Source organism: Pantoea sp. Ft-CA_14, assembly GCF_024520875.1.
GTDB lineage: Bacteria > Pseudomonadota > Gammaproteobacteria > Enterobacterales > Enterobacteriaceae > Pantoea > Pantoea agglomerans.
In genome coordinates, this window is sequence record NZ_JALNPM010000002.1 from 215,178 (window position 1) to 272,114 (window position 56,937).

At 55.1% G+C, this 56,937-nt stretch carries 53 protein-coding genes, 3 tRNA genes, 1 other RNA gene and 1 other annotated feature; of the genes, 24 read left to right on the forward strand and 33 right to left on the reverse strand.

Annotated features, from left to right (window positions below; all coding sequences use genetic code 11):
- From NR195_RS04235 to NR195_RS04255, 5 genes are all read left to right on the forward strand, one after another.
- A tRNA-Val gene (locus NR195_RS04235) sits at positions 1-77 on the forward strand.
- Positions 78-80: 3 nt separating this feature from the next.
- Positions 81-157, forward strand: a tRNA-Val gene (locus NR195_RS04240).
- Positions 158-168: 11 nt separating this feature from the next.
- A tRNA-Val gene (locus tag NR195_RS04245) sits at positions 169-245 on the forward strand.
- A gap of 344 nt (positions 246-589) precedes the next feature.
- The gene (gene pykF, locus NR195_RS04250) at positions 590-2,002 is read left to right on the forward strand and encodes a pyruvate kinase PykF (RefSeq protein WP_010245613.1); all 1,413 of its coding nucleotides are present in this window, start codon (positions 590-592) and stop codon (positions 2,000-2,002) included.
- A gap of 304 nt (positions 2,003-2,306) precedes the next feature.
- On the forward strand, positions 2,307-2,543 hold the full coding sequence (locus tag NR195_RS04255) for a major outer membrane lipoprotein (protein WP_003853216.1): 237 nt from the start codon (positions 2,307-2,309) through the stop codon (positions 2,541-2,543).
- 81 nt (positions 2,544-2,624) lie between these two features.
- On the opposite strand, the gene NR195_RS04260 is transcribed toward NR195_RS04255, so the two are convergent.
- The 7 genes from NR195_RS04260 to sufA are packed head-to-tail and all read right to left on the reverse strand — an operon-like array spanning position 2,625 to position 9,287.
- Positions 2,625-3,650 (reverse strand): L,D-transpeptidase family protein, encoded by a 1,026-nt coding sequence (locus tag NR195_RS04260; RefSeq protein WP_033757482.1) that lies wholly within the window; start codon positions 3,648-3,650, stop codon positions 2,625-2,627.
- 56 nt (positions 3,651-3,706) lie between these two features.
- Positions 3,707-4,123, reverse strand: coding sequence for a cysteine desulfuration protein SufE (sufE, locus tag NR195_RS04265; protein WP_010245623.1), 417 nt, complete (start codon positions 4,121-4,123; stop codon positions 3,707-3,709).
- A 21-nt stretch (positions 4,124-4,144) separates the two neighbouring features.
- Entirely contained in the window at positions 4,145-5,368 is a 1,224-nt protein-coding gene (gene sufS / locus NR195_RS04270; protein WP_010245626.1) for a cysteine desulfurase SufS, read from the reverse strand.
- A complete protein-coding gene (gene sufD / locus NR195_RS04275; protein ID WP_010245628.1) occupies positions 5,368-6,648 on the reverse strand; it encodes a Fe-S cluster assembly protein SufD in 1,281 nt (426 codons plus the stop codon). The genes sufS and sufD overlap by 1 nt, the downstream gene beginning before the upstream one ends.
- A complete protein-coding gene (gene sufC, locus NR195_RS04280; protein WP_010245631.1) occupies positions 6,623-7,369 on the reverse strand; it encodes a Fe-S cluster assembly ATPase SufC in 747 nt (248 codons plus the stop codon). Before sufC ends, sufD begins: the two co-directional genes overlap by 26 nt.
- A gap of 42 nt (positions 7,370-7,411) precedes the next feature.
- Positions 7,412-8,905, reverse strand: a complete 1,494-nt coding sequence (sufB, locus tag NR195_RS04285) for a Fe-S cluster assembly protein SufB (RefSeq protein WP_010245634.1) — start codon at positions 8,903-8,905, stop codon at positions 7,412-7,414.
- A gap of 7 nt (positions 8,906-8,912) precedes the next feature.
- On the reverse strand, positions 8,913-9,287 hold the full coding sequence (gene sufA, locus NR195_RS04290; RefSeq protein ID WP_010245637.1) for a Fe-S cluster assembly scaffold SufA: 375 nt from the start codon (positions 9,285-9,287) through the stop codon (positions 8,913-8,915).
- A gap of 388 nt (positions 9,288-9,675) precedes the next feature.
- On the opposite strand from sufA, the gene NR195_RS04295 reads away from it, so the two are divergent.
- Entirely contained in the window at positions 9,676-10,080 is a 405-nt protein-coding gene (locus NR195_RS04295) for a hypothetical protein (RefSeq protein WP_010670035.1), read from the forward strand.
- A gap of 33 nt (positions 10,081-10,113) precedes the next feature.
- Here NR195_RS04295 and NR195_RS04300 read toward each other — a convergent pair whose 3' ends face one another.
- On the reverse strand, positions 10,114-13,167 hold the full coding sequence (locus NR195_RS04300) for an FAD-binding and (Fe-S)-binding domain-containing protein (RefSeq protein ID WP_256844155.1): 3,054 nt from the start codon (positions 13,165-13,167) through the stop codon (positions 10,114-10,116).
- Positions 13,168-13,372: 205 nt separating this feature from the next.
- Here NR195_RS04300 and ydiK point away from each other — a divergent pair, with 205 nt between their 5' ends.
- Both ydiK and rprA read left to right on the forward strand, forming a co-directional pair.
- Entirely contained in the window at positions 13,373-14,491 is a 1,119-nt protein-coding gene (gene ydiK, locus NR195_RS04305; RefSeq protein ID WP_010670033.1) for an AI-2E family transporter YdiK, read from the forward strand.
- 292 nt (positions 14,492-14,783) lie between these two features.
- An RNA gene (gene rprA / locus NR195_RS04310) (antisense sRNA RprA) lies at positions 14,784-14,891 on the forward strand.
- Between the two features lie 69 nt (positions 14,892-14,960).
- Here rprA and ppsA read toward each other — a convergent pair.
- Positions 14,961-17,345, reverse strand: coding sequence for a phosphoenolpyruvate synthase (ppsA, locus tag NR195_RS04315; RefSeq protein WP_010245649.1), 2,385 nt, complete (start codon positions 17,343-17,345; stop codon positions 14,961-14,963).
- A 436-nt stretch (positions 17,346-17,781) separates the two neighbouring features.
- Here ppsA and NR195_RS04320 point away from each other — a divergent pair, with 436 nt between their 5' ends.
- Both NR195_RS04320 and NR195_RS04325 read left to right on the forward strand, forming a co-directional pair.
- A complete protein-coding gene (locus NR195_RS04320; protein ID WP_010245652.1) occupies positions 17,782-18,609 on the forward strand; it encodes a pyruvate, water dikinase regulatory protein in 828 nt (275 codons plus the stop codon).
- A 151-nt stretch (positions 18,610-18,760) separates the two neighbouring features.
- On the forward strand, positions 18,761-19,807 hold the full coding sequence (locus NR195_RS04325) for a 3-deoxy-7-phosphoheptulonate synthase (RefSeq protein ID WP_010670032.1): 1,047 nt from the start codon (positions 18,761-18,763) through the stop codon (positions 19,805-19,807).
- Between the two features lie 7 nt (positions 19,808-19,814).
- Here the strand turns inward: NR195_RS04325 and NR195_RS04330 are convergent, their stop codons facing one another.
- The 15 genes from NR195_RS04330 to NR195_RS04400 all read right to left on the reverse strand — a co-directional run bounded on the left by NR195_RS04330 (position 19,815) and on the right by NR195_RS04400 (position 33,619).
- A complete protein-coding gene (locus NR195_RS04330; protein ID WP_256844156.1) occupies positions 19,815-21,266 on the reverse strand; it encodes a YdiU family protein in 1,452 nt (483 codons plus the stop codon).
- Between the two features lie 80 nt (positions 21,267-21,346).
- The gene (locus NR195_RS04335; RefSeq protein ID WP_010670031.1) at positions 21,347-22,093 is read right to left on the reverse strand and encodes an EAL domain-containing protein; all 747 of its coding nucleotides are present in this window, start codon (positions 22,091-22,093) and stop codon (positions 21,347-21,349) included.
- A 295-nt stretch (positions 22,094-22,388) separates the two neighbouring features.
- Complete coding sequence (locus NR195_RS04340) at positions 22,389-22,847, reverse strand: C40 family peptidase (RefSeq protein WP_010245666.1); 459 nt, start codon at positions 22,845-22,847, stop codon at positions 22,389-22,391.
- 68 nt (positions 22,848-22,915) lie between these two features.
- Positions 22,916-23,665 (reverse strand): vitamin B12 ABC transporter ATP-binding protein BtuD, encoded by a 750-nt coding sequence (gene btuD / locus NR195_RS04345; protein ID WP_256844157.1) that lies wholly within the window; start codon positions 23,663-23,665, stop codon positions 22,916-22,918.
- Positions 23,666-24,211, reverse strand: coding sequence for a glutathione peroxidase (locus NR195_RS04350; protein WP_010670029.1), 546 nt, complete (start codon positions 24,209-24,211; stop codon positions 23,666-23,668).
- Positions 24,212-24,261: 50 nt separating this feature from the next.
- Positions 24,262-25,245: a vitamin B12 ABC transporter permease BtuC gene (btuC, locus tag NR195_RS04355; RefSeq protein WP_010670028.1), complete on the reverse strand. Its 984-nt coding sequence runs from the start codon at positions 25,243-25,245 to the stop codon at positions 24,262-24,264.
- A gap of 179 nt (positions 25,246-25,424) precedes the next feature.
- Positions 25,425-25,727, reverse strand: coding sequence for an integration host factor subunit alpha (gene ihfA, locus NR195_RS04360; protein WP_003853259.1), 303 nt, complete (start codon positions 25,725-25,727; stop codon positions 25,425-25,427).
- Positions 25,728-25,731: 4 nt separating this feature from the next.
- The gene (gene pheT, locus NR195_RS04365; RefSeq protein ID WP_022625753.1) at positions 25,732-28,119 is read right to left on the reverse strand and encodes a phenylalanine--tRNA ligase subunit beta; all 2,388 of its coding nucleotides are present in this window, start codon (positions 28,117-28,119) and stop codon (positions 25,732-25,734) included.
- Between the two features lie 14 nt (positions 28,120-28,133).
- Positions 28,134-29,117: a phenylalanine--tRNA ligase subunit alpha gene (gene pheS, locus NR195_RS04370; protein WP_010245680.1), complete on the reverse strand. Its 984-nt coding sequence runs from the start codon at positions 29,115-29,117 to the stop codon at positions 28,134-28,136.
- A 71-nt stretch (positions 29,118-29,188) separates the two neighbouring features.
- Positions 29,189-29,314 (reverse strand) — a sequence feature (Phe leader region).
- Positions 29,265-29,309, reverse strand: coding sequence for a pheST operon leader peptide PheM (pheM, locus tag NR195_RS04375; protein ID WP_106120997.1), 45 nt, complete (start codon positions 29,307-29,309; stop codon positions 29,265-29,267). (Overlaps the previous feature by 45 nt.)
- A gap of 117 nt (positions 29,315-29,431) precedes the next feature.
- Entirely contained in the window at positions 29,432-29,788 is a 357-nt protein-coding gene (gene rplT / locus NR195_RS04380) for a 50S ribosomal protein L20 (protein ID WP_003853267.1), read from the reverse strand.
- A 42-nt stretch (positions 29,789-29,830) separates the two neighbouring features.
- Positions 29,831-30,028 carry a 50S ribosomal protein L35 gene (rpmI, locus tag NR195_RS04385; protein ID WP_010245683.1) on the reverse strand — a complete coding sequence of 66 codons (198 nt, stop codon included), beginning with the start codon at positions 30,026-30,028 and terminating at the stop codon, positions 29,831-29,833.
- Between the two features lie 99 nt (positions 30,029-30,127).
- Positions 30,128-30,679 carry a translation initiation factor IF-3 gene (infC, locus tag NR195_RS04390; protein ID WP_029519030.1) on the reverse strand — a complete coding sequence of 184 codons (552 nt, stop codon included), beginning with the start codon at positions 30,677-30,679 and terminating at the stop codon, positions 30,128-30,130.
- Between the two features lie 3 nt (positions 30,680-30,682).
- The gene (gene thrS / locus NR195_RS04395) at positions 30,683-32,611 is read right to left on the reverse strand and encodes a threonine--tRNA ligase (RefSeq protein ID WP_010245687.1); all 1,929 of its coding nucleotides are present in this window, start codon (positions 32,609-32,611) and stop codon (positions 30,683-30,685) included.
- A 246-nt stretch (positions 32,612-32,857) separates the two neighbouring features.
- On the reverse strand, positions 32,858-33,619 hold the full coding sequence (locus tag NR195_RS04400) for a YdiY family protein (protein ID WP_031590484.1): 762 nt from the start codon (positions 33,617-33,619) through the stop codon (positions 32,858-32,860).
- A gap of 350 nt (positions 33,620-33,969) precedes the next feature.
- On the opposite strand from NR195_RS04400, the gene ghoS reads away from it, so the two are divergent.
- Both ghoS and NR195_RS04410 read left to right on the forward strand, forming a co-directional pair.
- Positions 33,970-34,287, forward strand: a complete 318-nt coding sequence (gene ghoS, locus NR195_RS04405; RefSeq protein WP_256844158.1) for a type V toxin-antitoxin system endoribonuclease antitoxin GhoS — start codon at positions 33,970-33,972, stop codon at positions 34,285-34,287.
- Between the two features lie 78 nt (positions 34,288-34,365).
- Complete coding sequence (locus NR195_RS04410) at positions 34,366-35,259, forward strand: fructosamine kinase family protein (protein WP_061704019.1); 894 nt, start codon at positions 34,366-34,368, stop codon at positions 35,257-35,259.
- A gap of 12 nt (positions 35,260-35,271) precedes the next feature.
- Here the strand turns inward: NR195_RS04410 and NR195_RS04415 are convergent, their stop codons facing one another.
- On the reverse strand, positions 35,272-35,808 hold the full coding sequence (locus NR195_RS04415) for a YniB family protein (protein ID WP_010245694.1): 537 nt from the start codon (positions 35,806-35,808) through the stop codon (positions 35,272-35,274).
- A 146-nt stretch (positions 35,809-35,954) separates the two neighbouring features.
- Here NR195_RS04415 and hxpB point away from each other — a divergent pair, with 146 nt between their 5' ends.
- The 6 genes from hxpB to NR195_RS04445 all read left to right on the forward strand — a co-directional run bounded on the left by hxpB (position 35,955) and on the right by NR195_RS04445 (position 41,267).
- Complete coding sequence (gene hxpB / locus NR195_RS04420) at positions 35,955-36,623, forward strand: hexitol phosphatase HxpB (protein WP_122458630.1); 669 nt, start codon at positions 35,955-35,957, stop codon at positions 36,621-36,623.
- A 174-nt stretch (positions 36,624-36,797) separates the two neighbouring features.
- Positions 36,798-37,634 carry a 5-dehydro-4-deoxy-D-glucuronate isomerase gene (gene kduI, locus NR195_RS04425; protein WP_256844159.1) on the forward strand — a complete coding sequence of 279 codons (837 nt, stop codon included), beginning with the start codon at positions 36,798-36,800 and terminating at the stop codon, positions 37,632-37,634.
- Between the two features lie 16 nt (positions 37,635-37,650).
- A complete protein-coding gene (gene kduD / locus NR195_RS04430; protein ID WP_010245706.1) occupies positions 37,651-38,412 on the forward strand; it encodes a 2-dehydro-3-deoxy-D-gluconate 5-dehydrogenase KduD in 762 nt (253 codons plus the stop codon).
- 140 nt (positions 38,413-38,552) lie between these two features.
- Entirely contained in the window at positions 38,553-39,143 is a 591-nt protein-coding gene (locus NR195_RS04435; RefSeq protein WP_010245708.1) for a metal-dependent hydrolase, read from the forward strand.
- A gap of 151 nt (positions 39,144-39,294) precedes the next feature.
- Complete coding sequence (locus NR195_RS04440) at positions 39,295-40,686, forward strand: L-cystine transporter (RefSeq protein ID WP_010245712.1); 1,392 nt, start codon at positions 39,295-39,297, stop codon at positions 40,684-40,686.
- Positions 40,687-40,874: 188 nt separating this feature from the next.
- Complete coding sequence (locus NR195_RS04445; RefSeq protein ID WP_033757987.1) at positions 40,875-41,267, forward strand: DUF6515 family protein; 393 nt, start codon at positions 40,875-40,877, stop codon at positions 41,265-41,267.
- Positions 41,268-41,333: 66 nt separating this feature from the next.
- Here the strand turns inward: NR195_RS04445 and osmE are convergent, their stop codons facing one another.
- On the reverse strand, positions 41,334-41,669 hold the full coding sequence (gene osmE, locus NR195_RS04450; protein WP_010245718.1) for an osmotically-inducible lipoprotein OsmE: 336 nt from the start codon (positions 41,667-41,669) through the stop codon (positions 41,334-41,336).
- Positions 41,670-41,718: 49 nt separating this feature from the next.
- Here osmE and NR195_RS04455 point away from each other — a divergent pair, with 49 nt between their 5' ends.
- From NR195_RS04455 to cho, 5 genes are all read left to right on the forward strand, one after another.
- Positions 41,719-41,925, forward strand: coding sequence for a hypothetical protein (locus tag NR195_RS04455; RefSeq protein ID WP_182499979.1), 207 nt, complete (start codon positions 41,719-41,721; stop codon positions 41,923-41,925).
- Between the two features lie 46 nt (positions 41,926-41,971).
- Positions 41,972-43,174, forward strand: coding sequence for a multidrug effflux MFS transporter (locus NR195_RS04460; RefSeq protein ID WP_033757466.1), 1,203 nt, complete (start codon positions 41,972-41,974; stop codon positions 43,172-43,174).
- Between the two features lie 118 nt (positions 43,175-43,292).
- On the forward strand, positions 43,293-44,117 hold the full coding sequence (nadE, locus tag NR195_RS04465) for an ammonia-dependent NAD(+) synthetase (RefSeq protein ID WP_010670018.1): 825 nt from the start codon (positions 43,293-43,295) through the stop codon (positions 44,115-44,117).
- Between the two features lie 60 nt (positions 44,118-44,177).
- Positions 44,178-45,068 carry an aromatic amino acid DMT transporter YddG gene (gene yddG, locus NR195_RS04470; protein ID WP_256844160.1) on the forward strand — a complete coding sequence of 297 codons (891 nt, stop codon included), beginning with the start codon at positions 44,178-44,180 and terminating at the stop codon, positions 45,066-45,068.
- A gap of 67 nt (positions 45,069-45,135) precedes the next feature.
- On the forward strand, positions 45,136-45,996 hold the full coding sequence (gene cho, locus NR195_RS04475) for an excinuclease Cho (protein ID WP_010245728.1): 861 nt from the start codon (positions 45,136-45,138) through the stop codon (positions 45,994-45,996).
- A gap of 73 nt (positions 45,997-46,069) precedes the next feature.
- Here the strand turns inward: cho and spy are convergent, their stop codons facing one another.
- The 6 genes from spy to NR195_RS04505 form a co-directional block, all read right to left on the reverse strand.
- Positions 46,070-46,564 (reverse strand): ATP-independent periplasmic protein-refolding chaperone Spy, encoded by a 495-nt coding sequence (gene spy / locus NR195_RS04480; protein WP_010245731.1) that lies wholly within the window; start codon positions 46,562-46,564, stop codon positions 46,070-46,072.
- Positions 46,565-46,872: 308 nt separating this feature from the next.
- The gene (gene astE / locus NR195_RS04485) at positions 46,873-47,868 is read right to left on the reverse strand and encodes a succinylglutamate desuccinylase (RefSeq protein WP_022625762.1); all 996 of its coding nucleotides are present in this window, start codon (positions 47,866-47,868) and stop codon (positions 46,873-46,875) included.
- Between the two features lie 50 nt (positions 47,869-47,918).
- Positions 47,919-49,247, reverse strand: coding sequence for an N-succinylarginine dihydrolase (gene astB / locus NR195_RS04490; RefSeq protein ID WP_256844161.1), 1,329 nt, complete (start codon positions 49,245-49,247; stop codon positions 47,919-47,921).
- Complete coding sequence (gene astD, locus NR195_RS04495) at positions 49,244-50,713, reverse strand: succinylglutamate-semialdehyde dehydrogenase (protein WP_256844162.1); 1,470 nt, start codon at positions 50,711-50,713, stop codon at positions 49,244-49,246. Before astD ends, astB begins: the two co-directional genes overlap by 4 nt.
- Positions 50,710-51,741: an arginine N-succinyltransferase gene (gene astA / locus NR195_RS04500; RefSeq protein ID WP_256844163.1), complete on the reverse strand. Its 1,032-nt coding sequence runs from the start codon at positions 51,739-51,741 to the stop codon at positions 50,710-50,712. The genes astD and astA overlap by 4 nt, the downstream gene beginning before the upstream one ends.
- Positions 51,738-52,958 carry an aspartate aminotransferase family protein gene (locus NR195_RS04505; RefSeq protein ID WP_010245746.1) on the reverse strand — a complete coding sequence of 407 codons (1,221 nt, stop codon included), beginning with the start codon at positions 52,956-52,958 and terminating at the stop codon, positions 51,738-51,740. Before NR195_RS04505 ends, astA begins: the two co-directional genes overlap by 4 nt.
- Positions 52,959-53,886: 928 nt before the next feature.
- On the opposite strand from NR195_RS04505, the gene NR195_RS04510 reads away from it, so the two are divergent.
- On the forward strand, positions 53,887-54,960 hold the full coding sequence (locus tag NR195_RS04510; protein WP_010245750.1) for a porin: 1,074 nt from the start codon (positions 53,887-53,889) through the stop codon (positions 54,958-54,960).
- Between the two features lie 76 nt (positions 54,961-55,036).
- On the opposite strand, the gene NR195_RS04515 is transcribed toward NR195_RS04510, so the two are convergent.
- Positions 55,037-56,593, reverse strand: coding sequence for a bifunctional diguanylate cyclase/phosphodiesterase (locus tag NR195_RS04515; RefSeq protein ID WP_256844164.1), 1,557 nt, complete (start codon positions 56,591-56,593; stop codon positions 55,037-55,039).
- Between the last annotated feature and the right edge of the window lie 344 nt (positions 56,594-56,937).

A 56,937-nucleotide genomic window follows, 5' to 3' on the forward strand; every position in this document is an offset into this window, starting at 1 on the left:
GCGCTCTTAGCTCAGTTGGTTAGAGCACCACCTTGACATGGTGGGGGTCGATGGTTCGAGTCCATTAGAGCGCACCAAGTGCGTCCGTAGCTCAGTTGGTTAGAGCACCACCTTGACATGGTGGGGGTCGGTGGTTCGAGTCCACTCGGACGCACCAATATTCAGTATGCGCTCTTAGCTCAGTTGGTTAGAGCACCACCTTGACATGGTGGGGGTCGATGGTTCGAGTCCATTAGAGCGCACCACTTTCAGAATTCCTTCAGCTTGCGCAACTCCACTTTTATTGATCTGCATCGCTTCCCCCTTCTGCTTTTTGATTGGTTTTCGCATACTTAGCGTCTATACTGTCCCGCGTTGCTTACTTGAAAGGTTTCAGCGATCACGTGCTTACTGCGATAACTCAAATGATTTGCGCAACAACAGCGTGGTGGTTACCAACCGTAACCGCACAACTTCCCTGCACGCCTGGCCTTCGTCACCTATTCTTACTCAGTACTGCCCATTTCAGTCTCAATCAGAAATTTCACTTCGATGCGCTGCCATCGGATTCCGCCCTTATTCATCCATCACAACTTACAGAAAATCCGTCATGAAAAAGACTAAAATCGTTTGTACAATCGGCCCGAAAACCGAATCCGAAGAGATGCTGACTCAGCTGCTTGAAGCTGGCATGAATGTTATGCGTCTTAACTTCTCTCACGGCGACTACGCTGAGCATGGCCAACGCATCACCAACATGCGTGCCGTTATGCAAAAAACCGGCCGTCAGGCCGCTATTCTGCTGGATACCAAAGGCCCTGAAATCCGCACCATGAAACTGGAAGGCGGCAACGATGCGGCTCTGAAAGCGGGTCAGACCTTTACCTTTACTACAGACCAGAGCGTGATTGGCAACAGCGAGCGCGTTGCGGTGACCTACCCGGGCTTCACTGCTGACCTGAAAATCGGCAACACGGTGCTGGTCGATGATGGCCTGATTGGTATGGAAGTGACCGAAGTCACTGAAAATACCGTGGTGTGTAAAGTCCTGAACAATGGCGATCTGGGCGAAAACAAAGGCGTTAACCTGCCAGGCGTCTCTATCCAGCTGCCAGCACTGGCCGAAAAAGATAAACGCGACCTGATTTTTGGTTGTGAGCAGGGCGTAGACTTCGTCGCCGCCTCTTTCATCCGTAAACGTTCAGACGTGCTGGAAATTCGCGAGCACCTGAAACAGAACGGCGGCGAGCATATCCAGATCATCTCCAAAATCGAAAACCAGGAAGGCCTGAACAACTTCGACGAAATCCTCGAAGCGTCAGACGGCATCATGGTTGCGCGTGGCGACCTGGGCGTTGAGATCCCGGTTGAAGAAGTGATCTTCGCACAGAAGATGATGATCAAAAAATGTAATAAAGCACGCAAAGTGGTCATCACGGCTACCCAGATGCTCGATTCCATGATCAAGAACCCGCGCCCTACCCGCGCAGAAGCCGGTGACGTGGCAAACGCCATTCTTGACGGTACCGATGCTGTCATGCTGTCAGGTGAGAGCGCCAAAGGCCGTTATCCGCTGGAGTCGGTCACCATCATGGCGACCATCTGTGAGCGTACCGATCGCGTGATGAAGTCCCGCATCGACAGCCAGAGTGATAACCGCAAAATGCGTATCACAGAAGCTGTCTGCCGTGGTGCTGTAGAGACCGCTGAGAAGCTGGAAGCGCCACTGATTGTGGTTGCTACCGAAGGGGGTAAATCTGCTAAAGCCGTACGTAAATACTTCCCGAACGCGACCATCCTGGCGCTGACCACCAATCCGATGACTGCCCGTCAGCTGATCCTGAGCAAAGGGATTGAGACACGTCTGGTGACTGAGATCGCTTCAACCGACGATTTCTATCGTCTGGGTAAAGAAGCGGCGCTGGAAAGTGGCTACGGCCAGAAAGGCGATGTCGTGGTGCTGGTGTCAGGTGCATTAGTACCAAGCGGAACTACCAACACTGCTTCTGTACACGTTCTGTAAAACGCTCTCTGACCATTATTTTGAAGCGCCTTTATCGGGCGCTTTTTTTTATTTCTACTTAAACCAAATGTCAGAAAATTCCAATCGAAAATAACTATTCAAATACTCTTAATATTAAGGTTAATCCGATTAAATCTCTCTGTTTTCGCTAAATTTTTTTATCATATTCTGTGATTCGCTGCTTCTTTGAGCGAACGATCAAATTTAAGCATCTTCTCATCAAAAATTTATTCTCAACTTAAAAAGCTTTGTGTAATACTTGTAACGCTACATGGAGATTAACTCAATCTAGAGGGTATAAATAATGAATCGTACTAAACTGGTACTGGGCGCGGTAGTTCTGGCTTCAACTATGCTGGCTGGTTGCTCAAGCAACGCTAAAATCGACCAGCTGTCTTCAGACGTTCAGACTCTGAACGCTAAAGTTGACCAGCTGAGCAACGACGTGAACGCAGTGCGTTCAGACGTTCAGGCTGCTAAAGATGACGCAGCACGCGCTAACCAGCGTCTGGACAACCAGGCTCACTCTTACCGTAAGTAAGAGTTCTGGTTTAAAAATGGCGCCTTTATGGCGCCATTTTTTTTGCTCCGAATTCAGTGCCCTTCACAGGCACTTATCCGTTCAGGGCTGAACCGCGTTGCCCTCAGCCTGTGTCACCGGGCTATCAGCCCCCACAGAGGCGCTCTCCAGCCCCGCAGGCGGCACGGTATCACTCTGCACCGGCTCCCCACTGCTGACCAGCACAGGCATGCCTGAGCGTCGCGCTAAGCTGGCTTTAATCAGGGCACTATCACTCTTCTCACTTTTCATAAACTGCTTCACTCCGGCAGTGAGTGCAATCGGCATGGTCTGTGGATCGTCCTTATCGTTGCGTGACAGCGGCTGATGCACTTCCACGTAGCGTTTCCCATCCGGCTCTACAGCGTACTTCACCGGCTGATTGATGATCTGTACCCGCGTCCCTTTCGGCGCTGAGTTAAACAGCGCTTCGATATCTTCTGAACGCAGACGGATGCAGCCTGAACTGACGCGCATGCCGATGCCGAATTTCGCATTAGTGCCATGGATCAGATACTGGCCGGTGCCGCGCGCCAGACGCATGGCAAACTGCCCCATCGGGTTATCCGGTCCGGCGGGGACCACGCCAGGCAGCGTAATGCCCTCTTTGGCGTAGCGTTTGCGGATGTTCGCCGTGGGCGTCCAGGTGGGATTAGGGATCTTCTGGCTGATCTGCGTCACCATCACTGGCGTGGCCGCACCCAGCTGGCCAATGCCGATGGGATAGACAATGACCTTATCCTCCCCTTTGGGATAGTAGTAGAGACGCAGCTCGGCCAGATTCACCACAATCCCTTCGCGCGGCGTATCAGGCAGGATCATCTGTAGCGGCACCGTCAGCTGGGTGCCCGCTTTGGGCAGCCAGGGATCGGTACCGGGATTTGCCTCCAGCATGCTCAGCAGGCCGACCTGGTAGCGCGCCGCAATCGCTTCCAGAGGTTGCTTATTGTCAGGAACCTGAGTCACGACGTTTTCGCCAATCAGGCGACTGTCAGGTGGTGGCAGCGGATATTCGGTGGCGAACGCGGGTGCAGAGAGCCCAAAGCAGGTCAGCAGCAATGCACCGGCTAAACGTAAAGCAGGTTTCATGCAATTTTCTCGTCAGATAAAAAAACAGACGCCGGATGGCGTCTGTGGAGTGTAACTTAGCTGAGGTTCTGAGCGGTATGGCGAATAGACCGAATCATCGCCTCCAGCCCCTGCGACCGGGTGGGCGTCAGGTGCTGCATCAGTGCCAGTTCGCCAAACCAGTGGCGCACATCCAGCGCCAGGATATCGGCGGGCGGCAGGTTCTGATAGAGGCTAAATACGATAGCAATCAAACCTTTAACAATAGCGGCATCGCTGTCGCCTTCAAACGCAATGGAACCATCCGCCTGCGGGGTCATTCTGATCCACACCTGACTCTGACAACCCGAAATCACGTTCTCCGGCTGGTGTAAGGTTTCAGAAGATTCCGGAAGCTTTGAACCCAGCTCAATAATGTAGAGGTACTTCTCTTCCCAGTTAGCACAACGGTTGAAGTTGCGAACCAGTTTCTCTTTTTCAGGCAAATTCGCCATCAGGGACTCCGTTAAAACTGTTCAGCCGCCCAGCAGACGATGAATGCGCGTCAAACCGGCAGCCAGACGATCCACTTCCTCTTCACTGTTGTAGAACGTGAAGGAGGCACGGCACATCGCCGGTACATTGTAATGCTGCATCAGCGGCATCGCGCAGTGATGTCCGGTGCGGATGGCAATGCCATATTGATCCAGGAAGCTGCCAACATCGTAGGCGTGGTGTTTACCGAGATTGAAGGCGATAACGCCAGCTCGTGACTGCGGACCGTAGATCTGGATATCCGGAACGGTGCCCAGCTTATCGAGCGCATAGTTCATCAGTGCCGTCTCGCGCTGATGAATCGTATCCAGTCCCAGCGCCTGCACATAGGCCATCGCCGCACCAAAGCCAATAATGCCGCCGGTATTCGGCGTACCCGCTTCAAAGCGCCACGGCGCACTGTTCCAGGTGGTGCCGGTGGGCAGCATGACGCGCTCAATCATTGAACCGCCCCCTTCCCATGGTGGCATCTCATCCAGCAGCGCTTTACGGCCGTAGAGGATACCCACGCCGTTGGGGCCATAGAGTTTATGGCTGGAGAAGGCGTAGAAGTCGCAGCCGATATCCTGCACATCAACCTTGTCATGCATCACCGCCTGGGCACCATCCACCAGCGTGATGACGCCAGCCGCTTTTGCCTGAGCAACGATCGCTTTAACCGGGTTAACCGTGCCGAGCACATTTGAAACATGCGTCACCGCCAGCAACCGCGTACGGCTGTCGATCAGCCCCGCCAGTTGCTCCAGCGCCAGCTCACCGTTGTCATTTAATGGCAGGACACGCACTTCTGCGCCGGTGCGCTGGGCCAGCATCTGCCATGGAACGATATTGGCGTGATGCTCCATCTCAGTGATGATCAGGTTATCGCCAGCCTGGAGGTTACTGCTGCCCCAGGTGTTCGCCACCAGATTGATGCCTTCGGTGGTGCCTTTGACGAAGACAATCTCTTCCTGTGACTGCGCATTGATAAAACGGGCAGCCTGATCGCGCACGTTCTCCATGTCGCTGGTCGCCTGCTGGCTCAGCGTATGGATACCACGATGCACGGCCGCATAGCCGTGCTGATAGAAATGACTCTCGGCGTTAATCACCGAGAGTGGACGCTGTGCGCTGGCCGCACTGTCAAGATAGGCCAGCGGATGACCGTTGACCTCACGCTTCAGGATAGGAAAATCAGCCCTGACGCGTTCGAGATCGAAGTTCATCATATGTCGCCTCCGGGAAAACGTTGCGCGATACGCTGCAGCACGGCCTGACGCATCACCTCATTTTCCAGTGTTTCGGTCAGTTCTGCGGCAAACGCATGAATAATCATGGTCTGTGCAGCATCCTGCTCAATACCGCGCGAACGCAGGTAGAACATCTGCTCATCATCAATACGACCGATGGTGGCACCGTGGCTGCACTTGACGTCATCCGCATAAATTTCCAGCTGCGGTTTGGTATCGACTTCTGAGAGCTTGCCCAGCAACAGGTTGTTGTTGGTCATCTGCCCGTCGGTCTTCAGCGCATGCTGTGCCACTTTAATGTGGCCGTTAAACACCGCACGGCCTTTGTCACGCACGATGGTTTTATGCATCTGGCGGCTGACGCAGTAGCCCTTGTTGTGCTCCAGGTAAGTACGGGTATCCGCCACTTCCTGTTTCACTGGCAGCACCAGGCTGTTGATAGCCAGCGTGGTGTTTTCGCCGTTCAGCTGGGTACTGGTGTTGTGACGCGACAGCCCGGCACCCAGCAGGAAGCTGGTGCTGCTGACCTGGCCATCATTGCCAATGACCAGATCGTTATGCGCAAAGTGATAGCTGGCGCTGCTTTCAAAGGCCAGCTTCGTGTGCGTCAGTTTTGCATTGTCGCCTACCGCAAAGGTAAAGCGCGTGCCGGTGAAATGGGCGCGCTCATCCAGTGAAACGTAGTGCTCAATCACTTCCGCTTCGGCACTCTCTTCCAGCTGCAGGTGATGACGATAGTGAACCGTGTTCATACCCGTCTGCTGACCGCTGGTGATATGCAGCAGATAGACCGGACGCGCAGCGGATTTACCGCGTGCCAGACGCAGGGTCGTCACCTCTTCAGCCAGACTCTCTGTCAGATGCAGGAAGACTTCAGGCTGAACCGCAGCAGGCAGCGGACGGCGCTCGGCGGCCACGCTGTGCTGAACCTCAAACAGTTCGCAGTCGCGACTGCTGAAGGCTGGCTGGAACTGACCGTCAACATAGACCAGACGGATCGCATCCAGCGGCAGCGCCAGTGCATCAACCTGTTCAGCGCTCAGGGTCTGCGGCGCGTCAGGCAGTACAAACTGCTGTGACAGTAAGGTGTCCAGCGGCGTGTACTTCCAGTTTTCGTGCTTGCGGGTTGGCAGGCCAACGCGCATCAGTTGCTGCCAGTGCTGCTGTGCCTGCAGAGAACGCACGTCGCCGCGCGACTCAAACAGGTGATGCCACTGTTGCAGCGCAGAATCACTCTTCGTCGGTAAGCCAGCCATAACCTTGCTCCTCCAGCTGTTTCACCAGCGAGAAGTCGCCAGATTTCACGATTTTGCCCTGATACAGAACATGAACGAAGTCTGGCTTGATGTAATCCAGAATACGCTGGTAGTGGGTCACGATGATAAAGGCACGCTTCTCGTCGCGCAGGCTGTTTACGCCATTCGCAACAATTTTCAGCGCATCGATATCCAGGCCTGAGTCGGTCTCATCCAGGATGCAGAGTTCTGGCTCCAGCGCCGCCATCTGCAGGATGTCGTTACGCTTCTTCTCACCGCCGGAGAAGCCAACGTTGACTGAGCGGGTCAGCAGATCTGCCGGCATCTTCAGCAGCTCAATTTTCTCTTCAATGAAGTCCTGGAAATCGAAGCGATCCAGCTCTTCCTGCTGACGATATTTTCGTACCGCATTGACCGAGGTCTGTAAAAAGAACTGGTTGCTGACGCCCGGAATTTCTACCGGATACTGGAATGCCATAAAGATGCCTTCACCGGCGCGCTCTTCAGGGGCCAGTTCCAGCAGATCTTTACCTTTGAAGCTGACCGAACCGCCGGTCACTTCATAATCTTCACGGCCTGCCAGCGTCGCTGACAGGGTACTTTTACCTGAGCCGTTCGGGCCCATGATGGCATGCACTTCGCCGGGTTTAATTTCGAGATTCAGGCCACGCAGAATGGCTTTATCTTCAACACTGACCTGCAAATCTTTAATGCTTAACATACTTATTCCTTCACATTGCTTCCGGCAACGCGTGTGACGGCATCAGCCCACACTGTGCTCAAGGCTGATGGCTAACAATTTCTGGGCTTCCACAGCAAATTCCAGTGGCAACTCCGAGAATACGTCTTTACAGAAGCCGTTCACGATCATCGAGATGGCGTCTTCTTCACTGATACCGCGTTGCAGACAGTAGAACATCTGATCTTCGCCGATACGTGATGTCGTGGCTTCATGCTCAAGCTGAGCGGTATTGTTGCGGGTCTCCACATACGGGAAAGTATGTGCGCCGCAATCAGGACCGATCAGCATCGAGTCACACTGCGTAAAGTTACGGGCATTGGTCGCGGTTGGCATGATTTTCACCAGCCCGCGATAGGTGTTCTGACTTTTACCGGCCGAAATCCCTTTAGAGATGATGGTCGACTTGGTGTTTTTACCAATGTGGATCATCTTGGTGCCGGTATCGGCCTGCTGACGACCGCTGGTCAGTGCCACTGAGTAGAATTCACCCACCGAGTAGTCCCCGCGCAGAATGCAGCTTGGGTATTTCCAGGTGATAGCAGAGCCGGTTTCAGATTGCGTCCAGGACATCTTGCTGTGGTCACCTTCACACAGCGCGCGCTTGGTCACGAAGTTCAGGATACCCCCCTCACCTTCGCCGCCCGGGAACCAGTTCTGAACGGTCGAATATTTCACTTCGGCATTTTTGTGGATGATGACTTCCACCACGGCAGCGTGCAGCTGGTAGGTGTCACGCACTGGCGCTGAACAGCCTTCGATGTAGCTGACGTAGCTGTCTTCATCGGCAATCAGGATGGTGCGTTCGAACTGACCGGTTTTCGCTGCGTTGATGCGGAAATAGGTCGACAACTCCATCGGGCAACGCACCCCTTTCGGGATATAAACGAAGGTGCCGTCAGAGGCGACCGCCGAGTTCAGCGCCGCAAAGAAGTTATCGTTCGCCGGAACAACCGTGCCGAGATACTGCTTCACCAGCTCCGGGTGCTCCTGGATCGCTTCGCCAAAGGAACAGAAGATAATCCCCTGCTCCGCCAGCTTGCCGCGATAGGTGGTCGCCACCGAAACGGAGTCAAAAATGGCGTCAACCGCCACTTCACGGCCTTCACGCACCGGGACACCCAGCTGATTAAAGGCGTTTTCCACTTCCTGTGTCAGATAATCGCTGGCTGGCGCGCTGCCTGAAGCCTGCAGTGCACCGGGTTCTGATGCGCAGCTGTCATCACAGTTGCCGCAGGAAGGCGCGGAGTAGTAGCTGTAATCCTGGTAGTCGAGTTTTTCGTAGTGCGCTTTCAGCCAGTGTGGCTCTTCCATTTCAAGCCAGGCACGAAACGCTTTAAGACGAAACTCCAGCATCCACTCTGGCTCGTTACGCTTGGCCGAGATCGCCCGCACCACATCTTCATTGATGCCGTTGGCAAATTCTTCGGTTTGCAGTTGGGTAAAGAAGCCCTCTTTGTAGTTGAGCTTGCCTTCCCAGATTTGTACATCGTCAGATGTTTCGCTGTGTCGTGACATATTTCACTTACTCGACGCCAAAGCTCTCACCGCACCCGCAGGCGTGCTGAGCTTTAGGGTTATTGAATTTAAAAATCTGATTCAGGCCTTCACGAACGTAGTCCAGTTCGGTGCCATCAACGAATGGCATCGCCTGTAGCGGCACAAACAGCGTTGCGCCATGGAATGAGAACTGCAAATCATCCTCGACTGGCTCTTTCACCAGATCCATGACGTAACCAAACCCGGCGCAGCCGGATTGTTTTACGCCGAGCCGCAGACCCTTGACATCGGGGTCCTGAGCCGCCAGATTGAGAATTTGTTGCGCTGCGGTTTCAGTCAGCGTCAGCCCTTTCCAGACAAAATCGTCGGGTGAGAAAGAGTCTGTATTAACGGATGCCATGTTGATACCTCTTGAGTCCGGACCTTTTCAGGCTATCCCCCTATGGTAGTGATCTGACCAATCACTTCAACCTCTTGTTTTGCAGGGATAATCATCTTGTGCGGTTTTATTTGCTTAATTATTAAGCATAGCCTCTTCAGCTCACCTTGTGGTGAGCGCGTCAGCATAAATAAGCCAGTGTTAACCTATTAATAAATCACTCTTTTTTAAATAACCATTTTTGATAAAAATGCTTATTGATAGGTTACGCCTTTCTGCGATGTAAACAGATTGTTATTTCCGATTATACCGACAGGCAGGATAAATCGATAAATTTTTCTGCCCGCCAATTGCAATCACAGCTCAATTGAATATGATAATTATTATCATTAACATTCAGGGTGGCGTTATGACGCTTTCTGTCTCAGCCTGGCTGCAGCACAAAATCGACGAATATCAGTTTGCGGTGCGTGATATCACCGTCGACTTTTATATGGCGCAGGCAAAGCTCGACCGGGCCGACTGCACGATTCATCAGCTACGTCAGTTTAACGATGCCTGTCAGGATATGGCAGAAATCTGCCAGTTGAACGGTGACGACCAGAGTTACCTGCATGCCATGGGTAAACTGCATCACCGACTGGTGCAGGAGATGGGAAACAGCGATCGCGATCGCCTGTTTCGCCTTCAGGCTTATCAACTGGCGCGATTGTCCCTGACCCGCCTCTGCCATCAACTGGCAATGGTCGGGGAGTGGAACCAGGCCACTGCGCTGCAAAGTGACTTCATGCGTCACGCAGGCTGGATATTCTAATCCAGCCAGGGCGTGACGTCGCGCACAATTTTTTTACATTAGCTCTAACAATGCCTGAAGCGGATGACGCATTCCGTTGCCCTCTACACGCTTGACCTGACTGCGGCACGAATAGCCGGTGGCCAGGCAGCGCTGGCGTGGCAGTCGCTGAAGCTGGGGATGCCAGGAGAGCGCGTAGATCCCCAGCGAGTTTTCAAGGTTCTTACTTTCGTGACCGTAGGTGCCTGCCATACCGCAGCAGCCAACATTGATGTTTTCCAGCTTCGCGCCAAAACGGGAGAAGATCGCCTGCCACTGATTCGGCGTGGAGGGCAGCGCGGTCACCTCGGTGCAGTGTGCAAACAGATACCAGGATTCTCCGCCCGCGACCTGCACGTCACGCCCGGCCAGAGCACGCTCTAACCACTCATGCACCAGCAGGACGTTAAAGTCGCCGCGTGATTCGCCCAGCGTCTGACGATACTCATCGCGATAGCAGAGCACCGTAGCCGGATCGACACCGACCATGGGCAACCCCAGTTTTGCCACCCGATTCAGGAAATCGGCGGTGCGGGACGCCGTGCGGGCGAAACGTTGCAGGAAACCTTTCACATGTTGCGCTTTGCCATTTGGTGAGAATGGCAGGAGCACGGGCCGGTAGCCCAGTTTCTCAATCAGCCTGACAAAATCGTTAACCAGCTGCGCCTCATAGAAACTGGTAAAAGGATCCTGCACCACCAGCACACAGTTTGCGCGTTCAGCGGCTGACAGCCCTTCCAGCTGCTCCAGCGTCATGTTCATGGCGGGATGACCACTGAGTTGCTGTTTCAGATTAGGGGCCGAAAGCAGCGGCAGATCGACCATACCGATATGGGTTTTACTTATCTCTTTCAGCCACGGCTGGCGCAGGAAGAAGTTAAATACTTTCGGTGCTTTCGCCATCAGCGGCGCATAGCCCTCTACTGCTGCCACCAGGTGATCGCTGACCGGACGCAGATACCGGGTGTGGTAGAGCTGTAAGAAGCGCGAGCGGAAAGCGGGCACGTCAATTTTAATCGGACACTGGGTGGAGCAGGCTTTGCAGGCCAGACAGCCCGACATCGCCTCTTTCACCTCGTGCGAGAAGTCATACTCCCCTTTGCTGGCGTGCCAGCTATTGCGGGTACGGGCAATCAGAGTGCGAAGCGACAGCCGATTTTCGGGCAGCTGCTTTTCCAGGGTGAGCGGATCGACGCCCTGCCCGGCCAGCAGCCGCAGCCACTCCCGCGTCAGTGTTGCCCGCCCTTTGGGCGAGTGAATGCGGTTGCGGGTGATCTTCATGGAGGGACACATCGGGCTGCGGGCATCAAAGTTAAAACACAACCCGTTGCCGTTACACTCCATCGCGCCACGCCATTCATCCCGGACCGTTAACGGGATCTGACGATCATAGGTTCCGCGCTTCACCGCATCGACCTGCATCATTTCATCATTACTGTTGAATGGCGTACAGATCTTGCCCGGATTCAGGCGATTGAGCGGATCAAAGGCCGCTTTAATGCGGCGCAATTCGTTAAACAGCGTCTCACCGAAGAATGCCGGACTGTACTGGGCTCGAAATCCTTTGCCATGTTCACCCCACAGCAGGCCGCCGTAGCGCGCTGTCAGCGCTACGACTTCGTCGGAGATCTGCTTCATCATCATCTCCTGCTGCGGATCGCACATATCCAGCGCCGGACGCACATGCAGTACACCTGCATCGACGTGACCAAACATGCCGTAGCTCAGCCCGTGGCTGTCGAGCAGCGCGCGAAACTCGACAATGTAGTCCGCCAGTTTTTCCGGTGGAACCGCGGTATCTTCCACAAAGGGAATCGGTTTAGCCCGGCCTTTGGCATTTCCCAACAGACCCACCGCTTTTTTACGCATGTTATAGATGCGTTCAATGCCATCCAGGTCGTTACAGAACTGATAGCCAATCACGCCGCCCTGCTGCTGCGCCATCAGTGCGTCAAGGCGGCCACAAAGCTGTTCAATCTGCTGATCGATCAGCGCGGCGTTGTCACCGGCAAACTCAACAATATTCAGACCCAGCATCTCTTTGTCGGGTACATCGGCGATCAATTCGCGCACCGAGTGCCAGACAATGTCTTCGCGCGCCAGGTTCAGCACCTTAGAGTCAACGGTCTCTACCGAGAGCGCCTGCGCTTCCACCATAAAAGGCGCATTGCGCAGGGCGGAGTCAAAGGAGTCATATTTGATATTCACCAGTCGGCGCACTTTAGGCAGCGGCGTGATATCAAGCCGCGCTTCCGTGATGAAGGCCAGCGTGCCCTCTGCACCACACAGCAGGCGCGTCAGGTCAAAGGTTTGCATATCGTCGCTGAAGACATGGCGCAGGTCATATCCGGTCAGGAACCGATTCAGCTTTGGAAACTTTTCCAGAATCAGCGCACGATGCTCGCGGCAGCGCGTCAGCACCTGCTGATAGAGCCGGCCTTCGGGCGTCGCCGTCTGCGCCAGGGTTTCAGCCAGCGCGGTGGCCATTGGCCGCGTATCAAGGATATCGCCGCCCAGCAGCACGGCGCGCAGGCCCAGCACATGGTCCGAGGTTTTGCCATAGACCAGCGAGCCCTGGCCGGACGCATCGGTATTAATCATGCCGCCCAGCGTGGCACGGTTACTGGTGGATAACTCTGGCGAGAAGAAAAAGCCGAATGGCTTCAGCCAGGCGTTAAGCTGATCTTTGATCACCCCCGCTTCAACCCGCACCCAGCCCTCATCGGTATTGATCTCCAGGATACGGTTCATGTAGCGCGACATATCCACCACAATCCCCTGATTCAGCGACTGACCGTTGGTGCCGGTACCGCCGCCGCGCGGGGTAAATACCAGGCTGGCAAAGCGCGCTTCTCCGGCCACGCGGGCGAGTAGCGCAACATCCGCAGTCGAACGCGGAAAGAGCGCCGCGTCGGGCAGCAATTGATAGATGCTGTTATCGGTGGAGAGTGAGAGACGATCGGCATAGCTGGTTGCCATGTCACCGGTAAAACCCTGCTCTTTCAACGACTCAAGGAACGTCAGCACCAGTTGAACGAGGCCCGGTGCCTGCGAAATCTGTGGGATCATGATTGTCTGACCGAAGGTGTTGTAAACGTTTGCGTTTATAGATTAGCGATTTCTCGTTTTATCATATTTTTCCTGCGCCTGCCCTTTTTTCAGAAAAGGCAAAAACCTTTCTCCGCAACTCTGTTTAAACCTCAGCAAATAGATCATGATAAAAACGGGCATCCGAATGCCTGAAAATGAAGGATTAAGACGAGGTTATGAGTCAATGATGAAAAGCCAGTACCGGGATATGGATTTACCGCAAATACTCTTCACCCTGATGTTCATTCTGCTGCTGATTGTCGCCTGTTTATGGGTCGTGCAGCCGTTTATTCTGGGCTTTGCCTGGGCCAGCATGGTGGTGATTGCCACCTGGCCATTGATGCTGAAATTCCAGCGACTGTTATGGGGACGCCGTTCCCTGGCGGTGATCGTGATGACACTGCTTCTGCTGCTGCTGTTTATTATCCCTATCGCCCTGCTGGTCAGCAGCCTGATTGATAACAGCGCGCCGGTGATTGCCTGGGTTACCCAGGGGCATATGATGCCGCGACTGTTATGGCTCAACGATGTCCCGATGGTCGGCAAGAAGCTTTATGTCAGTTATGACACGCTGGTGGCGAGCGGCGGTGCCGGCGTCATGGCGAAAATACAGCCCTATATCGGCCGTACCACCGGCTTTTTTGTCGCGCAGGCCGGTCATTTCGGACGCTTTATGATCCATCTGGGCGTGATGTTACTGTTCAGCGTGCTGCTTTACTGGCGTGGCGAACAGGCTGCCCAGGGCATTCGTCACTTTGCTTTCCGCATGGCGGGACGGCGCGGTGATGCCGCCGTACTGCTGGCGGCGCAGTCCATTCGTGCCGTGGCGCTTGGCGTAGTAGTGACGGCGCTGGTACAGGGCGTGCTGGGCGGTATCGGTCTGGCGATCTCCGGCATTCCTTACGCCACGCTGTTGACGGTACTGATGATCCTCTGCTGTCTGGTACAGCTCGGCCCGCTACTGGTGCTGGTTCCCGCCATTATCTACCTCTACTGGAGCGGAGATACAACATGGGGAACGGTGCTGCTGGTCTGGAGCTGTGTGGTCGGCACGATGGATAACGTGCTGCGCCCGATGCTGATCCGTATGGGTGCCGATCTGCCAATGATCCTGATTCTTTCTGGTGTTATTGGTGGACTGTTTGCGTTCGGGATGATTGGTCTGTTTATCGGGCCGGTGGTTCTGGCGGTCTCCTACCGTCTGGTTTCCGTCTGGGTTCATGAAGCGCCTGCCCCGGATAGTGACCAACTGGCCGTGGCTGATGCCCTGGCGGATCACGATGATACCCCGCCTGCTGTATGATGAGATGCAACAACCCGCTGCGCCGCTAGCCCCCATAAGCATTGATTAGTGCGGTTAATGATGATTAACCGCACCCCTTCTCTCAGATCAGATAAATTCTGTTTTCCATTAGCGATTTTTAAGAAAAAAGCCACCTTTGGCCTGAAAGTGACCTTTTCGGGCCAAAAAAGATTACTTTCTGCACTGTTTCTTAAGCCAAATGGCGAAGTAAAGGTCACAAAAGATTATTGGCTTTAAACTAATAAGAGGATTCTTAAAGACGACAGCCAGCCGTATGAATAACATGTTTCCTATGTTCGAAATCAACCTGATGATTTTCAGACAATCTCATTCCCCTGAGTAGAGTAAAGAATTGCTGTGTGTAGTCTTTGCCCATCCCCTGTGATGGGCTTTTTTTTTGCCTGAATCTGACCAGATATAAACAGAAAAGGCCCGCATAGCGGGCCCTGAAGAGTGCTAACAACCCGTATCAGGCTGTTTTATTTAACTGCGCCAGACTCACCCAGGTCTCCACCACCGTGTCCGGGTTCAGTGACAGACTGTCGATGCCCTCTTCCATCAGCCATGCGGCGAAATCCTGATGGTCTGACGGTCCCTGCCCGCAGATTCCGACATATTTCCCCTTCTGCTTCGCGGCCCTTATGGCCATTGAAAGCAGCATCTTCACGGCCTCGTTACGCTCGTCAAACAGCGCGGAGACGACGCCAGAGTCGCGGTCCAGCCCCAGCGTCAGCTGAGTCATGTCGTTTGAGCCAATAGAGAAGCCATCGAAGTGCTCCAGGAACTGATCCGCCAGCAGGGCATTTGACGGGATCTCGCACATCATAATGATCTTCAGCCCGTTCTCGCCGCGCTTCAGTCCCTGACGCCCCAGCTCTTCCACCACAGCCTTCGCCTGCTCAACGGTGCGCACAAACGGAACCATAATCTCGACGTTTGTCAGGCCCATCTCGTTGCGAACACGTTTCACCGCTTCGCACTCCAGTGCAAAGCAGTCCCGGAAGCTGTCAGCGACATAGCGACCCGCACCCCGGAATCCCAGCATCGGGTTTTCCTCTTCCGGCTCGTAGCGTTCTCCACCCACCAGGTTGGCATATTCATTGGTTTTAAAGTCAGAAAGTCGGACAATTACGCGTTTCGGCGCAAAAGCGGCGCCAAGCGTGGCAATTCCTTCAGTCAGGCGAGCGATGTAAAACTCCACCGGATCATCAAATCCTTTCATCATTTTACGGATCTGCTGCTGCAGCTCCGGCGTCTGTTGGTCAAACTCCAGCAGCGCTTTAGGGTGGACGCCGATCATACGGTTAATGATAAATTCCAGCCGCGCCAGACCCACGCCTTCGTTAGGCAGACAGGCGAAATCAAAGGCGCGATCGGGGTTGCCCACGTTCATCATGATCTTCAGCGGCAGTTCAGGCAGTGAATCGACCTGCGAACTGGTGACGTCGAAATCGAGCAGTTGATCATAGACGTAGCCGGTATCACCTTCGGCACATGAAACAGTGACGTTATGCCCCTCTTTCAGCCGGTCGGTGGCATCGCCACAGCCCACCACTGCCGGAATGCCCAGCTCACGCGCGATGATCGCCGCATGACAGGTCCGTCCGCCACGGTTAGTCACAATCGCTGATGCTTTTTTCATGATCGGTTCCCAGTCCGGGTCGGTCATGTCGGTCACCAGCACATCGCCTTTTTCAATGCGATTCATTTCGCTGATATCGTGGATGACCTTCACCACGCCTGCGCCAATACGATGACCGATAGCACGACCTTCCACGACGACGCTGCCCTGCCCCTGCAGCGTGTAACGCTCCATTACCTGACCATTTGAGCGTACGGTTTCAGGGCGCGCCTGAACAATAAACAGTTTGCCGGTGTGCCCATCTTTGGCCCACTCAATATCCATCGGGCGCTGATAGTGCTGTTCAATCAGCACCGCCTGCTTCGCCAGCGCCTGCACTTCCTCATCGCTCAGGCAGAAACGGTCGCGTTCGGCCTCAGGCACATCTTCGATCCGTACCTGCTCGCCATGCGCCTGGGAATCGGCATAGACCATGCGAACCTTTTTCGAGCCCATATTGCGGCGCACAATCGACGGACGATCGGCTGCCAGGGTTGGCTTGTGCACATAGAACTCATCCGGGTTAACGGCACCCTGCACCACCATTTCCCCCAGCCCCAGTGCGGCGGTGATAAAGACCACCTGATCAAAGCCGGACTCGGTATCAATGGTGAACATCACACCCGAGGCGGCCAGGTCTGAACGCACCATGCGCTGTATTCCCGCTGAGAGCGCAACACCACGATGGTCATAGCCCTGATGCACACGGTAGGAGATAGCGCGGTCATTAAACAGCGAGGCGAAGACATGCTTTACCGCCACCATGACGGCGTCGATGCCCTGTACATTCAGGAAGGTTTCCTGCTGGCCGGCAAAAGAGGCGTCAGGCATATCTTCTGCGGTTGCAGAGGAGCGCACGGCAAACGACGCGGCATCATCATCAGCAGAAAGCTGCTTATAGGCGTCCAGAATGGCGGACTCCAGCTCGGGCAGGAACGGTGTCTCCACGACCCACTGACGAATCTGCTTACCCGCTTTTGCCAGCGCATCAACGTCATCAATATCGGTCTCATCCAGCAGCGCATAAATACGCTGATTCAGCCCGCTTTGATCGAGGAACAGGTTAAAGGCGTAGGATGTGGTCGCGAAACCGTTGGGCACGGAAACGCCCAGCGACGACAGATTAGTAATCATTTCACCCAGAGAGGCATTTTTGCCCCCCACCCGGTCAACATCATGCATGCCAAGCTGGTTATACCAGAGCACGAGTGGCTGTTCGCCTTTACTGGACATTGAGCTTATCCTTTATCAATTATCAATGAATGGACACAGGGAGTAATCTGTCTTCAGCCTGGCATATCACCCTCTCAATAACGATCTGTTGAATCGTTAAAGCAGAATTTCAGCCACAGTTTCGGAATTGTGAGCGCATTATTTTGCTGTTGCGCAAAGTCGCCTTTTTTCTCTAAATGATTGATGCCACAGGAAATGGCAGATTTTCAGCCACTTAAGCATTCAGTTTTGTTGCGCAACAACTGCGTGGCTATTTGCGGCTTAACGACGGATTAAAAGAATGCTGGCTCAACGAGCCACCCTTTCATTTTTAGTATCGTGATGAAACGACAGACAAATAATCCGGACAGACATTCCAGAAATTAAAATCAGAGATGATTTATTTAATCGCATGGCCCATGCTGAATGCTCACTCTTGTCTGAGGCTGATTTCGTTATGACAACTGACAGAAGCGTTTTTTATATCTCCGATGGTACGGCCATTACGGCTGAGGTGCTGGGTCATGCGGTGCTGTCGCAGTTTCCGGTCAATATCACCAGCCTGACGCTGCCGTTTGTGGAAAATGTTCAGCGGGCGCTGGCGGTTAAAGCCCAGATTAACGCGCTCTATCAGCAGAGCGGTGTCCGGCCGCTGGTCTTTTTCTCCATCGTGACGCCGGAAGTGCGCGACATCATCGTACAGAGTGACGGCTTTTGTCAGGATATCGTCCAGGCGCTGGTCGCCCCGCTTCAGCAGGAGCTGGGGTTATCGCCCGCGCCGGTGGCACACCGTACCCATGGACTGGATGCCAGTAACCTGGGTAAATATGACGCACGTATCGCGGCCATCGATTACACCCTGGCGCATGATGACGGCATCTCGCTGCGCGGGCTGGAAGATGCGCAGGTGATTTTGTTAGGCGTCTCGCGCTGTGGCAAAACACCCACCAGCCTCTATCTGGCAATGCAGTTTGGTATTCGCGCCGCCAACTATCCATTCATTGCCGACGATATGGATAACCTTAAACTCCCGCCCGCGCTGCGCGCGCATCAGAATAAACTGTTCGGGCTGACCATCGACCCGGAACGGCTGGCTGCGATACGTCAGGAGCGGGCGGAAAATACCCGTTACGCCTCGATGCGTCAGTGCCGGCTGGAGGTGGGCGAAGTGGAAGCGCTGTTTCGCACTCATCAGATCCGCTATCTCAACAGCACCAACTACTCCGTGGAGGAGATTGCGACCAAAATTCTCGACATTATGGGCCTGACTCGCCGCATGTACTGATGGGTAACTGGCGCTGAACTGTAAAGCGGCGCTGCCGTCGCTTTTGATTTCATTATTAAATTCCGGGTTGAATTCGCAGACTAATGGTTTATTGTGACCACCATCACTTCCCGGTATTTCACCGCTGCGAAGAACCGTTTTCGAGAAACCCATGAACAAAACCGACGAACTGCGTACCGCACGCATTGGTAGTCTGATTACCCCCGCCAGCCTGGCGGCTGAGCATCCTGTCTCTCCGGCAATTGCCGACAATGTCACCGCTGCCCGTAAACGTATTGCCCGTATTCTGACGGGTGAAGATCCCCGCCTGCTGGTGGTGATTGGCCCCTGCTCGCTGCACGACCCGAAAGCGGCACTGGAATATGCTGAGCGTCTGAACGCGTTACGCCGCCGCTATGAAGATCGGCTGGAGATTGTGATGCGCGCCTACTTTGAAAAGCCGCGCACCGTAGTGGGCTGGAAAGGCTTAATCTCCGATCCGGATCTGGATGGGAGCTACGATGTGAACCGCGGCATAGGCATCGCCCGCCAGCTGCTGATTGATATCAACGCGCTGGGCCTGCCTACCGCCACGGAATTCCTGGATATGGTGATCGGCCAGTTTATTGCCGATCTGATTAGCTGGGGCGCGATTGGCGCACGCACCACCGAAAGCCAGATTCACCGCGAAATGGCATCGGCCCTCTCCTGCCCGGTCGGCTTTAAAAACGGCACCGATGGTAACGTACAGATTGCCGTGGATGCGATTCGCGCCGCGCGCGCCAGCCACATGTTCCTTTCGCCCGATAAGCTGGGCCAGATGACTATCTATCAGACCAGCGGCAACCCGCATGGTCATGTGATCCTGCGTGGCGGCAAACAGCCTAACTATCATGCCAGTGATGTTGCCGCCGCGGCCGAAAGTCTGTCGGCATTTAATCTGCCACAGCAACTGGTGATCGACTTCAGTCACGGTAACTGCCTGAAGCAGCATCGTCGTCAGATGGATGTCGCGGCAGAGGTGGCAGAACAGATTAAAGCGGGATCGCAGGCCGTTGCTGGTGTGATGATTGAAAGCTTCCTGGAAGAGGGCAATCAGAAAGTCGTCAGCGGCGAACCGCTGGTCTACGGCAAGTCGATTACCGATCCCTGCCTCGGCTGGCAGGAGAGCGAAAAGGTGCTCGCCCTGCTGGCCGAGGCGGTTTCTCACCGCCTCTGAGTCTGCATCAGCTGGAGCAGCTCACTTCCAGGGTTTTTCCCCAGTCTGGCGGCCGCTGACGATATTCAGCGGCTGTCTGATCGCTAAAGGGTTGCTCTAACGCCTGATGCAGACGTGCCAGCGCCCCCTGCTCTCCCCGCTCCGCCTCTTCAATCGCCTGCTGCGCCAGATAGTTGCGCAGAATCACCGCCGGATTGGCCGCCTTCATCACGGCCTGGCGTTCTGCATCGCTGACCTGCTCGTCCATCAGACGGCTGCGGTAGCGCTGATACCAGCTATCAAACGCCTCACGATCGATAAACTCATCCCGCAGCGGTGAACGGCTGTCAGCCTGTTGCGTCTCACTGAGCAGGCGGAACGTCAGGGTGTAATCGCTATGCTCCAGCGTCATCAGTGCCAGCAGATCGGTCAGAATCTCATTATCGCTGCTCTGCTGTGTCAGCAGACCGAGTTTCGCCCGCATCCGTTCGCCCCAGACCCGCATCAGTTCAGGTTCGTAGGCGCTCAGTGCCGTCCGCAACTGCTCGGTGGTCAGCAGACCCGACAGTGCATGTGCCAGCCGGTTAAGATTCCACATGCCGATCATTGGCTGATTTTCAAAGCTGTAGCGCCCCTGATAGTCGCTGTGATTACAGATGAAGTCAGGCTGATAATCATCCAGAAAACCAAAGGGGCCATAGTCGATGGTCAGACCCAGAATCGACATGTTGTCCGTGTTCATCACTCCATGAGCAAAGCCCACGCTCTGCCACAGCGCAATCAGACGCGCAGTGCGTAACACAATGTCGGTAAACCACTGTTGATAGCGGTCTGCTTCAGCGTCCAGATGCGGCCAGTGATGGCGAATGGCGTAGTCGGCCAGTTGCTGCACTTTCTCCTGCTGCTGGCTGTAAAAGAAATGCTCGAAATGACCGAAACGCAGATGACTCGGTGAAATGCGCATCAGCATCGCGCCACGCTCTGTTGTTTCGCGGTAGACCGGTTCATCACCTATCGACAGGGTCAGCGCACGCGTGGTGGGAATGCCCAGATGATGCAGCGCTTCCGAGGCGAGAAACTCACGCACGCTGGAGCGGATCACGGCACGTCCATCACCCATGCGGGAATAAGGCGTCAGGCCTGCGCCCTTGAGATGCCAGTCCAGCTTGCTGCCATCCTCCAGACGCTGCTCACCCAGCAGAATGCCGCGCCCGTCGCCAAGCTGGCCCGCCCAGACGCCAAACTGATGGCCGCTGTAGACCTGCGCCAGCGGCTGCATGCCGGGCAGCAGTGCGGCACCGTGCCAGACGGCATGCCCCTTATCGGCAAAGAGCGCGCTATCCAGCCCCATTGAGGCTGCAAGCGGTGCGTTATGATACAGCAGGCGTCCGCCTGCCAGTGGCGTGGGGTTCAGCGCGGTGTAACACCCGGTAAGTTCACGGAACCAGGTGTTGTCAAAAGAGGCCTTGCCTGAGGACATTGTTTCTCCCATGCGATGCTCAGCGTTACTTAAGGTTAGTCCTCTAGTGTAACGCTGATAGCGGGGATTAACAGGAAGTATCAGCCGGGATGCTGCGCGGATGGCACACGATCGTCGGCGCAGATCAGCGAACGCAGCGCGTCAGATTTTACCACCGGGAAGAGCGCACCCTGAAACTCAGCACCGCTCAGCTGGCTGACTTTATCCAGCAGCACGTCGTCATCAATGCCACAAATAATGAGCCGGTCACAATGGGCGCGGAAATTATCGATAATGCTCTGAATAAATGGCACGAATGAAGCGCGCTTTGCCAGCGAATGAATAAACTCTTTGTCCAGGCAGATACAGCTGAATAAATTATCGTAGACTGCATTAGAGGGGGTCTTACCCGCGCCGAAATGAGAAATCGCTAAATTAAACTCAGCATGCAGGCTTGCCAGCAGGGGATTATTTTTTCCCAGTTTTAGTTGCGGAAACGTTTCAGTGATATTCAACAGAATGAATGGCAACTGCTTTATTTTGCGCATCACTAATTCGCTGGCCAGCAGCGTCCGGGCCATGCCTTCATCAATACGTATAAATGCTGACACGGAATGCGCTTCAAAAAAGCCGCGATTCTGCTCCAGCAATCCAATCTGACTTTGCAGCAGGCGCAGCTGCTGCGACTCATCGAGCTGCGGCAGCAACAGATCCTGCGGCAGGGTGATGGGGGCACTTTCATGCACAAACTGCGTGACCAGCTCGACAGCGGTCAGTCGCCCATTAACATCACAGACAGGATAAAACCAGATTTCCGACTGATAGTCGGCCGAAAGATGAATTTTCATTTTAATGCCAGAATATGCGGCGATGGGGATATCGTATAGTAATGGTCAGGCGCAGGCAATAGTGCCAAATCATTGAAGAGACGAACTTCTTTACTCTTCCATTGCCGTTTGGCAGCAGGCGATCACCCTTAAGCCAAATAGTAGCGATAAAACAGCGGTTATTAGTGGAATTAAATAAGCGTTTATTATGTTTATTAAAACCCACGCTCAATAACTGTCATTTAAAATAAACCTTTTACTCTCTGTTTTAACTCTATTTAAAATTGGACTTAAGTCTGATTCCCCGGACCTGCGTTTAAATACGACGCGCCTGCCAGAACACTTTTCGCCAGTAGACATTGTCGAGCGAGGAGCGGATCACGCCCTGGCTGGTTGAGGCATGAATAAAGGCGTTATCGGTGTCATAAATGCCCACATGCAGGCCATTCTCCCCGCGACCGGTTTTGAAGAAGACCAGATCGCCTGGCAGCAGCTCGTCTTTGCTGATTCGGGTGCCGATATCGCTTTGAGCTGAGGTGGTGCGCGGCAGTTGCAGCGCAAATTTATCGCGGAAAGTCAGATAGACAAAGCCGGAGCAGTCAACCCCGTTACGACTCATGCCGCCATAGCGATAAGGCGTCCCACGCCAGTTACCGAGCTGATCGTTCAGTTCCGCAATCACGGTGATCGAATCGGAAAGACGGCCATTAATCGGCGGAGCGTGATGACTGCATCCCGTCAGCAGCAGAACTAAAATCAGCAAACCCAGGCGCATCGCCAAATGTCCTTATCAGAAGTTGCAACCGGCTTAATGTAGCGGTAAAGCCCGCCGGGTAGCAAGTGTCAGGGCAATACGGTCAGCAGCGTGCGTCCTTCGAGTTCAAGCTGCCGGAAAGCAATCTGGTAGATCGGTGTCAGGCGCTGCGGCGTCAGAACCTCAGCCGGTTCACCCTGCGCAATCAACGCTCCCTGATCCATCAGCCAGACCCGATCCGCCTGTTGCAGGCTGTGGTTGAGGTCGTGACTGCTGGCGATAACGCTGATGCCCGCCGCGCACAGGTCGGCAATCAGATCGTCCACCGCTTTTTGCTGGGCGATATCCAGCGCGGTCATGGGTTCATCAAGGATCAGCAGCCGCCCGTGTGGATTGATGTGGGGATCAATCTGCATACAGACCGCCGCCAGCCTGACGCGCTGCCATTCACCACCGGAGAGCCGGGTCAGTGAACGCGATAACTTATCCTGCAGCTGAAGCCGTTTCAGCAGCGTGCTGAGACGATCGTCTGTCTGCCCCCCCGCCTGTTTCAGATGCAGACGCAAATAGTGCCAGACCGGCATCTGGCTCAGCGGTGCCTGCTGCTGAGGCAGCCAGCCGCGAACCCGGGCCATCGCTGCGCCGTTCCAGTCACTCAGCGGCTGTTCGTCCAGCAGCACCGTGCCGGAGGCGGGTTGCAGTCCCGCAATCACACTGAGTAAGGTGCTTTTGCCTGCACCGTTCGGGCCTGCCACGTGCAGCAGCTGACCGGCGGCAAGCTCACCGGTCAGTGGCAGCAGCCGTCCGGGGACGGCGGCCTGTTGCAGGCGCAACAGCATCTATTTTGCCAGCGCCTGCTTAATGGTTTCCAGAATGATCGGATCTTCCGGCGTCATGTCAGGTGCAAAACGCTGGATCACGCTGCCGTCACGGCCAATAAGGAATTTTTCGAAGTTCCACAGGATGTCGCCCTGCTCTTTCGGCGCGCGTCCTTTGCTCTCCATACGCTCGTAAAAGCCGCTGCCTTCCGGACGCACCGCGTCAGGTCGGGCCGCGATCAGCTGAGCATAGAGCGGATGACGGCCTGCGCCATTCACCTCGGTTTTAGCAAACATCGGGAACGTGACGCCATACGTGGTGCTGCAGAAGGTTTTAATCTCCTCACTGCTGCCCGGCTCCTGCTCCAGAAACTGGTTGCAGGGAAAACCGAGTACGCTGAAGCCCTGATCCTGCCAGGCTTTCTGCAGGTTCTCCAGCTCTTCATATTGCGGCGTCAGACCACATTTCGAGGCAACATTGACCACCAGCAGTACCTTGCCCTGCCATTGTGACAGCGTGGTTTTTTCCCCATCGAGCGTAACCAGTTCAGTTTGATAAATGTTCATGCTGTTTCCTGTTGTGGATGCTGTTGTGGATGCAGAGTCGCCAGCCGAAGCTAGCGTGAAGATTTCACCAGTAAAATAATAAACAGCGGCGCGCCCAGTGTCGCCGTCACGACGCCTATCGGTAATTCCGCCGACGTCAGCGCCAGGCGTGCCACAATATCGGCTGCCAGTAATACACCGGCGCCAGCCAGCGCCGATGCCGGCAGCAGATAACGGTGATCGCTGATGCCGCTCATACGCAGCAGATGCGGGATCACCAGTCCGACAAAGCCAATAGCACCGGCCATCGCGACGCTGATGCCGACCAGCCAGCCCATGGCGAGCACCAGCAGGTTACGCCAGTAGAAGAGAGACAGTCCGAGCTGGCGGGCAGATGTCTCGCCCAGCGCCAGCAGATTAAGAATCTGCCCGGTCGCCCCCAGGGCCAGCATCACCGGCAGCAGCGCCAGCATCATCCAGCCATAGCGCCAGTCAATCCCGCTGAATCCCCCCATCATCCAGTACATCAACTGACGCAGATCGAGGCTGGTGCTGAAGTAGACCGCCCAGGTCATGATGGCACTACAGATAATCCCCAGCGCTACGCCGGTAAGCAACAGCCGGGTGACCGAGAGCTGACGATGGGCAAAATGTAGCAGGATGAGCGTAATAATCAGCGCACCGGCCATCGCCGCCAGCCCAAGGCTCCACAGCGAACCGCTGCCCAGCAGCACGCCGAGCACCAGGCCAATACCGGCACCGTTTGAGACGCCGAGCAGGCCGGGCTCCGCCAGCGGATTTGTAAACAGCGCCTGCATCACGACACCGCATACCGCCAGCGACGCACCGACCAGCACCACCGCCAGACTGCGGGGCAGCCGCAACTGCCAGACAAAGAGCCTGCCGCTTTCCGTGAACCAGTCTGAGGGCGCGATCCAGCTGTCACCGGCACACAGGCTGAGACAGAGCAGAGCAGAGAGCATAAGTGCTAACACAATAAGCCATTTCTGGCCGCGCTGGTCGGCCTGGCGCGCGAGCTGGTCGAGCAGAGACATAAGCGGGATTAGCTGAGAAAACAGAGATTTGATTGTAGAGAGATTGCAGAAAAAAGAAAGGCAGATGAGGCGGTTTGCTCTTTGCCGCCAGGGAGATTAACGGGCGCGGGAGGCGGGATTGCTGCGTACTGAAACCATGAAAAAAGGCCGCTTGCGCGGCCTTTTTGAAACGCTGAAATTCAGTCAGTCTCTTTGGGTGTAGCGTTCTCTACGCGGCTTTTCAGCTTCTGTCCTGGGCGGAACGTTACTACGCGACGCGCAGTAATCGGAATATCTTCACCCGTTTTCGGGTTTCTGCCAGGACGCTGGTTTTTGTCACGCAGGTCAAAATTACCAAACCCAGACAGTTTTACCTGTTCTCCATTCTCCAAAGCGCGACGTACCTCTTCGAAAAACAGCTCTACTAACTCTTTGGCATCGCGTTTGCTCAGCCCGAGTTTCTCAAACAGGTACTCTGACATCTCAGCTTTTGTAAGCGCCATAGGTTCAATCCCTCAAGGTTGCCTGGAATCGCTCTTTTAATGCCGCAACGCATTTGCCAACGGTCGCGGCAATCTCCTCTTCTTCGAGTGTCCGGCTGGTATCCTGCAAAATCAGGCTGATTGCGAGGCTCTTGTAGCCCTCAGAAACGCCCTTACCGCGGTACACGTCAAACAAGTTTACGCCAACTACCTGATTTACGCCAACTTTCTTACACTCCGCGATGATATCTGCTGCGGGGACGTTTTCAGCCACCACAACGGCAATATCACGACGGTTCGCCGGGAAGCGAGAAATCTCGCGCGCGTCAGGCAGGACGCGGTCTGCGACCTTATTCCAAAGCAGTTCAAAGACTAAGGTGCGGCCATTGAGATCAAGCTTACGTTCCAGCTCAGGATGAACCACGCCGATAAATCCGATATGTTCATCATGCAAATAAATCGCCGCGCTCTGTCCTGGATGCAACGCCGGATTCGCTTCAGCACGGAAGCTGATGTCATCCAGTTTGCCGGTTAAATCGAGCAGCGATTCTAAATCACCTTTCAAATCATAGAAGTCAACTGTCTGACGCGCCAGATCCCAGTGCTCTTCAACGCGGTTACCGCTGATGACGCCAGCCAGCATAAGATCCTGACGGATGCCCAAATCTGCCTGGGTATCCGGCACAAAGCGTAAGCCGCTCTCAAACAGGCGCACGCGGCTCTGCTGACGGTTCTGGTTGTAGACTACCGCGCTGAGCAGGCCGGTCCAGAGTGAGAGACGCATGGTCGACATATCGCTGGAGATTGGGCTCGGCAGCAACAGCGCCTCCTCACCCGGGTGCAGCAACTGCTGAATTTTCGGATCGACGAAACTATAGGTAATCGCTTCCTGATAGCCCTTGTCCACCAGCAGGTTTTTCGCGCGCTTCAGCGACAGATTCGCTTCGCGATGCTGAGTCATCACCAGACCCGCCTGTACCGGCACATCCGGAATGTTGTTGTAGCCGTAAATACGGGCCACTTCTTCAACCAGATCTTCTTCAATCGCCATATCGAAGCGCCAGCTCGGGGCGACGGCCTGCCACTGCCCTTCACCCACGGTCACTTCACAGCCGAGGCGCGTCAGAATGTCAGTCACCTGCTCATCCGCGATCACGTGGCCAATCAGACGGTCCAGCTTTTCACGACGCAGCGTGATCGTCGCTGGCACAGGCAGGGCTGCCTGATGAGTCTGATCGATGATCGGGCCCGCTTCACCGCCGCAGATTGACAGCAGCAGCTGGGTAGCACGCTCCAGTGCGGTGTGTTGCAGCGCCGGGTCAACACCACGCTCGTAGCGATGTGACGCGTCGGTATGCAGACCATGACGACGGGCGCGGCCGGTAATAGAGAGCGGATCAAAGTAAGCGCACTCGAACAGGATATTCTGCGTTTCGCCGTTCACGCCCGAATGTTCGCCACCAAAGATACCGGCCATCGCCAGCGCTTTCTGATGATCGGCGATCACTAAGGTATCACTCTGCAGGCTGGCTTCAGTGCCATCCAGCAGCGTCAGCTTTTCGCCTTCTTTCGCCATACGCACCACGATACCGCCGTCGATGCGGTCGAGATCGAAGGCGTGCATCGGCTGACCCAGCTCCAGCAGAACGTAGTTAGTGATATCCACCACCGGATCGATAGAACGAATACCACAACGACGCAGCTTCTCTTTCATCCACAATGGCGTTGACGCCTTTACGTTAATCCCTTTTACTACACGGCCCAGATAGCGTGGACAGGCTTCTGTCGCGTCAACCTGAATCGGGAAAGTGTCGTTCAGCGTCGCAGCGACCGGCTGCATCTCCGGCACGTTCAGTGGCAAACCGTTGAGGACGGCGACATCACGGGCGATACCGATCAGACCCAGACAGTCAGCGCGGTTAGGCGTGACGCTGATTTCGATGGTGTTGTCATCAAGCTGCAGGTAGGCGCGGATGTCGGTGCCAATCGGCGCATCGGCTGGCAGTTCGATGATGCCGTTGTGGTCGTCGGAAATCCCCAGCTCGGAGAAAGAGCAGAGCATGCCTTCAGACGGCTCGCCACGCAGTTTGGCCGCTTTGATTTTGAAATCACCTGGCAGCACGGCTCCGACGGTGGCGACCGCGACTTTCAGTCCCTGACGGCAGTTCGGCGCGCCACAGACGATATCCAGCAGGCGATCGCCGCCCACATTGATTTTGGTCACACGCAGCTTGTCTGCATTCGGGTGCTGGCCGCACTCCACCACTTCCCCGACCACGACGCCGTGGAACGCACCGGCAACCGGATCAACGCCGTCAACTTCCAGACCGGCCATAGTGATTTGTTCAGACAGCGCAGCGCTGTCCAGGGCTGGATTTACCCATTCGCGTAACCAGAGTTCACTGAATTTCATTGGATATCCTGCCCTTACTTAAATTGTTTGAGGAAACGTAAATCATTTTCAAAGAAGGCACGCAGATCGGTCACGCCGTAGCGCAACATGGTCAGACGCTCCATGCCCATACCAAAGGCGAAACCGGAGTAGACTTCCGGATCGATGCCGACATTACGCAGCACGTTAGGGTGAACCATGCCGCAACCCAGCACTTCCAGCCACTTGCCGTTTTTACCCATGACGTCTACTTCTGCTGATGGCTCAGTAAACGGGAAATAGGAAGGACGGAAACGAATCTGCAGATCTTCTTCGAAGAAGTTGTTCAGGAAATCGTGCAGCGTGCCTTTCAGGTTGGTAAAGCTGATATTTTTATCCACAATCAGCCCTTCCATCTGATGGAACATCGGGGTATGGGTCTGATCGTAATCGTTACGGTAGACGCGGCCCGGCGCAATAATGCGAATCGGCGGCTGCTGAGCCTTCATGGTACGGATCTGCACGCCGGACGTCTGGGTACGCAGCAGGCGCGTGGCGTCAAACCAGAAGGTGTCGTGATCGGCACGGGCCGGGTGATGGGCAGGAATATTCAGCGCATCGAAGTTATGATAATCATCTTCAATTTCTGGACCGGTTACGACGCCAAAGCCTAACTCACCAAAGAAGGTCTCAATGCGATCCATGGTGCGGGTCACCGGATGCAGGCCGCCATTCTCAATGCGACGACCAGGCAGAGAGACATCAATGGTCTCTTCAGCCAGACGGGCATTCAGCACCGCAGCTTCCAGGGCATCTTTGCGCGCATTCAGACGCTCAGTCACCTGCTGCTTCGCTTCATTGATTACCGCACCCGCTGCCGGGCGCTCTTCGGCTGGCAGCTCGCGTAACGTAGTCATCTGCAGTGTCAGATGTCCTTTCTTACCCAGGTATTCGACGCGCACCGCGTCAAGGGCGGCGATATCCGTCGCCCCGTCGATGGCCGCCGTGGCGCTGGCCACCAGTTCTGCGAGTTGGGACATAGTTTCCTCTTTTTCCAGTCAGGCTGGTCAGTTCTCGTTGGGACCTGCCGGTCCAATATGCTAGCGCCAGAAACAAAAAAGCCTCCACGAGGGAGGCTTTTAGCGCGATTTTTCGTTTCTTTTCTTATGCGCAAAAGCCCCTGGATGTCAGGCGCTAAAGTAAAAAAAGAAACGGAAAATAGCAGCGTTCATGCTTGCGGTTACCTTGTCATGCGATACAGGGGGTCTATTGAAATGCTCAGCGACGAAAATGTCAATCTTTTGCATAAGTTACAGGCAATAAAAAAGGGAGCAAGCTCCCTTTTCCATCTGACTTACGCCAGGGCTGATTTCGCTTTTTCGACCAGTGCAGAGAATGCCACTTTATCGAATACCGCGATGTCGGCCAGGATCTTACGGTCAATCTCAATGGCTGCTTTTTTCAGACCATTGATGAAACGGCTGTAAGACATGCCGTTCTGACGAGCCGCTGCGTTGATACGCGCGATCCACAGCTGACGGAACTGACGCTTACGTTGACGACGGTCACGGTAAGCATACTGACCAGCTTTGATAACAGCCTGGAAGGCAACGCGGTAAACACGTGAACGTGCACCGTAATAGCCTTTAGCTTGTTTTAAGATTTTTTTGTGACGTGCGCGAGCAACTACACCACGTTTTACACGAGCCATTTAGCTCTCCTGTTTAATATTCTGATTTAATGAAAAAATTACTTATGCGTACGGCAGGCAGGCAATTACCAGACCCAGATCGCCTTTTGACACCATGCCTTTAGGGCGCAGGTGACGTTTACGCTTAGTAGATTTTTTGGTCAGAATATGACGCAGGTTTGCGTGTTTACGCTTGAAGCCGCCAGAAGCGGTCTTGCGGAAACGCTTAGCCGCACCACGTACAGTTTTAATCTTTGGCATTTTAAAAATATCCACTTCGCATTGTTAATAACATGACCCAGACAGGCGAACAGTTAACCGCACAGCGCGAACGCTGCGCGGTTAGTGTTACTTGAAAGCCTACTGTTTCTTCTTAGGAGCGAGCACCATGATCATCTGGCGGCCTTCGATCTTCGAAGGGAAGGATTCGACAATGGCCAAATCCAGATCTTCACACAGGTCTTTACGGACGCGGTTAAGCACTTCCATACCGATCTGCTGGTGCGCCATCTCACGACCGCGGAAACGCAGCGTGATTTTGGCTTTATCGCCTTCTTCCAGAAAGCGAATCAGGTTGCGTAGTTTGACCTGATAGTCGCCATCATCGGTTCCAGGACGGAATTTGATTTCCTTAACCTGAATAACTTTTTGCTTCTTCTTCTGTTCCTTAGAAGATTTGCTTTTTTCATAGAGGAACTTGCCGTAATCCATGATGCGGCAGACCGGCGGTTCGGCATTCGGGCTGATTTCGACTAAGTCGCCGCCCGCTTCCTCGGCTTTTTCCAAAGCTTCGCGTAATGTGACAATGCCAATCGGCTCGCCATCCATGCCTGTTAAGCGCACTTCAGTTGCGCGGATTTCACTGTTGATTTTGTTCGGACGCGTCGGTAGTACTCGTTTTCCGCCTTTAATACTTTATTCCTCCAATTGTTGAAGATTTCGGCTGCGAATCTCTTGTTGAAGTTTCTCAACAAACACATCGACATCCATCGACCCAAGGTCTTTACCACGGCGGGTGCGAACGGCAACTTTGCCAGATTCCACCTCTTTATCACCGCAGACCAACATATAAGGGACGCGACGTAATGTGTGCTCGCGGATTTTAAAGCCTATCTTCTCATTTCTCAAGTCTGCCTTCACACGAATGCCAGCATTCTGCAGCTTACGCGTCAAAGACTCAACATATTCTGCTTGTCCGTCGGTAATATTCATTACCACGACTTGCAGCGGTGCCAGCCAGGTTGGGAAGAAACCGGCGAATTCTTCGGTCAGAATACCGATGAAACGCTCCATTGACCCCAGAATCGCACGGTGAATCATCACTGGCGTCTGACGATCATTGTTTTCACCCACGTAGGTTGCTTCAAGGCGTTTTGGCAGGGAGAAGTCTAGCTGAACTGTTCCGCACTGCCAGGCGCGATCAAGACAATCGTACAAAGTAAACTCAATTTTAGGACCGTAGAACGCGCCTTCGCCTGGCTGGAACTCAAACTCAATATTGTTTTCGTTCAGCGCCGCAGCCAGATCTTCCTCGGCACGATCCCACATCTCATCCGTACCGATGCGCTTCTCAGGACGGGTGGATAACTTCACCACAATCTTTTCAAAACCGAAGGTGCTGTACATGTCATAAACCATGCGGATACAGCTGTTCACTTCGTCACGCACCTGCTCTTCAGTACAGAAGACGTGTGCATCATCCTGGGTAAAGCCACGAACACGCATCAGGCCGTGCAGTGCGCCTGAGGGTTCATTACGGTGACAGCTGCCGAACTCTGCCATACGCAGCGGCAGGTCACGGTAGGATTTCAGACCCTGATTAAAGATCTGAACATGCCCAGGACAGTTCATCGGTTTGATGCAATATTCACGGTTCTCAGATGAGGTGGTGAACATTGCTTCTTTATAGTTTTCCCAGTGCCCGGTTTTTTCCCACAGGACGCGATCCATCATAAATGGACCTTTAACTTCCTGATACTGGTACTCTTTTAACTTGCTGCGGACAAACACTTCCAGCTCGCGGAAGATGGTCCAGCCGTCATTATGCCAGAAGACCATGCCTGGTGCTTCTTCCTGCATGTGGTAGAGATCCAGCTGCTTACCAATCTTACGATGGTCACGCTTCGCCGCCTCTTCCAGACGCTGCAGATAGGCTGCCAGCTGCTTTTTGTCTGCCCATGCGGTGCCATAAATACGCTGCAGCATTTTGTTGTTGCTGTCGCCGCGCCAGTAGGCACCGGAGATCTTCTGCAGTTTAAAATGATGGCAGAACCGCATGTTCGGCACGTGCGGACCGCGGCACATGTCGACATATTCTTCGTGATGATACAGGCCAGGCTTATCGTCATGGCTGATGTTTTCATCAAGAATGGTGGTCTTGTAAATTTCGCCGCGCGCCGCAAAGACGTCGCGAGCTTCCTGCCAGCTGACCTTCTTTTTCACCACATCGTAGTTGGTTTCAGCCAACTGATGCATGCGTTTTTCCAGCAGGTCGATATCTTCCTGGGTCAGGGTACGATCGATGTCGACATCATAATAGAAGCCGTTATCAATGACCGGGCCAATCGCCATTTTGGTATCCGGCCACAGCTGTTTAATCGCATGCCCTAACAGGTGCGCACAGGAGTGACGGATGATTTCCAGACCCGCTTCATCTTTAGCGGTAATGATCGCTACGGCGGCATCTTCAGTGATGGGATCAACAGCATCAACCAGTTCACCGTTAACACGGCCAGCGATACAGGCTTTCGCCAGACCAGGACCGATGTCCAGCGCAATATCCATCACACTGACAGGGCGGTCAAACACGCGCTGGCTGCCATCAGGAAGCGTAATTACAGGCATTTCATATCCTTATTTGCAGTGGTAAGCCACACGAAAGCCTACATGCAACGTAATGTAAAATTAGTGACCTGGCGTGATATCAGACCCACATTGTCGGAATGTCGCCAGGATTTCAGTGCGGGGCTGATGATAGCAGTTTTCCCCGGCGAGAAAAACCCATGCCTTTTTCGCTAAGCCCTGGAGAAATCAAAAAAAAGCGGCCTGACACACTGTCAGGCCGCTGTGAATGCTGCTGCAAAAATGCGCTTACATTGCGTAAGAGAGCATGATTGAGGTTTTGGTATCGGTACGATCAGGTGCCGATTCCGGCGGATTGTTGTTCCAGCTGACGTTGTAAGCCAGCTTCAGCGCGAAGTGGCTGTTGATCGCCACCTGCAGACCGGTTTCGGAGTTCACCGTGGTGTCTTCTCCAAAGCTGCTCAGCACTGACACGCCCTGAATAAATTTAGTGGTGTCGGTCAGCTGCCACTGATAGCTGACTGCGCCATAGCCCAGCGCTTTGGTCTGATGACCACCCGCGTGATAATCGTCATAACGTACACCCGGACCCAATTCCGCACGCAGCGAGTGCACCGGTCCATTCAGAATCTGACGACCGTAACCGGCTGTCAGCACGTCGCGTGAATCGTAACCATTGAAACGATCGCTTAACCAGCTCGCCTGTCCAAACAGGTAGTCATACGAGTTGAGGTTGTAACGTGAACGACCACCGATGTTGTAAGTTTCAGAAGAGCGCTCATCATTTGACGAGGTGTTGGCTGCGTTACCCCACAAGCTGTAAGCCATAGATGACTGATACCAGGTCATATTGGTCTGAGCCGTCATTGATGAACTGGTGGTGTTACCGGTTTGCGCCAGATATCCCGCAGCAGCAGAACCTTCAAACGGCTTTTTAGCTGTTGAAGGGTCATCCATTGACGTAAATACGGCGTTATCGGCCATTGCCTGGTGACAAAAAGCTCCGGCGGAGAGCAAAAGAACAGCAGACAGCTTGTTATAGGCTTTCATTAAATGTGATCCGTGCGACTGTTTAAAAAACGGAGAGTCTGAAGCGTTTTGCCGGGCATTCAATGCAATTTACGGTAAGTTTTGTAAAAAATTATTAACTTACACAAAATGCCTGGAATCGCCCTGACAACCCCTGTTAATTGGGACTCATCTTATTAACGTCGCGCATTATAGTGCTGCCCAAACGAAAAGCCAGACGCAACGGCAGAAGATTTTTACGTTATGCTGCTGGCTCCTGACACGAATTTACGCTATGCATCACGTCACACACGCAGCATCTCCTTCATAATTCGCCTGATTTTTCACCATGGTCTACGCTCAGTTCAGTTTTCCTTCCCCGGAGGTGCCTCATGAGTAACACCTTAACCCGCTATATCGTGACCTTTCACTATCAGGAGTCGGGCTTAAGTGACATCCTGGAGCTGACCAGCGCAATGACCGCCGCAGGTTTCACGACCACGATGACAGATGACGACGGCCATCCGCATGAACTCGGTACGAACAGCTATGGCATCGTCAGCACGCTGGAGGCTGAGGAGCTGCGGCAGCAGGTCACTGCGGCCGGTGAAAGCGCGCTGGGTCAGGAACCCGAGGTGACCGTCACGACCTTCGAAGAGTATCTGCGCGATGCTGCCGATCATCGCCCTGCCACCTCAGGGCCAGAATAAAGGGTGCAATTGCGCGGTTTTTGGTGAATATTTACGCAATACAATCGAACTTACGCAGCGAATAACGAGGATAGCCCAATGTGGTCAGCCATTAGTCGTCTGTTAAGCGAGCAGTTAGGCAACGCCGAAATCACTCACCGTCACGCCCTCGCGGGGGGTGATATCCATCCCACCTGGCAGATCCGCTACGGTGATCACGACGTCTTCGTCAAAAGTAACAGCCGCGATATGCTGTCGCTCTTTACCTGGGAAGCAGACCAGTTGGATTTGCTGGCGCGCACCGGCACGGTTCGGGTGCCTAAAGTCTATGGTGTGGGTCATCATCGCGAGGAGAGCTTTCTGCTGCTGGAATATATCAGGCCACAGCCGCTTGATGAGCAGAGTGCATATCAGCTCGGTCAGCAACTGGCGCATCTGCATCAGTGGAGCGAGCAGACGCAGTTCGGCCTCGATTTCGACAATAACATCACCACGACGCCCCAACCCAACAGCTGGCTGCGCCGCTGGTCGGTTTTTTTTGCTGAACAGCGCATTGGCTGGCAGCTGCAACTGGCGGCAGAAAAGGGAATTCAGTACGGGGATACAGAGCTGATCGTTGCCTGCGTGCAGCGGGTGCTCGCATCACATCATCCGCAGCCGTCGCTGCTGCATGGCGATCTCTGGCCGGCTAACTGCGCCAGCAGTGAGAGTGGCCCCTGGCTGTTCGACCCTGCCTGCTACTGGGGCGACCGTGAGTGCGATTTAGCCATGCTGAGCTGGTACCCTGACCTGCCTCGCCAGATTTACGACGGTTATCAGGCGGTGTGGCCGCTACCGGATGGTTTTTCGCAGCGTCTGCCGGTCTACCAGCTCTACTATCTGCTCAACCGGGCTAACGTCTTTGGCGGGCACTGGCCAGGCGATGCACAGTTCGCCATTGGCCAGTTGCTGGATGAGGATGCGCTGGGCGCCAGTCAGGCCAGACCGGCCTGACAAAGCTCGCGGTCAGATAAAGCCCAGCAGCGACAGCGCAAAATAACCGGCTATCGCAATCACCACCGGCAGGACATAGAGCGGGAAGATCTGCAGGAAGATGGTGTGGCGAGGTACGCGCACCTTCTCTTCCAGTTGCTGACGGCTACGCCCTTCACTGCCTTTTGCCTGCTCCAGAATCATCTGATCCTCAATGCCTTCTTTGACGTGACGCGCCTGACGTCCCATCCGCGCGCCTGACGACTCCAGCGCCAGCCCGACAAAAATCAGAATGTAGATTAGCCAGAAACCCAGGTTCATCTGACCGTTAAATTCCGGTACCGGCGAGTTATGCCAGAAGACATTCAGGAATGGCGTGTTAAAGCGCAGCATGTCGACGATGACGTGGACGAAATCGAGCATGACGGCATCAATGCCTGGCTGCTTTTCGCTATGCTTAAACATAAAGCTCAATACAGAAATAATGGTCGACAGCAGCGCCACTAAAAAGAGCACCCAGCCTGCCACTCGCTTGAGGATGGCGATACGGCCAGCCTGTTGATAGGTCATAATATCTCCTGAACCCGGAATCCAATTTGCCGTCAGTTTACCTGCCAACGGTGAAATTTCCCAAATAAAGCGTGGCCTGTCGGGCAGAGCGTGCGCCAGCAAAGAATGATGTTAAGGTAAAGCTGACTTTAAAAGGAGACCCCCTGATGCCTTATCACCGCCCTGTCCTTGCTGCCCTGTTTGATATGGATGGCTTACTGATCGATTCTGAACCTCTGTGGGATCAGGCTGAGCTGGATATCTTTTCAACGCTGGATGTTGACCTGTCACGTCGCAGTGAAATGCCCGATACCCTGGGTCTGCGCATCGATCAGACTGTACGGATGTGGTACGAAACGCTGCCGTGGCATGGCCCCTCTCAGCAGGAGGTCACTGAGCGGATTATTACGCGCGCCATGACGCTGGTGGATCAGACGCGGCCACTGCTGCCGGGCGTGGAAACGGCGCTGCAACTGTGCCGGGAACAGGGGCTGAAAATCGGCCTTGCCTCCGCATCACCGCTAAAGATGCTGGAACAAGTGCTGGAGATCTTCAATCTGCGCCCTTATTTCGATGTGCTGGCTTCAGCAGAAGCGCTGCCCTACAGCAAGCCCCATCCGCAGGTCTATCTCAACGCCGCCGCCAGCCTGGCAATCGATCCGCTCAACTGCGTCACGCTCGAAGATTCGTTTAACGGCATGATCGCCACCAAAGCAGCGCGTATGCGATCGATTGTGGTGCCCGCCGCCGAACACCGTGACGATCCCCGCTGGACGCTGGCGGATGTCCGGCTGGACAATCTGACCCAGCTTAGCCAGCAGCATCTGCAGGGATAATATCCAGCCCGCTTATGGCGGGCTTTTTATTGCCTGTTGCACCTGTCACTTGATCTGACCCGCAAAAAATAAAACAACGTTTCATTTTTATTGAATTCCCATCCCGCTCTGCCTAAGATGCCAAAAGCGTCCCCGTTTGGGGCATGAATAACCTGACCTGCAGAGAGGCCTGAGATGGACGTTCGTCAAAGCATTCACAGCGATCACGCTAAGAAACTCGACACTGAAGCACTGCGCCGCGAGTTCCTGATTGAGAAGATATTTACTGCCGATGATTACACCCTGACCTACAGCCATATCGACCGCATCATTATTGGCGGCGTCATGCCGGTGAATAATCCGGTCACTATCGGTGATGAGATGGGAAAACAGCTGGGCGTCGCTTATTTTCTTGAACGCCGCGAGCTGGGCATGATCAATATTGGCGGCCCGGGTCTGGTAGAAGTTGACGGTAAAGCGTGGGAAATCGGTCACGAAGAGGCACTTTACATCGGCAAAGGTGCGCGCAACCTGCAGTTCCGCAGCCTGAACCCTGCGCAGCCGGCCAAATTCTATTACAACAGTGCGCCAGCACACAGCACCTTCCCGGACAAGAAAATCACGCTGCAGGAAGCCGCCACCGCGACGCTGGGTGATGCCGCGACATCCAATCGCCGCACCATTAACAAATTTATCGTGCCGGATGTGTTGCCCACCTGTCAGCTCACCATGGGCTTAACCAAACTGGATGAAGGCAGCCTGTGGAACACCATGCCCTGCCACACCCACGAACGCCGCATGGAAGTCTATTTCTACTTCGATATGAGCGAAGAGTGCGCCGTCTTCCACATGATGGGGCAACCGCAGCAAACCCGCCATCTGCTGGTACACAACGAGCAGGCGGTGATCTCACCCAGCTGGTCAATTCACGCCGGTGTCGGCACCCAGCGTTACACCTTTATCTGGGGCATGGTGGGTGAGAATCAGGTCTTTGATGACATGGACCACGTCAAAATCAGTGAACTGCGCTGAGCAGAGGAGAAATACCATGGTACTGAGTACGTTTAACCTGGAAGGTAAAGTCGCGCTGGTGACCGGCTGTAATACCGGTTTAGGGCAAGGTATGGCGCTGGGTCTGGCCCAGGCGGGTTGTGATATCGTCGGCGTTAACCGTGATGGCCCGGATGATACCCAAAGTAAAGTGGAGGCGCTGGGTCGCCGGTTCTGGCCGGTGCAGGCCGATCTGATGCAGACCAGCGTGGTGGCCTCAGTGGTTGAACAGGCGCTGGCCGCTGCCGGTAAAATTGACATTCTGGTCAACAATGCCGGCATTATCCGCCGTGAGGACGCACTGAATTTCAGCGAGCAGGACTGGGATGACGTGATGAATCTTAACAGCAAGAGCCTGTTTTTCCTGTCGCAGCAGGTTGCCCGTCAGTTTATCGCGCAGGGTAATGGCGGCAAGATCATCAATATCGCCTCCATGCTCTCCTTCCAGGGCGGTATCCGGGTACCCTCTTATACGGCGTCGAAAAGTGCCGTGATGGGACTGACCCGTCTGATGGCGAACGAGTGGGCAAAACATGGCATTAACGTCAATGCCATCGCTCCCGGTTACATGGCCACCAACAATACGGAACAGCTTCGTAATGATGAGTCGCGCAGTGAAGAGATTCTGGGGCGTATTCCGGCAGGCCGCTGGGGCGTGCCGGATGACATGATGGGCCCGGTAGTTTTCCTGGCCTCTTCCGCATCTGACTACGTGAATGGCTACACCCTGGCGGTGGATGGCGGCTGGCTGGCGCGTTAATCTTACTGGCGGACAGTGTTTCATCGCTGTCCGCCTTGTTAATAATATTCATGCTTCGTTACAGCGTCACATGTTCTCATTTACTGGATAAATCCCTATACTGGATGCATCGACAGTTTTCTTTGCAACCAGGTTCTATCATGACGGGCGAAGGCCACATCATTTTTGCCATTGCCAGCGCTATCTTTGCGAAGCGTGCTGAGCTGACACCGGTGCTGGCGCAGGCCGACTGGTGGCATCTTGTTCCCTCAGCCCTGCTGACATGTCTGTTGCCCGATATCGATCACCCTAAATCTCTGCTGGGACAGCGACTGCGCTGGCTCTCTCATCCTATTGCGCGCGCGTTCGGCCATCGCGGCTTTACCCACAGTTTGCTGGCGATAGCCGCCGGTTTATGGCTTTTTCAGATAAACCTGCCCCAGTCGTCGCCGATACCGCCTGATGTCCTGCAGGGTCTGACGCTGGGCTACCTTAGCCATATTGTGGCCGATATGCTGACGCCTGCCGGGGTTCCGCTGCTGTGGCCCTGCCGCTGGCGTTTCCGGCTGCCGATTCTGCGCAGCCAGAAAGGCAACCAGCTTGAGCGGGCATTGTGCCTGGGACTGGTGGGATATGCGCTCTGGTTTCCGGTGGGCATGCCATCTTTTGGTGCAAACGGCTGGCCGTCACAGCTGTTCGATACGCTACAAAATGGCGTCGGACGGTTGATTTCCAGTCATACTGCACAATAAATCAGCACAAAACACCTTTAAGTTATAAACCATGCCATTTGGATATAAGGCACCCTCTTCGCCTGCTGTTACCATTCCTGCTGTCTTAATTCGTGATTAACATTATGCGGCCTTTCCAGAGCGAAAGGCCGCATTACTCTGGAGTTTCAGTATGGACCTTCCTCTTACGCTTAATATCGTAGCCTTTGTGGTGCTGCTGGTATTGCTCTCTCGCTTCAGCCGTCAGAACTGGAGCCTGTCGAAAAAAGTGCTGACCGGTCTGGTAATCGGCGTACTGTTCGGCCTGGTTTTGCAGTTGATCTACGGCGAAAACAGCGCAGTGGTCAAAGAGTCTATCAGCTGGTTTAACATCGTCGGTAATGGCTATGTCCAGTTGCTGCAGATGGTCGTAATGCCGCTGGTGTTCGTTTCCATTCTGAGTGCGGTCGCCCGTCTGCATAACGCCTCGTCGCTGGGGAAAATCAGCGTACTGACGATTGGCGTACTGCTGTTTACCACCGCGATCTCGGCGCTGGTCGGCGTCTTTGTGACCGGCCTGTTTGGCCTGAGCGCAGAAGGTCTGGTTCAGGGCGTGCAGGAGACTGCGCGTCTCAGTGCGATTCAGAGCAACTATGTCGGCAAAGTGGCTGACCTGACCGTGCCGCAACTGGTGCTCTCCTTTATCCCGAAAAACCCGTTTGCCGATCTGACCGGAGCCAGTCCGACCTCGATTATCAGCGTCGTTATCTTCGCCGCCTTCCTGGGTGTAGCTGCACTGCAGTTGCTGAAAGATGATGAAGTTAAAGGTCAGCGCGTGCTGGTCGCGATCGATACGCTGCAGTCCTGGGTCATGAAGCTGGTGCGTTTAGTGATGAAGCTGACACCTTATGGTGTGCTGGCGCTGATGACCAAAGTGGTTGCCGGTTCTAACCTGCAGGACATCATCAAGCTGGGCAGCTTTGTGGTCGCCTCTTACCTCGGTCTGGCCATCATGTTTGGTGTCCACGCCCTGCTGCTGTCGGTAAATGGTATCAACCCGATGCGCTTCTTCCGTAAAGTGTGGCCGGTTATTACCTTCGCCTTTACCAGCCGCTCCAGCGCAGCCAGCATTCCGCTGAGCGTGGAAACCCAGACCCGTCGTCTTGGCGTGCCTGAGTCGATTGCCAGCTTCGCGGCCTCTTTTGGTGCCACTATCGGCCAGAACGGCTGTGCCGGTCTCTATCCAACTATGCTGGCAGTGATGGTTGCGCCAACCGTCGGGATCAACCCGTTTGACCCACTGTGGATTGCGACGCTGGTCGGGATCGTGACGCTGAGCTCAGCAGGCGTTGCCGGTGTCGGCGGTGGTGCAACCTTCGCGGCACTGATTGTCCTGCCTGCGATGGGCCTGCCGGTCACCCTGGTGGCGCTGCTGATCTCCATTGAGCCGCTGATCGATATGGGTCGTACAGCCCTGAACGTCAACGGTTCCATGACCGCCGGTTCTCTCACCAGTCGCTGGTTAGGTATGACCGATAAGCGCGTCCTGGAAAGCGACGACAACGCCGAACTGGCGCACCGCTAATCTGCTTTGAACCTGGCGCGCCCGCGCCAGGTTATTCCCGCCCTTCTTCTCCATAATCTCCCCCATTAATGGCAACGCCGTTAAGAAAGCGTTAAGCATGGTAAACAGGCGAAAAATCGCCGCTTTAGTGCTTGTCTTTGCCGGGTAAAAAGCGAATTCTGCATCCAGTCTTATGAGGAGAACACCTGATGAAAAAGATAATCGCCTCGCTTCTGACGCTGACGCTTTTGACACCCGCTCTGGCTTTCGCTCATCCTGGCGACTGGGGCCCGCCGGGTGGATGGGATCGCCATGGCGGCCACGGGCCACACTGGGGCGGACCCGGGCCGGTGCGCTTTTTGCCTGAAGCCGCAACCGCGGTGCTGATAGGCGGACTGACTTACTATCTGCTCAACGGCAATTATTATCAGCGCCACGGCGATGAGTATGTGGTGGCAGAGCCGCCTGCAGAGTCGCGGGTCAGCAGTGAAATGCGGGTACTCGACTTTAACGGCAAACGCTTCTATGTGCAGGCTGGCCACTTCTACCAGCGGCAGATAGATGGCGATTATGTTGAGGTGCCGCGTCCGGCAGGTTTGTAGTCAGTGCCACAACGAAAAACGGCCCGTCATAATGACGGGCCGTTTGCTATTCAGGGGTGCTAAGAGTTACTGCTGAACCTGCGGATCGGTGTCATATTCCGCACAGCTCTGGAAGCCGTAGTTCATGACACGGCCGGTGTCGTTATAGCTCACGAAGTAAGTCTGAGCTTTACCGTCGCGCTGACCCAGTACATAAGTCTGGCAGGTGCCGCGCGCGTGAACCATGGTGATTTCAGTCGAAGGCGTACCGGCGATCTGACGAACCTGATCACGGGTCATACCCTTTTTAACATCCTTTACCACTGGCTTAGTCACGTAGCTTTCCGCACGATCGTAAGTCGTACAACCAGACAGTGCAGCCAGTGTCAGCGCCGCAGCGATACATCCCATCACTTTATTCATCTTGTTGTTCCTCATTTATTGTCCATGTGGAAACAAGCCTGGAACATAAATGCTGATTTATCAAGTTTATGACGAACAATTAGTGGCCTGCCAAATGTCAGGATTTCGTAAAGAAGGCTGTTTTGCTGTCAACGCAGACGTATACTGCCCGGCAAAACAGGTACCCGATAGCGCCCCGTTTTCAGAGACCACACCGTCATCCGCGCAGTCGCAGATCGGCGTAAATGTCACGTTACCGGACGCTGTTTTTCACTGACTTACCCGCTTTCTGTTTACCCCATCGCTGACAATCCCGAGGATAAATGACCCCTGTACACTCCAATCGTCTGGTTTATGCCATTACGCTGGGCCTGCTGGCCGCACTGGGCCCGCTCTGCATCGACCTCTATTTGCCTGCACTGCCACAAATGGCCCAGGACCTGCACACTGAAACCGCTACCGCGCAGCTGAGTCTGACCGCTGGCCTGTTAGGTCTCGGCTTTGGCCAGCTGCTCTTTGGCCCGATGAGCGATAAGTTCGGCCGCCTGCGCCCGCTGACCCTGTCACTGGTGTTGCTATTTATCGCCTCGATGGGCTGTGCGCTGGCGCAGGATATTAACCAGCTGCTGCTGGCGCGGCTGTTCGAAGGATTAGCGGGTGCGGGCGGCGCGGTGCTGTCACGGGCGATTGCACGCGATATGTACAGCGGCCATGAGCTGACGCGATTCTTCGCTCTGCTGATGCTGGTCAACGGTCTGGCACCGATCGGTGCACCGGTATTAGGCGGCGTGCTGATGACGATTTTAAACTGGCGCGGCATCTTCATGGTGCTGGGCGGCATTGCCATTTTGCTGATCCTGCTGGCGCGCTGGAAGCTGCATGAAACCCTGCCTGAGGCACGCCGCAGTAAAGGATCAATATTCTCCGCCTACGCGGCATTGGGTCAGGTGATTACCCATCGCCCCTTCATGGGCTTCTGCCTGACCCAGGGATTTATGATGTCCGGCATGTTCGCCTACATCGGTGCCTCGCCGTTCGTGCTGCAACAACTCTATGGTCTTTCGCCCCAGGCCTTTAGCTTCTGCTTTGCGGCCAACGGGTTTGGCCTGGTGATTGCTTCACAGACCAGCGCCCGCCTCTGTCCATTGTGGGGCGAATATCGGGTGCTGAAAGGCGGACTGACGCTGGCCTTTGTCGCCTCCAGCCTGCTGCTGCTGGCCGCGCTGCTGCATGCCCCGTTAGCGCTACTGCTGGTGGCACTGTTCTTTACCATTGCCAGCAACGGCGTTATCGCTACCACCGCCTCGTCCCTGGCGATGCAGAGTCAGGGCCATCGCGCTGGTAGCGCCTCTGCAGTGATAGGCGTTACGATGTTCACGCTGGGTGCGATTACCGTGCCGATCACCGGCATCGGCGGCACCTCGGTGCTGAGCATGTGCGCCACCATTTTTGGCTGCTTTATGACGGCGATTCTGATGTTTACCGTGCTGGCGAAAAAACCGCTGCCGCAGGTAAAAACTCACTGATTTCGCAACGTTTCACGGCAATCAGTTACCGCTTTGGCTTGTTGTTTTCGCTAAGGCACGTTAGCTTTAATAAAACGTTCGCATCGAGCCGACAGGCCACTGACCTGAGGAGAAGTTCATGTCACTGCAGCAGGAAATTATTGAAGCCCTGGGTGTGAAGCCCACTATCGACGCCGACCAGGAAGTGCGCGTCAGCATCGATTTTCTTAAAGCCTACCTGAAACGCCACAGCGGCCTGAAAACGCTGGTGCTGGGGATCAGCGGCGGTCAGGATTCAACCCTGGCGGGCGCGCTGGCGCAGCGGGCGATCACCGAACTGCGTCAGGAGAGCGGTGATAACGACTACACCTTTATTGCCGTGCGTCTGCCCTATGGTGTGCAGGCGGATGAGCAGGATTGTCAGGACGCGCTGGCCTTTATCAAACCCGACCGTTCGCTGGTGGTAAACATCAAAGAGTCGGTGCTGGCCAGTGAGCGCGCGCTGAAAGAGGCGGGTATTACGCTTTCCGATTTTGTCCGCGGCAATGAAAAAGCCCGTGAGCGGATGAAAGCGCAATACAGCATCGCCGGCATGACCAAAGGCGTGGTGGTCGGCACCGATCACGCGGCTGAAGCCGTGACCGGTTTCTTCACCAAGTATGGCGATGGCGGCACGGACATCAATCCCCTGTTCCGCCTGAACAAGCGTCAGGGCAAGCAGTTGCTGAAACACCTTGGCTGCCCGGAGCATCTCTATCTGAAGAAACCGACTGCCGATCTGGAAGATGATCGTCCAGGCCTGCAGGATGAAGTGGCGCTGGGCGTCACCTATGAGATGATTGATGACTACCTGGAAGGCAAAAGCATCAATCCTGACAGCGCCCGCATTATCGAAGGCTGGTATCAGAAAACCGAGCACAAACGTCGTCCGCCGATCACGGTATTCGACGATTTCTGGAAGTAATCCTGCCCCTCCCTTGCCGCGGCAAGGGAGGCTTCTCTCACTGACTTTGTTGATCGCTGCATGCCTGCCACCGTTTCGCGCGCGACCCTCATCGGGCTTGTCGCCATTCTGCTCTGGAGTACGACCGTTGGCCTGCTGCGCAGCGTCAGTGAAGCCTTTGGCGCCACCGGCGGCGCGGCGCTGATTTACACCACTACGGCGTGTCTCCTTTGCCTGACCCGGGGCCTGCCCAGACCTGGCGCAATGCCCGCCATCTACCTGTGGCTGGGGGGCGTACTCTTTGTCGGCTATGAAATCTGTCTGGCGCTGGCCATCGGGCTGGCCAGCGATCGCAGCCAGTCGCTGGAGCTGGGGATGATTAACTATCTCTGGCCCTGTCTGACCATCGTGCTGGCGATCCCATTTAATCAGCAGCGTTTCCGTGTCTGGCTGTGGCCAGGACTGCTGCTGTCGCTGCTGGGGATCGTCTGGGTAATGAAAGGCAGCGGCAGCGGATCGCCGGCGCTGTTGTGGCAGAATATGCTGCGCAACCCGGTCGCCTATGCACTGGCCTTTATCGCCGCCCTGACCTGGGCGCTCTACAACAATCTCACCCGCCGCTTTGCCCGTGGTTCCAATGGCGTCACGCTGTTTTTTATAATGACCGCCCTGGCGCTGTGGCTGAAATATGCCTTCAGCGATCACACTGTGCCGATGACCTTTACGCTGGTGCCGCTGCTGGAGGTGCTGTTTGTCGGGCTGTCCACCGCCATCGCCTATTCCGCCTGGAATCACGGAATTCAGCAGGGCAATCTGACGCTGCTGGCCACCGCCTCCTATTTTACGCCGGTGCTGTCGGCCCTGCTGGGATCGCTGTGGCTGGGCCTGACGCCGCCGGTGGCCTTCTGGCAGGGCGTGGCGATGATCACGCTCGGCTCGCTAATCTGCTGGCGGGCAACACGGTCTCTGTAACCAGACGGCTGGCGATCATTTCACCTGCCTGTTATGCTGTATGGACAACCAGTAAATGGAGTCCATCTTGGTCAGACGTTCTGCCATACTTCGCCCCGAACCCGACGCGAATGCAATTTATCAATATCCCGAACACCTGCGTGAGTGGCTGGAAGGCCTGCCAAATCATCCTGGCGTCTATACCTTTCATGGCGAAAGTGAGTCGCTGCCGCTCTATATCGGTAAAAGTGTGAATCTGCGTTCGCGGGTGATGTCCCATTTCCGCACCCCGGATGAGGCGAAAATGCTGCGCCAGTCGCGGCGTGTAAGCTGGATCCCTACCGCGGGCGACCTCGGCGCGCTGCTGCTGGAAGCGCAGATGATCAAAACCCAGCAGCCGCTGTTCAATAAGCGACTGCGCAAAAACCGGCAGCTCTGTTCATTGCAGATTACCGACGGCAAACCGAATGTGGTCTACGCAAAAGACCTCGATTTCAGCCAGTCCCCCAACCTGTTTGGGCTCTATCGCAGTCGCTTCGCCGCGCTGGAACGGCTCAAGCAGCTCGCGGATGAGTATCAGCTCTGTCATGGCCTGCTGGGTCTGGAAGCGCTGAGTGCGGGGCGAGGCTGCTTCCGCTCGGCACTGCGCCGTTGCGCCGGGGCCTGCTGTGGAAAAGAGCCGGTCAGCGATCATCAGGATCGACTGCTGGAGGCGCTGGAAAACGTGCGGGTGTTCTGCTGGCCATGGCAGGGTGCCGTGGGGCTGGTGGAGGAAGGCAAAGAGATGACGCAGATCCACGTTATCGACCACTGGTTCTATCTCGGTTCGGTCAGCAGCATGGATGAGGCCAGAAAACTGCAGCGGCCCAAAGGCGGTTTTGATCACGACGGCTACAAAATCCTCTGCCGCCCGATTCTGTCAGGTGCCTACCCTATTTTGCCGCTATAAAAAAACCGCCGACGCTGCCCACTCACCTTCAGTGGACAGCGCCGGCGGTCTCAGACCGTTCGCTTAACGAGTGTTATTCAGCCGGTTCTGCTGGCGGTGCCATTTTGCCCTCGTGCGGGCCTTTCTCAGTCAGACGCTTTTCAAAGTTAGCGTTGTACTGTTTTTTCTGCTCCGGCGTCAGCACGTTATAGAGCTTGTTCTGGGTTTCCAGCATCTTCAGCGCATGCTCTTTGGCATTGGCGGACATCTTCTCTGCCTGTGCTTCTGCTTTGCTCTGGTCGAAGCTGTCAGAGGCAATAATGCTGTGGGCCGCACGACGCTCGTCCAGTGACGGGCGTTTCATATCTTTGTGGCTCTCTTTCATGATGTCGCGCATCTGAGTTTTCTGCGCGTCGGTCAGGTTCAGACCTTTAAACATCATCTCCATGCCGTGGCGCATTGGCGGCTTGTGCATTGCTTTTTCGCTGCCTGCTGGCGGTGGAGTCAGGTTGTCAGCGGCTGCATGGACGGCGCTGGCTGCACCAAACGCCAGCGAGGAAGCCAGTAAAAGGGAAGTCAGTTTGCGCATAATAGTGTCCTTATAATTCATGATAATGACGACAGCACTCTGTCGCGTCTTCGGAAACAAGCATACGACGCTGAACGTCAACTACTCAGAGCCTGAGTAAAGCCGTGAAAGCATAAAAGATAAAAATCGGGCAATCATGAAGAGAATAAGAAGAAAGGCGTGAGGAATTGAAAATGTTTATGAATTTAAAGCGAATTTGGCAGAAATCATGGAGGAGTGTAAGGGTTACGACAGGAAAGCGGAAGCCGATCTTCCACTTTTCCTGTCGGTTTTTTAGCGCCGAGGGTCTGCGCTGTTAACAACCGCTATCAGACCGGCAGCGCCTGAGTCTGTTCGCTCTCTTCAATCAGCATCAGTCCGGCACGCAGCCCGGCGGCCACGTTAGGGTTAGGGAACAGCACATACTCCCGCGCCTGCTGCACGTAATAGCGGGTGCTACCATCTTCCGCCAGCAACGTCCCCTGTGGAAACGCGGTAAAGTTCAGCGTTTCCGGCGACATATGCAGCGTAAAGTGCTCACTCAGTCGGGTGATCTGCTGCGCGACCCGATAGTGACGCGGTCTAACCGCCGCCGCAGGCAGCGCTTCGCCATAGAGTAAAGACGCCAGCGCCTGCTGTGCCGCACTGAACTGACTGAGATCGTTTTCGCCAAACGGCAGCGCTTTGCCCAGCTCCAGGGTACAGCTGGCCGCACCGAAGTGCTCGCAGCTGAAGTGGGTAAAGGTGCCGCCCGGCGAGCGATGGAACACCAGCGCTTCCAGCCCGGCAGCGGCCAGCCAGTCAAGAAACGCGGGCGGCCAGGGGCGTTCATTGTGCGGCATCACGCCAAACTGAGGATGATAAGAGCCACGAATAGCCGTGTGCATGTCGAGATGCCAGCGCGTTTCATCGCACTCGCCCAGCTGCCAGAAGGTCTCCAGCGCCTGCTCCAGCCGCAGCACGCGGCGGGCCTCATCACCATCATCAATCTGCTGCCAGCGTCCGCCAAACAGCCGGTTAATGTCATAACGCACATAGCGCTTACCGGCGCGTAGCGCTGAGGGATTACCCAGAATCACCAGCATGCGCTGCTGTAACGGCTTTTCGCCCCGCAGCAGCGGATTAACCAGCTGGTTCACCATTTCTACCGGGGCCGTTTCATTGCCGTGGATCCCGGCAGAGAGCACCAGCGCCTGTTTAACCGGCACCGTCGGCTCCATCAACAGTATGCCGTGATACAACCATTGCCAGCGAAGATGCGCCGTTTCACCACTACGCTTACGCGGCACCTCGCCGGAGAGCGTTTGCTGTAAAAAGTCCTGCATCGTTCCTCCTTTTCGCCCTGAGCAGGCGGCAGACTGTGCTGCCCCCTCCTTCACTGCTGAAATGCATATACATTTCCTAAGTCTAGCAGCTTCGTCAGTTCATCCAGCGCGTCGCGTCCCTCACGCAGCAATTCTGGGTCGACCAGATCGGCCTGGGTCAGGCGATCGCGGTAATGACGGTCAACCCAGTTATTCAGCGTGCTGAAGAGCCGATCGTTCATCAGCACCGCCGGATTCACTGCCTGCTGCTCCTGTGGTGTCAGCACCACCCGCAAACGCAGGCAGGCTGGACCACCCCCGTTATACATGCTTTCGCGCAGATCAAACACCTTCAGGGCTTTGAGTGGCGTGTCAGCCTCAACCTGTTCACAGAGATAGCGCCAGACACCCGGATGCTGACGTGACTCCTCCGGCAGCACCAGCATCATGGTGCCATCGGGACGGCTCAGCAACTGACTGTTAAACAGATAGGTCTCCACCGCATCTTTGACTGACACCCGATTTTCCGGCACTTCCAGTGCCACAAAACCGGGAACGCGCGACCGAAGCTGCGCCAGCAGTTCAGGCTGATTAACAAAGGCGTGCTGGTGACAGAAGAGCATCTGCTGATTACTTACCGCAATCACATCGTTATGGAACACGCCCTGATCGATCACCGCAGGATTCTGCTGCGCATACAGCACGCTTTCCGGTGAGAGCTGATGCAGACGGGCGACCGCCTCGCTGGCTTCCCGGGTCTGACGTGCCGGATAGCGCTGCGGGGTTTTGCCCTCATGGCTGCTGTCGCGGCCATAGACAAACAGCTGCACGCCGCGCTCACCATAAGCGCCGCCCAGCCGGTTATGGTTCGCCGCCCCTTCATCGCCAAACATCGCCACCTGCGGCAAAGCATCATGCACCGCAAAATGGCGATCGTCGCGGAAGATGGAACGCAGCAGCCAGGCCGTTTCCGGCGCTTCTATCGCACGGTGGAATTTGTTGTTAAGGTTCGCCACCGTCAGGTGAACCCGGCCATCAAGGCTGTCCGCTGACGGCGAGACCGTGGCAGCATTGGCGACCCACATCGCCGAGGCTGAACTGACGGCGGAGAGTAATCCCGGCGCAGTTTTGCCGGCCGCAGCCAGCACCTGCTCATCGCTGCCACCAAAGCCGAGCTGGCGCAGCGCCGCAATATTGGGCCGCTCATGCGGCGGGATCACCCCCTGAACGTAGCCCATATCGGCCAGCGCTTTCATCTTGAGCAACCCCTGCTTTGCCGCCTGACGGGGATTCGACGGCTGCAGCTGATTGCGGGTCGAGGCTTCGTTGCCAAACGACAGCCCGGCATAGTGGTGTGTTAACCCCACCAGCCCATCAAAGTTGGCCTCGGTTGCCTTCATGACGTCGTCTCCTGGGTGGAGAAATCGAGGCCCGGCGACAGCGTGGCGGGCAGCGTCAGGTCAGGCGTTTCCAGCGAGGCCATCGGCCAGGCACAGTAGTCCGCCGCATACCAGGCGCTGGCGCGATGGTTGCCCGAGGCACCAATGCCGCCAAACGGTGCGGTACTGGCTGCGCCGGTCAGCGGTTTGTTCCAGTTGACGATACCGGCACGCGCTTCAAGCAGCAGCTGATCAAACTGCTGGCGTGAAGGCGAGATTAATCCGCACGACAGGCCATAACGGGTCTGGTTAGCCAGCGCTATCGCCTCTTCAAATGTCTCATAGCGGACTACGCCTAACAGCGGACCAAAGACCTCTTCATCCGGAATGCCCTGCACGCCGGTTAAATCGATAATACCTGGCGTCAGGATGGCACTGTGGCGATCCGGCCAGCGCATTTCCAGCAGCACCTCGCCGCCCGCCTCAACCCGCCGTTGCCACTCACTCATAATTTTCTCTGCTGCGCCGGTGGAGATCACGCTGCCCATAAACGGCTGCGGTTCAGTATTCCAGGCGGCGGGTTGCAGTCGCCCCGCCACCTCCACCAGCCTCTGCAGAAACGCATCCCCTGCATCGCCGCGTTTGACCAGCAGACGCCGCGCGCAGGTGCAGCGCTGACCGGCGGTAATAAAGGCTGACTGCAACGTGATGTTGACAGCCGCATCAGTGTCCGCCGGATCTTCAACAATCAGGGCATTGTTACCGCCCATCTCCAGCGCCAGCATCTTTTCAGGCTGACCGGCAAACTGGCGATGCAGCTGATAGCCGGTATGGGCGCTGCCGGTAAACAGCAGGCCATCAATCTGCTGACAGTTGGCCAGCGCCTGACCAGTCTCACGTCCGCCCTGTAACAGTGCCAGCACGCCGGCAGGCAGGCCCGCAGCCAGCCAGAGCTCAACGGTTTTTTCGGCGGTCAGCGGCGTCAGTTCGCTGGGTTTAAATACCACACAGTTGCCCGCCAGCAGCGCCGGAACGATATGGCCGTTTGGCAGATGTCCCGGGAAGTTATAGGGACCAAACACCGCCAGCACCCCATGCGGGCGGTGGCGCAGGGAGCTTTCGCCTTCATGCTGCTCACCGGTGCGGCTATGGTATGCCTTCACCGAAAAGCCGATTTTGTTGATCATCGCGCCCACTTCGGTCAGCGCTTCCCAGCGCGGCTTGCCGGTTTCACGGGCAATGGTTTCCGCCAGCGCCGTTTTATGCGCCTCAAGCCCGGCGGCAAATTTCTCGACGATCGCCTGCCGTTCCGCCAGCGGGCGTCTGGCCCAGGCTGGAAATGCGTCGCGCGCCGCCTCGCAGGCTGCGGTGACCTGAGCGGCTGATGCCGCGTGACCCTGCCATAACGTCTCGCCGCTGACCGGATCCGCTTTCGTCAGAATCTCAGCTTCACCGTCCAGCCATTGTCCATTTATCAGATGTGTCATGCTGTTTTCTCCTCTTTGCAGAGCGTCACCACGCGCAGGCTGTCGCCCGGCTGGCAATGGAGCGCCCGCATCTGTTCATCCGTGAGTTGCACGCTGTCGCTGTCAGCCTTTGCCGGAATCAGCGCTACACGGAACTGGCGATAATCGCTATTGGCAACCAGACAGAGCGGTGCATCAGCCGGGTTTTCGCCCCGTTCTGCGCTGCGCAGACGGCTTTTACGCACGGCGCGGATATGATCGATATCGCACTCCAGCGTCGGGCCGCCATCAAAAATGTCGACATAATTGAGGTAGCGGAAGCCCTCTGCTTCCAGTACAGCCCGCGCAGGCGCGGTTTGCGGATGGACCTGTCCAATCACCGCCTGCGCTTCCGGTGTCAGGTAGTCGATGTAGAGCGGATGTTTCGGCATCAGTTCAGCGATAAACGATTTCTGTCCGGTGCCACTAAGGAAATCCGCTTTGCTGAATTCCATAGAGAAGAAGCGACTGCCGACGCTCTCCCAGAACGGCGAATGGCCCTGCTCATCGCTGACGCCACGCATCTCGGCCACCACCCGGTTGGTGAAACGTTCACGGAAACTGGCCATAAACAGGAAGCGTGACTTCGACAGCAGATAGCCGTTTTTGCCATCACGGTAATCGGGATCGAGAAACAGCGTGCAGAGCTCACTGCTGCCGGTATGGTCGTTACTCAGCGACAGGGTAGGCAGCGCGGCATAAACATTCAGCTCTTTTGAGGCGTGCACCTGGGTACCGACGCGAAAGTTGTACCAGGGATCCTGCAGACCCACCGCCACCTCAATAGCGCAGATACCGACGGCGCGGTTATCTTCGCTGTCGGTCAGCACAAAGACATAGCCCTGTTCGGCACGTGGCAGAGAATCCTCCCAGGTCTGCAGCGATCGATCGATACGCGCCTGAAGCGTCGCGCTATCAACCGGCAACGAGGTCAGTCCGCCACCGGTTTTGCCCGCCAGCGCCATCAGCTGGCTTAAGTCATCGCGTTCAACCGGACGGATTACCATCATGATGTTGACCCTCGCACCAGGCTTTCACACACTTCGGCAAAGCGGGCCATGCCCAGCTTCACTTCCTGCTCACTGATATTCAGCGCCGGGGCAAAACGCACCACATTGGCACCCGCAATCAGCACCATGACGCCCATTTCCGCGGCGGCAAGGTTGATCGCTTTGGCTTTACCAGCAAAATCGTCGCTGAGCACCGCGCCAATCAGCAGGCCAAGACCGCGCACTTCTTTGAACAGGTGCAGACGCTGGTTGATCTCATCCAGTGCCGCCACAATCCACTGGTGACGTTCTGTTACACCCGCCATCAGTTCAGGCTGATTGATCAGCTCCATGACTTTACCTGCCACTGCGCCCGCCAGCGGATTGCCGCCATAGGTGGTGCCGTGGGTGCCAACGCCCATCACCAGCGCCAGATCTTCGCGCGTCAGCATCGCACCAATCGGGAAGCCGCCGCCCAGCGCTTTGGCGCTGGTGAGCACATCCGGGGTGACGCCATAATGCATGTAGGCATAAAGCGAACCGGTACGGCCAACGCCACTCTGCACTTCATCAAAAATCAGCAAAGCCTGATGCTTATCACAGAGCTCACGCAATCCACGCAGAAACGCCGGATCGGCAGGCAGCACGCCACCTTCACCCTGAATCGGTTCAACAATGACTGCGCAGGTATGGTCATTAATCAGTTCAGCCGCCGCCGCCAGATCGTTAAACGGGGCATGCTGGATCTCTGGCGGCAGCGGCGCAAAATCTTTTGAGTAAGCGGGCTGACCACCGGCTGTTACCGTAAACAGGGTGCGGCCATGAAATGCATTCTTAAACGCCACGATGCCACTTTTATGCGGACCCACACGATCATGTGCCACCTTGCGCGCCAGTTTCAGCGCCGCTTCGTTCGCCTCCGCCCCGGAGTTACAGAAGAACACCCGGTCAGCGAAGGTGGCATCGATCAACTGCTTCGCCAGCCGCAGGATCGGTTCGTTGGTGTAGCCATTACCGGTGTGCCATAAACGTGCGGCCTGTTCCTGCAGCGCCTGTTGTAATGCCGGATGCGCATGCCCTAACGCATTGACGGCGATGCCACCGGCGAAGTCGATATAATCTTTGCCGTTTTGATCCCAGACGGTGGAGCCTTCCGCGCGAACCGGTATAAAAGTCGCAGGCGCATAAACCGGCATCATCCATTGATCGAAATCGTGACGTGAAACGTGCAGTGCCATAACCCACTCTCCTGCTTTACTTTACCGGCCGGGTAAAGCTTATGTTTTAAAATTGTTAAAAGATGTTGTAGTGCAGCCCTACTGTAGAGTGCAGTTAACGTGCCAGCCAGAGAATTAATGCATAAAATGGTCTTCACGACGTAATATCAATGAGTTAGATGCTGACAATATTCACTTAATTTGCATATATAGTGAATAGTTGTCTGATTGCAGCGCCAGAACCGGGTTTTAAACAGCAGAATTATGCATTCACGGGATGAAATATCGCTTTTGTGATCGCTGATAAATTATCTCTCCAGAAAAGCCCCTCCACTGCCCTGTTTTAGCGCAGTTTGCCTCGCGCTGGTGCAGCGATTACGCGAGGAACTCGCCCGGAAATGTCAGATCACCCTGGCTTTATTTAACAAAAGTTTTTCATTTCCCCCTGCAGACACATTAATCTGCGTATCTTTATCAGGCTATTTTATAAACAGGATGATCAATATTTAATCAGCAACTCTGACTATTATTCCGGAGGTGATTATCGGGCCAGAAAGAATATTCTATAAAGATGAACAAATATTAATACGCAGACTAATGGTTAGGATAAAAGCCTTATAAGGCTATTCTTAGCAGATAATCACCCATAATTAAATCAGGGGTTATATTGATTTAAAAGCGTACAAAAAAACCCATTTAAGACCACTACATACAAACATAATGCATTGATAAATAGAGATATAAAATCAGATAGCTCATGATTACTTATTAGAAGAAAATCTTATTACTTTACAATTTAATCTTCTGTTCCTCGCTGTTATCCATCAGCTGAATATAGACATCACATTTTGTTACTTTTATTGCACTTTGTAGTTTTACCTTTTTGTGTCATTTTCTTTTCACCCCACATCAGGGGAATAATAATTAATGAATACAGGGTAATAATTAAATGATGAAGCGCACTTTACTGGCGGCTGTCATGCCGTTACTGATCGGTCTCTCCTCCGCGCAGGCCGCAGAAGTTTATAACAAGGATGGCAATAAGCTGGATCTGGTCGGCAAGATTAACGTGTCACACCTCTTTTCTGACGATAACAACAACGATGGTGATACCTCCTCTTATGCCCGCTTTGGCTTCAAAGGCGAGACAAAGATTACTGACCAGCTTACCGGCTACGGTTTCTGGCAGTATCAGTACAGTCTGCATAACTCCGAGGGCAGTGACGCACAGGCCACCAACCGTACCCGTCTGGGCTATGCTGGCCTGAAGTTTGGCGAGGCAGGTTCGCTGGATTACGGACGTAACTACGGCCTGGTCTATGACGTGCTGAGTTATACCGATATGCTGCCGTTCTTCGGCGGCGACTCCGGTTATACCGACGCCTTTCTCTCTGGCCGCTCAACCGGTGTGCTGACCTGGCGTAACAGCAATTTCTTTGGTCTGGTCGACGGCTTAAACCTTGCCGCGCAGTATCAGGGCAAAAACGATCGCAGCAGTAACATTGACGGCGTGCGTCGTTCCAACGGCGACGGCTTCGCCCTCTCCGCTTCCTATGACTTCGATTTCGGCCTGAGTTTTGCCGGCGCGTTTGCCAGCCTGGATCGCACCACGGCGCAGAACGCTGCCGCACGCGGAGAAGGCGAAAAAGCCCAGCACTGGGCGACCTCGGTGAAATATGATGCGAACCAGGTCTATCTGGCTGCCATGTACGGTGAAACGCTGAACGCCACGCCAATTACTGGCGGTTTCGCTAACAAAGCGCAGAACTTTGAAGCCGTGGCGCAGTATCAGTTCCTGAACGGCTTCCGTCCGTCCGTGGGTTACGTCTCGTCCAAAGGCAAGGAAATTGAGAATATCGGCGATGCCGACATCATTAAATACACCGCCGTGGGTGCCACTTACTACTTCAACAAGAACATGTCGGTCTATGGTGAATACCGCATCAACCTGTTGAAAGATAACAATCCGCTTCGCCTGCCGACCGACGACATCACAGCCCTGGGTCTGATTTACCAGTTCTGATGTGACAGCGGGCCCGGCACTGACCGCCGGGCCCGTTTTTTGTTTTAAACACGGCCACAGAGAGTGTTACGCGCTTTCAGCCCAGCGACCTGACTAAGCTAACGGCCATCGCCTCTTCCTGCATCAATTCCTCCACGTTAGCGGACGCCAGCAACGTGGTGGCCTGCCCGGCAGGAACCGGACGGCTGAAGAGATATCCCTGACCGTAATCACAGCCGCGCTTTCTCAGCCACCTCAGCGTGGCGACATCCTCAATGCCCTCAGCAGTAATGATCACATTAAGCCCCTGACAGAGTGCCAGCAGCGTTTCCACCACTTTTCGCTGCTCAGATCCGGTCACGATTCCGGCGATAAAGGTCTGGTCAATTTTGATTTTGGTAATACCCAGCCCCAGCAAAACCGACAGGTTGGAGTAGCCGGTGCCAAAATCATCCAGCACCACTCCGATACCGGCCTCTTTCAGCAGACGGATCGCCTGGCGGGCATCGTCAGAAATGGCCATGACATTCTGTTCGGTGATTTCAAGTTCCAGCATTACCGGCCCGGCATGCTGCATAATGCTGGACAAACAGCTGGTCAGCGACGGTCTCAGCAACTGCTCCGGGGTAATGTTCAGCGACAGGCAGAGCCCGGCTGGCCATGCCCGGGTTGCACTGACAGCATCCTGCAGCAGCGCCACCGTCATGCTGTCCATCAACCCCAGCCGCTCCACCACTGGCAGAAACTCTGCAGGTGAAACCGTCTGACCAGATGCAGTGATCCAGCGCGCCAGTATCTCAAAGCCGGTAATGTTACCGGTGCGCAGTGAAACCAGCGGCTGCAGAAAGGGAACGATGGCATGTCCGCTAACGGCGGCAACAACCTCCTGCTCCAGCCTTTCCCGCTGGCGAAAGCGCAGCTCCATGTCCGGGGAGAATCGTGCCAGACAGGCGCACTTATCCTGCTTCGCCTCGTACAACGCCAGATCCGCCGCCCGCACCACATCAGCCTGACCCGTGCAGGCTGAGCTGGCAATGCCTGCTGAAAGGCTCAGGAAGGTGTGCGGACCGGTCCGGATGGATGCCGCATGCTGGCAGAAGCTTTCGGCGGCGGCCAGCGCCTGATCTGCCTGTGAAGCCTGGGCAACAATGGCAAATTCATCCCCGCCGATGCGAAACACCTGACTCCCGGTACCCGCCGAAGCGATCAGCAGATTGGCCAACGCGACCAGCGTGGCGTCGCCCTGACGATGACCGTTCAGATCATTGATATTCTTAAAGTCATTGATGTCGAGCAGCGTCAGCGTGTAGGACGTCCCGTCGGCATCAAGCGCAGCAATATGTGCAGTGAACGATCGGCGGTTCATGACTCCCGTCAGCGCATCAGTTCCGGCCAGCCTGAGCGCATTTTTTTCCGCACGCAGCGTGTTACGGATCAGACCCGCAATAAGCAGCGCCGGAATAATCATTGCCAGTCCGGCAAACGAGGTGGAGGTCAGGATAAACCGCAGCCGCTCACTGGTTTCAAAATCGGGATTATAGCTCAGGCCCAGCAGGCTGGAGATCCACGCCTCAAGCCCGAATTCCCACAGCGTGGAGAGTAAAATGATGGTCGCAATATTCAGCATTGCGAGCCAGAAAAGTTTCAGGCGCATGCGTTAGTTCCCGGTGATGGAAAGTGTCAGAGTTTTGTTTTAATTTTCAGTAAAAAACCGGGGCGTACTTCTCATACAATGTCTGCTAAGCTGCCGACAATTATCACCCCTCCGCTATTTTTACTCATCGCATTCGCACGTTCTCACCCGCCTTACGGCAGTGAGGCAGACGTTCTGCGGAGCCCGATGCGTGTCGGTTACGTCATCAATGTCGAATAGTGTTCTATCGGCAGCAGCAGCCAGATTAACAGGCCCGTCCGGTTAAATTTGTGCACTCCGGTGTTTTTGACGGGTTATGACGCTGGCGGATCGCGCGGCGGCACAGCGCGAAAAGGCGCACACTC

Bases quoted from the DNA above. Each gene is read 5' to 3' on its own strand.
- NR195_RS04415 (WP_010245694.1), bottom strand. From the start codon at position 35,808: ATGACCTATCAACAGGCTGGCCGTATCGCCATCCTCAAGCGAGTGGCA.
- kduD (WP_010245706.1), top strand. From the start codon at position 37,651: ATGGTACTGAGTACGTTTAACCTGGAAGGTAAAGTCGCGCTGGTGACC.
- NR195_RS04350 (WP_010670029.1), bottom strand. From the start codon at position 24,211: ATGAACATTTATCAAACTGAACTGGTTACGCTCGATGGGGAAAAAACC.
- hxpB (WP_122458630.1), top strand. From the start codon at position 35,955: ATGCCTTATCACCGCCCTGTCCTTGCTGCCCTGTTTGATATGGATGGC.
- spy (WP_010245731.1), bottom strand. From the start codon at position 46,564: ATGCGCAAACTGACTTCCCTTTTACTGGCTTCCTCGCTGGCGTTTGGT.
- NR195_RS04255 (WP_003853216.1), top strand. From the start codon at position 2,307: ATGAATCGTACTAAACTGGTACTGGGCGCGGTAGTTCTGGCTTCAACT.
- thrS (WP_010245687.1), bottom strand. From the start codon at position 32,611: ATGCCTGTAATTACGCTTCCTGATGGCAGCCAGCGCGTGTTTGACCGC.
- sufC (WP_010245631.1), bottom strand. From the start codon at position 7,369: ATGTTAAGCATTAAAGATTTGCAGGTCAGTGTTGAAGATAAAGCCATT.
- NR195_RS04340 (WP_010245666.1), bottom strand. From the start codon at position 22,847: ATGCGCCTGGGTTTGCTGATTTTAGTTCTGCTGCTGACGGGATGCAGT.
- sufB (WP_010245634.1), bottom strand. From the start codon at position 8,905: ATGTCACGACACAGCGAAACATCTGACGATGTACAAATCTGGGAAGGC.
- NR195_RS04335 (WP_010670031.1), bottom strand. From the start codon at position 22,093: ATGAAAATTCATCTTTCGGCCGACTATCAGTCGGAAATCTGGTTTTAT.
- NR195_RS04295 (WP_010670035.1), top strand. From the start codon at position 9,676: ATGACGCTTTCTGTCTCAGCCTGGCTGCAGCACAAAATCGACGAATAT.
- NR195_RS04330 (WP_256844156.1), bottom strand. From the start codon at position 21,266: ATGTCCTCAGGCAAGGCCTCTTTTGACAACACCTGGTTCCGTGAACTT.
- nadE (WP_010670018.1), top strand. From the start codon at position 43,293: ATGTCACTGCAGCAGGAAATTATTGAAGCCCTGGGTGTGAAGCCCACT.
- NR195_RS04515 (WP_256844164.1), bottom strand. From the start codon at position 56,593: ATGCGCCTGAAACTTTTCTGGCTCGCAATGCTGAATATTGCGACCATC.
- NR195_RS04455 (WP_182499979.1), top strand. From the start codon at position 41,719: ATGCTGATTTATCAAGTTTATGACGAACAATTAGTGGCCTGCCAAATG.
- pheS (WP_010245680.1), bottom strand. From the start codon at position 29,117: ATGTCCCAACTCGCAGAACTGGTGGCCAGCGCCACGGCGGCCATCGAC.
- sufE (WP_010245623.1), bottom strand. From the start codon at position 4,123: ATGGCGAATTTGCCTGAAAAAGAGAAACTGGTTCGCAACTTCAACCGT.
- NR195_RS04510 (WP_010245750.1), top strand. From the start codon at position 53,887: ATGATGAAGCGCACTTTACTGGCGGCTGTCATGCCGTTACTGATCGGT.
- pykF (WP_010245613.1), top strand. From the start codon at position 590: ATGAAAAAGACTAAAATCGTTTGTACAATCGGCCCGAAAACCGAATCC.
- astB (WP_256844161.1), bottom strand. From the start codon at position 49,247: ATGAAGGCAACCGAGGCCAACTTTGATGGGCTGGTGGGGTTAACACAC.
- astE (WP_022625762.1), bottom strand. From the start codon at position 47,868: ATGCAGGACTTTTTACAGCAAACGCTCTCCGGCGAGGTGCCGCGTAAG.
- ghoS (WP_256844158.1), top strand. From the start codon at position 33,970: ATGAGTAACACCTTAACCCGCTATATCGTGACCTTTCACTATCAGGAG.
- NR195_RS04440 (WP_010245712.1), top strand. From the start codon at position 39,295: ATGGACCTTCCTCTTACGCTTAATATCGTAGCCTTTGTGGTGCTGCTG.
- btuC (WP_010670028.1), bottom strand. From the start codon at position 25,245: ATGTCTCTGCTCGACCAGCTCGCGCGCCAGGCCGACCAGCGCGGCCAG.
- rpmI (WP_010245683.1), bottom strand. From the start codon at position 30,028: ATGCCAAAGATTAAAACTGTACGTGGTGCGGCTAAGCGTTTCCGCAAG.
- sufD (WP_010245628.1), bottom strand. From the start codon at position 6,648: ATGGCTGGCTTACCGACGAAGAGTGATTCTGCGCTGCAACAGTGGCAT.
- NR195_RS04400 (WP_031590484.1), bottom strand. From the start codon at position 33,619: ATGAAAGCCTATAACAAGCTGTCTGCTGTTCTTTTGCTCTCCGCCGGA.
- ihfA (WP_003853259.1), bottom strand. From the start codon at position 25,727: ATGGCGCTTACAAAAGCTGAGATGTCAGAGTACCTGTTTGAGAAACTC.
- sufA (WP_010245637.1), bottom strand. From the start codon at position 9,287: ATGGCATCCGTTAATACAGACTCTTTCTCACCCGACGATTTTGTCTGG.
- ydiK (WP_010670033.1), top strand. From the start codon at position 13,373: ATGATGAAAAGCCAGTACCGGGATATGGATTTACCGCAAATACTCTTC.
- ppsA (WP_010245649.1), bottom strand. From the start codon at position 17,345: ATGTCCAGTAAAGGCGAACAGCCACTCGTGCTCTGGTATAACCAGCTT.
- rplT (WP_003853267.1), bottom strand. From the start codon at position 29,788: ATGGCTCGTGTAAAACGTGGTGTAGTTGCTCGCGCACGTCACAAAAAA.
- NR195_RS04325 (WP_010670032.1), top strand. From the start codon at position 18,761: ATGAACAAAACCGACGAACTGCGTACCGCACGCATTGGTAGTCTGATT.
- kduI (WP_256844159.1), top strand. From the start codon at position 36,798: ATGGACGTTCGTCAAAGCATTCACAGCGATCACGCTAAGAAACTCGAC.
- astA (WP_256844163.1), bottom strand. From the start codon at position 51,741: ATGATGGTAATCCGTCCGGTTGAACGCGATGACTTAAGCCAGCTGATG.
- NR195_RS04320 (WP_010245652.1), top strand. From the start codon at position 17,782: ATGACAACTGACAGAAGCGTTTTTTATATCTCCGATGGTACGGCCATT.
- NR195_RS04410 (WP_061704019.1), top strand. From the start codon at position 34,366: ATGTGGTCAGCCATTAGTCGTCTGTTAAGCGAGCAGTTAGGCAACGCC.
- sufS (WP_010245626.1), bottom strand. From the start codon at position 5,368: ATGAACTTCGATCTCGAACGCGTCAGGGCTGATTTTCCTATCCTGAAG.
- astD (WP_256844162.1), bottom strand. From the start codon at position 50,713: ATGACACATCTGATAAATGGACAATGGCTGGACGGTGAAGCTGAGATT.
- NR195_RS04260 (WP_033757482.1), bottom strand. From the start codon at position 3,650: ATGAAACCTGCTTTACGTTTAGCCGGTGCATTGCTGCTGACCTGCTTT.
- yddG (WP_256844160.1), top strand. From the start codon at position 44,178: ATGCCTGCCACCGTTTCGCGCGCGACCCTCATCGGGCTTGTCGCCATT.
- btuD (WP_256844157.1), bottom strand. From the start codon at position 23,665: ATGCTGTTGCGCCTGCAACAGGCCGCCGTCCCCGGACGGCTGCTGCCA.
- osmE (WP_010245718.1), bottom strand. From the start codon at position 41,669: ATGAATAAAGTGATGGGATGTATCGCTGCGGCGCTGACACTGGCTGCA.
- NR195_RS04460 (WP_033757466.1), top strand. From the start codon at position 41,972: ATGACCCCTGTACACTCCAATCGTCTGGTTTATGCCATTACGCTGGGC.
- pheT (WP_022625753.1), bottom strand. From the start codon at position 28,119: ATGAAATTCAGTGAACTCTGGTTACGCGAATGGGTAAATCCAGCCCTG.
- NR195_RS04505 (WP_010245746.1), bottom strand. From the start codon at position 52,958: ATGGCACTGCACGTTTCACGTCACGATTTCGATCAATGGATGATGCCG.
- NR195_RS04300 (WP_256844155.1), bottom strand. From the start codon at position 13,167: ATGATCCCACAGATTTCGCAGGCACCGGGCCTCGTTCAACTGGTGCTG.
- NR195_RS04435 (WP_010245708.1), top strand. From the start codon at position 38,553: ATGACGGGCGAAGGCCACATCATTTTTGCCATTGCCAGCGCTATCTTT.
- NR195_RS04445 (WP_033757987.1), top strand. From the start codon at position 40,875: ATGAAAAAGATAATCGCCTCGCTTCTGACGCTGACGCTTTTGACACCC.